Consider the following 57,091-nt stretch of genomic DNA (forward strand, 5'->3'; position numbering starts at 1 on the left):
CACAACACCTATGTCGTAAACCTGAACAACCTGGTGCCTGGTACCGAGTTCGAAGGCAAGACCCTGGAAGAAATCGTCAAGACTTCCTCGGGCGGTATCTTCAACAACGCCGCTCAGGTCTGGAACCACACTTTCTACTGGAACTGCCTGGCGCCAAACGCTGGCGGTCAACCTACCGGCGCACTGGCAGAAGCCATCAACAGTGCCTTCGGTTCGTTCGACAAGTTCAAGGAAGAGTTCACCAAGACTTCCGTCGGCACCTTCGGCTCCGGCTGGGGCTGGCTGGTGAAAAAGGCTGACGGCTCCCTGGCCCTGGCCAGCACCATCGGCGCCGGCAACCCGCTGACCAGTGGCGACACCCCGCTGCTGACCTGCGACGTATGGGAACACGCCTACTACATCGACTACCGTAACCTTCGTCCGAAATACGTCGAAGCGTTCTGGAACCTGGTCAACTGGAAGTTCGTGGCCGAGCAGTTCGAAGGCAAGACCTTCACCGCTTAAGCCGTGATGCCAGACAAAAGAACCCGGCGCCTTGCCGGGTTTTTTTTACCTGGCACAAAACCTCGCGTCTGAAACCCAACAAAAATAAAGCCGAGGCCTCAAGTTGCGGCCCCTTTCAACCGACACAATGGTGGTAGAGCAATAGCTCGGGAAACACCGTATAACGGCCAGGTTTCAGGCGAAAACCCTTGTGTTTGATTGTCCCTTTGACTGACATCACAGGATTGCCAATACTCATGGCAACTTGACGCTACCCGCACGGAACAAGGAACCCCTCTTTGAAGCTGGAACTCAAGAACAGCTTGTCTGTGAAGTTGCTCCGGGTCGTGCTCCTCTCGGCATTGATCGTCGGCGTGGTATTGAGCTGCGCCCAGATCGTGTTCGATGCCTACAAAACCGACCGTGCCGTCGCCATCGACGCCCAGCGAATTCTTGATATGTTCCGGGACCCTTCGACCCAGGCTGTCTACAGCCTTGACCGGGAGATGGGCATGCAAGTGATCGAAGGGCTGTTTCAGGACGAAGCCGTGCGCATGGCCTCCATCGGTCACCCTCATGAAACCATGCTCGCTGAAAAAAGCCGGCCCTTGCAGCAATCGAGGAGCCGCTGGCTGACCGACCTGATCCTCGGCAAGGAACGCACATTCACTATCCAGTTGGTGGGGCGTGGGCCCTACAGTGAATATTACGGCGACCTGAGCATTACCCTCGATACCGCCACCTACGGTCAGAGTTTCATCGTCAACTCGGTGATCATCTTTATATCGGGCATGCTGCGAGCCCTGGCGATGGGACTGGTGCTGTACCTGGTCTATCACTGGCTGCTGACCAAGCCGTTATCGCGGATCATCGAACACCTGACCGAAATCAACCCCGACCGCCCCAGCGAACACAAAATTCCCCAGCTACGGGGCCACGAGAAAAACGAGCTGGGTTTATGGATCAATACCGCCAACCAATTGCTCTCATCCATCGAGCGCAATACACACCTGCGCCATGAAGCGGAAAACAGCCTGCTGCGAATGGCCCAGTACGATTTCCTCACCGGCCTGCCCAATCGTCAACAGCTTCAACAGCAACTGGACAAGATCCTGGTGGATGCCGGGCGCCTGCAGCGTCGGGTGGCCGTGCTGTGCGTAGGGCTGGATGATTTCAAGGGCATCAACGAACAGTTCAGCTATCAAACCGGCGACCAGTTGCTGCTGGCCCTGGCTGATCGACTGCGGGCCCACAGCGGACGCCTTGGCGCGCTGGCGCGACTGGGGGGCGACCAGTTCGCCCTGGTCCAGGCCGATATCGAACAACCTTACGAAGCCGCCGAGCTGGCCCAAAGCATCCTCGATGACCTCGAAGCGCCGTTCCTTCTCGACGATCAGCAAATCCGCCTGCGAGCCACCATCGGCATCACCCTCTTTCCTGAAGACGGGGACAGTACCGAGAAGCTGTTGCAGAAAGCCGAGCAGACCATGACCCTGGCCAAGGCTCGCTCACGCAATCGCTATCAGTTCTACATCGCCAGCGTCGACAGCGAAATGCGCCGCCGGCGCGAACTGGAAAAAGACCTGCGCGAGGCCCTGCTTCTCGAGCAGTTCAGCCTGGTGTACCAGCCGCAGATCAGCTATCGCGACCTGCGGGTGGTCGGTACCGAGGCCCTGATCCGCTGGCATCACCCCGAACATGGCCTCGTGCCGCCGGACCTGTTCATTCCTCTGGCCGAGCAGAACGGCACCATCATCGCCATCGGCGAATGGGTCTTGGATCAGGCCTGCAAACAGTTGCGCGAATGGCATGACCAGGGCTTCGTCGACCTGCGCATGGCGGTCAACCTGTCGACGGTGCAATTGCACCACGCCGAACTGCCGCGAGTGGTGAACAACTTGCTGCAGATGTACCGACTGCCGCCGCGCAGCCTGGAGCTTGAAGTCACGGAAACCGGCCTGATGGAAGACATCACCACAGCCGCCCAGCACTTGCTCAGCCTGCGCCGCTCCGGCGCGCTGATTGCCATTGATGACTTCGGGACCGGCTATTCGTCCCTGAGTTATCTCAAGAGCCTGCCGCTGGACAAGATCAAGATCGACAAGAGCTTCGTCCAGGACCTGCTCGATGACGAGGATGACGCGACCATCGTCCGGGCCATCATCCAGTTGGGCAAGAGCCTGGGGATGCAGGTGATCGCCGAGGGGGTCGAGACGGTCGAGCAGGAAGCCTACATCATCTCCGAGGGCTGCCATGAAGGTCAGGGGTATTACTACAGCAAACCACTGCCGGCACGAGAATTGGGCATTTATCTGAAGCATGCCCAGCGCAGCAAAGTCTCCATCATCTGATTCTTTCTCTCTGGTTGTCATGCCTTTGTAGGGGCTGGCGAAGCCTGCGATCCGGTTGATTCGCTTGGGACTCAAGCGTCCGGGCAACGATCGCAGCCTCGCTTCGCTCGACAGCGCCTACAGAAGGCTGACCGCTTCGCATCACAAATAAGAAATATTTACAGCTACAACCCTTTACACATAATGCAAATCTTTCGCATTATGTCGCAGCTTTGCGCACCTCGCGCCTGTCCCATCCATCACCGAAGCAGGATGTTCGCCATGATTCGTATGCCTCTGGCTACCGCCAGTTTGCTGGCCATCGCTATTTCCCTCGCCGGTTGCGGCGAAGGCAAAGACAAGGCCGCCGCGCCGCAAGCGCCAACGCCCGCAGCCAGCACCGCCGCCCCAGCCGCAGCCGGCAAAATCGACGAAGCCGCTGCCAAGGCTGTTGTCGCGCACTATGCCGACATCGTCCATGCGGTCTACAGCGATGCCGAATCCACCGCGAAAACCCTGCAAACCGCGATCGATGCGTTCCTGGCCAAACCGAACGACGAGACTCTCAACGCCGCCAAGGCCGCTTGGGTCGCCGCACGCGTCCCTTACCTGCAAAGCGAAGTGTTCCGCTTCGGCAACACCATCATCGACGACTGGGAAGGCCAATTGAACGCCTGGCCGCTGGATGAAGGCCTGATCGACTACGTCGACAGCTCCTACGCGCACGCATTGGGTAACCCGGGCGCCACCGCCAATATCGTCGCCAATACCGAAGTCCAGGTGGGTGAAGACAAGGTCGACGTGAAAGACATCACCCCGGAGAAACTTGCCAGCCTGAACGAGCTGGGCGGTTCCGAGGCCAACGTCGCCACCGGCTACCACGCCATCGAATTCCTGCTCTGGGGCCAGGACCTCAACGGCACCGGCCCTGGTGCCGGCAAGCGTCCGGCTTCCGATTACCTGGAAGGCGCCGGTGCTACTGGCGGCCACAACGACCGTCGTCGCGCCTACCTCAAGTCCGTGACCCAACTGCTGGTCAGCGATCTGGAAGAAATGGTCGGCAAACTGGAAGCCAAACGTGGCTGACAACTACCGCGCTACCCTGGAAGCCGAACCTGCCGAAACCGGCCTACGCAAAATGCTGTTCGGCATGGGCAGCCTGTCCCTGGGGTGAACTGGCGGGCGAGCGCATGAAAGTGTCCCTTGAAGCCAACTCGCCAGAAGACGAGCAAGACTGCTTCAGCGACAACACCCACAACTCGCATTTCTACGACGCCAAAGGCGTGCGCAACGTTTACCTGGGCGAATACACCCGCGTCGACGGCACCAAGATGACCGGCGCCAGCCTGTCGTCCCTGGTGGCCAAGGCTGACCCGGCCGCTGACAGCGCCCTCAAGGCCGACCTGGCCGACACCGAAGCCAAGATCCAGGTCATGGTCGATCACGCCAACAAGGGTGAGCATTACGACCAACTGATCGCTGCGGGCAACACCGCTGGCAACCAGGTTGTGCGCGACGCCATTGCCGCACTGGTCAAGCAGACCGGCGCGATCGAACAGGCCGCGGGCAAACTGGGCATCAGCGACCTGAACCCGGACAGCGCTGATCACGAGTTCTGATCAATGCCGGCTGACGGGTTATACCCGTCAGCCGAGCCGTAAAACCCTGTGGGAGCGAGCCTGCTCGCGATAGCGATGTATCAGCCAACAGCAATGTGACTGACATGACGCTATCGCGAGCAGGCTCGCTCCCACAGTGGTTTCGGGTGTTCATAAATACGATGCACACCACAACTCTCCTTGTGGGAGCGGGCTTGCTCGCGAAGACGGCGGGTCAAGCAACAGCGATGTTGACTGAGCCGACGCTTTCGCGAGCAAGCCCGCTCCCACAGGAAATTTCATCGCGTGTGGTCATCACTACAACCCCGCAAGCCGCCCTTCGATAAACCGCCTCTCCGGCAGTTGCTGCGTCAATTCAAGCGCACGTCGATAGGCCGCCCGCGCCTCATCCACGCGTCCCAATTGCCGGCAGAGTTCTGCCCGCGCCGAATGGGCCAGGTGATAATCGAGCAACTCACCCCGGTCCAGGATGGCGTCGATCCGATGCAACCCCGCTAGCGGTCCATCGCGCTTGGCCAGGGCCGCGGCGCGGTTGAGCTCGATCACCGGCGAAGGCACCGCTCGCAGCAACACATCATAGAGGCCGACGATCTGCGGCCAGTCCGTCTCCTGCGCCGTGGGGGCTTCGGCATGCACGGCCGCAATCGCAGCTTGCAGGCAATAAGGCCCGAACCGTCGGGTATTGAGCGCGGCTTCCACCAGGGCGCAGCCTTCGGCGATCATGTCGGCGTCCCACAAGGATCGGTCCTGCTCATCCAGCAGAACCAGCTCACCGCTCGGTGAGGCTCGCGCCCGCCGCCGCGACTCGTGCAGCAGCATCAACGCTAACAAACCCATGACTTCGGCTTCAGGCAACAGCTCCATCAACAAGCGGGCAAGGCGGATGGCTTCGCGGGTCAGGTCTTCACGCGTGACCTCGGTCCCCATCGAAGCCGAATAACCTTCATTGAACACCAGGTAGATCACTCGTAACACGCTGTCCAGCCGTTCGGGCAGCTCTGAGCGGGACGGCACCTGGTAGGGGATCTTCGCATCACGAATTTTCGCCTTGGCCCGTACGATGCGCTGGGCGATGGCCGCCGGGGCGGCGAGAAAAGCCCGGGCGATCTCTTCGGTGGTCAGGTCGCACACCTCCCGCAATGTCAGCGGCACCTGGGCATCAGCCGCCAGGGCCGGGTGGCAACAGGTGAAGATCAGCCGCAGGCGATCGTCTTCCACGTCCTCATCACTCCAGTCGCTCTGCTCCAGCTCTTGGAGCTGGGCAATCAGCATCGGCCGGGACGCCGCGAAGCGAGCGCGCCTGCGCAAACTGTCGATGGCCTTGAAGCGCCCGGCCGACACCAGCCAGGCCCGAGGGTTGTCCGGCACACCGTCGCGCTGCCAGCGCTCAACCGCGATGAAGAAAGCCTCGTGCAAGGCCTCTTCAGCAAGGTCGAAATCCCCCAGCAGGCGAATCAGCGTCGCCAGAATGCACCGCGAGTCCTGCCGATAAACCTGCTCGACCCGTGCCCCAACCGCATCGGCCGACATCAATCGGGCATGCCTTGAGTCACCAGCGCTTCGAGCCGGTCCAGGCTCTGGCCCCAGCCGTCGTGAAAGCCCATGGCTTCGTGAGCCTGACGGTCTTCTTCGTTCCAGTGCAGCGCGCGGGCGGTGTAACGGGTTTTACCGTCCACTTCCTCAAGCAACACTTCGCCCGTCATGAAGGCTTTGCCGGAGGGAATCCAGCCAGGCACAAACGCATCGGTGAACACCAGCCGCTGCGGGGCGACGATCTCCAGAAACACGCCCATGGTCGGATACTCACTGCCGTCCGGCGCGCGCATCAGGGTGCGAAACTGACCACCGACCCACAGGTCCATTTCGCACTCCGGCGTGGTCATGCCGTGGGGGCCCCACCATTGGACAAGCAGGGCCGGCTCGGTCCAGGCACGGAAGATCTTCTGGCGCGGGGCATCGATCACCCGGCTGATGGATAACTCGAACGAGGCAGGTTTGAGGTTCATGAATGAAATCCTGTTTGTGATTGTTGTTCAGGGATTCAGTTGGCGTACCGGTCGGACCTCGACGCAGCCGACCCGGGCCGCCGGAATGTTGCCGGCGACCTGGAGGGCTTCGTTCAGGTCCTTGGCGTCGATCAGGTAGAAGCCCGCCAGTTGCTCCTTGGTTTCGGCAAACGGGCCGTCCGTGATCGACAGCTTGCCGCTGCGCATGCGCACCGTGGTAGCAGTCTGTACCGACTCCAGGGCCTCGGCTGCAACCATCCGCCCACTGCCCTGGATCGATTCGGCATAGGCCATGCATTCAGCGTCCTGCGGGCTGTCGGGTGAATTGTGCAGGGCGTGTTCGTTGCTATAGACCAGGCATAAGTACTTCATGGAAAGCTCCGTGATCGAACTGATCAACTATGGACCGCAGAAAGACGCTCGGCGAAAAAACCGACGATCAGGGCTGCAGGTCGAACATCACCGTACCGGCCATCGGATCAAACGGTGCGGACCAGTGCTCGTGGACAATTTTCCATTGCCCGGCCACCCGTTGATAGCAGGCCGTCGTGCGCATCCAGCAAGCCTGCTCTTCGCCTTTGTCATTGGTACCGCCGCAATAAGTCAGCCAGTGAGCGAAGGCGATGGTGTCGGCCGAGGTAATCTCGACTTGATGGAAGTCGAACTTGTGCGGGCCCGGGCACATTTCCATGCACGCCTGCCAATGTGCCTGGTAAGCGACCTTGCCCTTGAATTGCAGGGCCTGGATGGCGTCGAACGAAACAATGTTGTCGTCATAGAGCGCCATGACTTTTTCAACGTTCTTTTCCATGACGGCCTGGCGATAGGTCTCGATCAGGGCCTGGATTTCGGTTTCGGTGGTTTGGGTATTCATGGTGATTCTCCGCAGGTTTTTGTTGAAGACACCCTTTGTCGTTTTGAGAAACTGTGAATCGACAACCCAAACAAAAATAATTCAAAGAAAAAAATTCGCTAGAATCCCAGACCCATTCTGTTGGCAAACAAGGGACGTTTTTGTGACCGCTCAGCTCGTACCCTATGAAGACCTCACCGCGCTTCAACGCACGCAGGTCGAAGCCATCGAAATCCACCCCGAACAGATCAAGTTCGCCGGCGATATCCACGGCGCGTTGCACACGCTGCTGTCCAAGCCCGGCCCGGGAGTCAAGGGGTTTGCATTGCTGGCTGGCGGCGTGCCCGTGGCATTCCTGTTGCTCAAGCGCCCGCCAGTATTGCCAGCCTGGGCCAACGAACACAGCGCCACCCTGCACGCCTTGCAAGTCGATTATCGGGCCCAGGGCAAAGGTTACGGCAAGGCCTGCCTGCAAGCGCTTCCTGCCGTGGCTCGGGCGGCATGGCCGCAAATCAGAGGGCTGGAGCTTTCGGTCGACGCCGATAATGACTCGGCCATTGGCCTGTACACCCGGCTGGGCTGGGTCGACAGTGGCGAGGCGTACAAGGGCCGCATCGGTTATGAGCGGCGGATGGGGTTGGTGTTTTGATACAGATCGCTCATCCCCTGCGTTCAAATCAGTTCAGAGGAATAGAACTGGAATGCTTCTGTGGCGAGGGGTTTTATCGAGACGTCGCTCCGTCCCGGTGAGCTGTAGGAGCAAAGTTTGCTCGCGAAACAGGCGCCTCGATTTCTGAACGAGCGCATCGTCTCCATCGCGGGCAAGCCTTGCTCCCACAGGGACCCCGTGTCGATCAGTTCTGTTTGAGAGGAATCCAGATTTCCAGAGAGCCTTCGCCGGTCCTGGGATTGAAGTCTTCGCTGTAGCGTTCGAACTCCGGCGCCTCGGCAGCGGTGTGGCCCGATTGCGGCAGCCACTCTTTCCAGATGAAGTGGAACGTCTGCGGCAGGCTTTTCAACGGGCCTTTGTGTTCGAACACCGCGTAGTGCCCGGGCTGTATTTCGATCCAGCGGAATTGTTCGGGTAAATCGTCGAGCCGGCTGATTTCCACTCCGGCAATGTATTCGAACCCACCCTCCCCGTCCGGGTTGCAACACACGCCATAGGTGACCTCGTTTTTCTGCCCTGGCACCTTACCGAGCCAGGGCAAAAACTTTTCCCAAAGCAGCGGGATATCCTGAGCGGTGTCTTGGGTAAAACGGCCACCAAAACCGGCGATGAGCTGAAAGCGTCCCTGTTCGAAGCGTGGTTCGGCTGCGTTATCGGGTTCGTGCTTTTCCATGCGTCAACACTCCAGAAACGTGAGGTCGGGTCTGGCAGTATAGAAGCGAAACGGTGATTGCCAGGGCCGTTTCGCTTGTCAGAGTCCAGGCACAACGGCCCGGGCGGTTTTACCGATAAACTCGTTGTAGCCAGAAACAATCACGTACACCGCGAAATAGCAGAAGATCCCAGCCGATACCCAATAGCAATAGCGCAGCAGTTTATCTCCCAACAGTTTGCCGCCCTGGGTCGCTGCCAGGCACAACCCCGCGCACCACAGGAGCCCGGCGCAGAGAAAACCGCTGAGAAACAGCGCTGAGCTGAGAATGGTTGCACCACCTGAACGAGCGATCAATGTGCCGCCCACCGCTGCGAACCAGAGGATGGCGCTGGGCGACGACATGGCCAGGAAGATCCCGCGAAAAAACTCCTGGCCCGCTGAATTGCCCCGTACCTCACCGGCCTCCGCCAGCACCGCGTCGTGATAGATCGCCGAATGAATCATCTTCGCCGCAAAGTACAGCAGCAACACCGAGCCCCCGATCCACAGCACCCAACGCACCGTTTCGTATTGCAGCAGCACCGTCATGCCGGCCAAGGCCAGGACCGCGTAGACCAGGTCCCCCACGCACGTGCCCAGGCCCAGGGCAAAACCCTGGAAATAGCCACGCTGCATGGCCAGGGTAATCATCGCGATATTGGCCACGCCAATGTCCAGGCACAAAGAAAGGCTCAGCAGGAAACCGCTGGAAAATTCCATCATTCAGTCCGTTCGATTTTTGGGTATGCGAGTCGTACAGGGCGCAGGCGTGACTGGAAGTCGCACGAGCAGGTCGACAGTGTCGTCGAAAATAGTTCCGGGCCGCTACTGGACAATTGGTCATCAGCCCCTTTATCTTGCGCCGCAGGCCACCGCAGTGGCCAACGTCGCTCGGACGGTTCCGGGCGCTCACGTATCTCGAGGCAACAATGGCCAACCAAGGTTCGCCGCGCCGCTTTGCGCGCATCGATCGACTCCCCCCGTATGTATTCAATATCACTGCCGAGCTGAAGATGGCTGCGCGTCGGCGCGGCGAAGACATCATTGACTTGAGCATGGGTAACCCCGACGGCGCCACGCCTCCACACATCGTGGAAAAACTGGTCACCGTCGCCCAGCGTGAAGACACCCACGGTTATTCCACCTCCAAAGGCATACCACGCCTGCGCCGCGCCATTTCGCGCTGGTACAAGGACCGTTACGAGGTGGACATCGACCCGGAAACCGAAGCCATCGTCACCATCGGTTCCAAGGAAGGCCTGGCACATCTGATGCTGGCAACCCTGGACCAGGGCGACACCGTGCTGGTGCCCAATCCCAGTTATCCGATCCACATCTACGGCGCGGTGATCGCCGGCGCCCAAGTGCGTTCGGTGCCACTGGTGCCTGGGGTGGACTTCTTCGATGAGCTGGAGCGCGCCATTCGCGGCTCGATTCCCAAGCCGAAAATGATGATCCTGGGGTTTCCGTCCAACCCTACCGCGCAGTGCGTGGAACTGGATTTCTTCGAGCGGGTCATCGCCCTGGCCAAACAGTACGACGTGCTGGTGATCCACGACCTGGCCTACGCCGACATCGTCTACGACGGCTGGAAAGCCCCGTCGATCATGCAGGTGCCTGGTGCAAAAGACATTGCCGTGGAGTTCTTCACCCTGTCCAAAAGCTACAACATGGCCGGCTGGCGTATCGGCTTCATGGTGGGCAACGCGGAACTGGTCAACGCGCTGGCGCGGATCAAGAGCTACCACGACTACGGCACCTTCACACCGTTGCAAGTGGCGGCCATCGCCGCGCTTGAAGGCGACCAGCAGTGCGTGCGTGATATCGCCGAACAGTACCGCCAGCGCCGCAATGTGCTGGTCAAGGGCCTGCATGAACTGGGCTGGATGGTGGAAAATCCCAAGGCGTCGATGTACGTCTGGGCCAGGATTCCCGAGGCTTATGCACACCTGGGTTCGCTGGAATTTGCCAAGAAACTGTTGGCCGAAGCCAAGGTCTGCGTCTCGCCGGGCGTGGGATTCGGCGAGTATGGGGATGATCACGTGCGCTTTGCCCTGATCGAAAACCAGGACCGGATCCGCCAGGCTGTGCGCGGGATCCGCGGGATGTTCCGGGCGGATGGGTTGGTGAACAAACCGAACGCCTGATACGAAACCCAATGTGGGAGCGGGCTTGCTCGCGAAGGCGGACTGACAGTCAACAAATAGGTTGAATGTTATATCGCCTTCGCGAGCAAGCCCGCTCCCACAGTTGTTTTGTGGTGTTTGTTAGACCACCAGCGACAACAACAGGATGAAGATCAGCGCTACCACGGACAGGATGGTTTCCATCGCGGTCCAGGTCTTGAAGGTTTCGGCCACGGTCATGTTGAAGTACTGCTTGACCAGCCAGAAGCCGGCATCGTTAACGTGAGACAGGATCAGCGAACCGGCACCGGTCGCCAGGACCAGCAGTTCACGGTTCACGCCCGGAATCATCCCGACCACTGGCACCACAATCCCCGCGCCAGTAATGGTTGCCACGGTCGCCGAACCTGTGGCGATGCGAATCACCGCTGCCACCAGCCAGGCCAACAGGATCGGTGAGATCTGCGCACTCACCGCCATGTGACCGATCACATCACCCACACCGCTGGTGACCAGCATCTGCTTGAAGCCACCGCCAGCGCCGATGATCAAAATGATCGCGGCGGTCGGTGCCAGGCTCGCATCCAGCCATTTGAGCATCTGGCTGGAACCGATGCCCTGCTTGTAGCCGAAGGTATACAGCGACAGCAGTAATGCCAACAGAAGTGCAGAAATCGGATGCCCGACCAAGTCCATGAACGTGCGGAAGAAATTGCCCTCAGGCAGCGCTACGTCAGCAAAGGTTTTGAGCAGCATCAGGAACACCGGCGATAGCACGGTGATCAGCGTGATGTTGAAGCTTGGCAGATCGGCGGAATCGGTCTCACGCGCCAGTTGGTCCACCAGTTCCTGATTCGGATGGCCGGGGATGTGCTTTGCAATGAATGTACCGAAAATCGGCCCGGCAATAATGGCCGTTGGCAGCGCCACGATCAGGCCGTAGAGAATGGTCTTGCCGATGTCGGCACCGAACACGCCGATCGCCAACAGCGGCCCCGGGTGCGGTGGCACCAGGCCATGGACCGCGGAAAGACCGGCCAGCAGCGGGATACCGATCTTGATGATCGAGACACCGGTGCGACGCGCCACGATGAACACCAGCGGGATCAGCAGCACGAAGCCGATTTCGAAGAACAGCGGAATGCCCACCAGGAAGGCGGCGAACATCATCGCCCACTGCACTTTATCCTTGCCGAAGGCGCGGATCAGGGTTTGGGCGATCTGATCGGCCCCGCCCGATTCGGCCATCATTTTGCCGAGCATCGTGCCCAGCGCCAGGATGATGCCGACAAAGCCCAGCACGCCACCGAAGCCGTCCTGGAACGCCTTGATGATAGTGTCGATCGGCATGCCCGAGGTCAGGCCGAGAAAAGCAGCGGCGATGGTCAGCGCAATGAACGGGTGGAGTTTGAACTTGGTGATGAGGACGATAAGTCCGATCACCGTGACCACTGCATCAAGCAGCAGGAACGTCTCGTGGGACATGCCGAACATGGGAGGTGTCTCCTGATTTGTTGTTGTTATTGAAGCGGTTATTTGTAAGCCGTCGGGACAGCGCTATCTTTCTGACGCAAAATTTTTGCAACTCAACTGGCCAGCTTCAAACCGTGATCCACCCACCAGACATAAGCCTGGTGAGCCAGTTCATCGATGCTGTGGCTGGACGCGTCCAGAGCCAGGGTCAGGGGCTCGCCAACAGGGGATTGAAGGGTGGCAAACTGGCTGTCGATCAGGGTCGACGGCATGAAATGCCCCGGGCGATGGGACACGCGCTCGGCGGCCACCTCAGGGGTCAGTTCAAGAAATACAAAGCCCAGGCCCGGCAAGGCACTGCGCAGACGTTCGCGATAACTGTGCTTGAGGGCCGAACAGGTCAGCACAGGGCGCTCGCCCGTGGCATCGACACGGCGCAACTCATCGCACAGGCTGTCGAGCCAGCCGGCACGGTCGTCGTCGTTCAAGGGGATACCGGCGCTCATCTTCTGGATGTTGGCCGCAGGGTGGAAAGTGTCGCCTTCAATGGCGGTGGCGCCGCTCAACTGGCACAGGGCCTGGCTGACGCAAGTCTTGCCGCAACCGGCAACGCCCATGATGACCAGGGCGGTGATGGGATTATTCATGTAACACCTCAGCGCGCAGACAGCGCTACCTTTGCAAGTTGTGACACCAGAGCAAAAGCAGAAGTTGCCGACGCCTTCTTGTCATTTTTGTGGTTGCAGCATGTTCGTTCACAACGCCAACGGTCAGGGCTCAGGCAAACCCCGCTCACGCATTTGCAGCCGCGTCGAGACAGCGCTACCTTAGTGCCTTGATTTTTGTTTGGCAAGCCGCCCTGATGACCGTCACTAAAAACGATAAGAATCCCCGCACCACCGGCCGCCCTACGCTCAACGAAGTCGCACGCCTGGCCGGTGTCAGTCCCATCACCGCCTCCCGTGCCCTGCGCGGCGTCAGCACCGTTGCCGAGAGCCTGGTGGAAAAAGTCCGCCAGGCCGCCCGCGACCTGAACTACGTGGTCAACCCCGCCGCCCGAGCCCTGGCTTCGGCCCAGAGCCATTCGGTGGTGGTGTTGGTGCCGTCGTTGTCCAACCTGTTGTTCATCGACACCCTGGAAGCCATTCATCGGGTGCTCAGGCCCAAGGGCTTCGAAGTGGTGATCGGCAACTATCACTATTCCCGGGACGAAGAAGAAGACCTGCTGCGCAACTACATGGCGTATCAGCCACGCGGCCTGTTGCTGACCGGCTTCGACCGTACCGAAAGTGCCCGACGCATGATCGAGGCCAGCAACATTCCCTGCGTGTACATGATGGAACTGGACCCCGGCGCGGGCCTGAACTGTGTCGGCTTTTCTCAACTCAAGGCCGGCGAGACGGCGGCCGAGCACCTGATCTCCCGGGGTCGCAAGCGTCTGGCCTATGTCGGCGCGCAACTGGACCAGCGCACGTTGCTGCGTGGCGAAGGTTTTCGCCGCGCCCTGCAGAAAGCCGGCCTGTACGACCCGGATCTGGAATTGCTCACCCCACGGCCATCATCGGTGGGCCTGGGTGGCGAATTGTTTTTGCAGTTACTCGCCAGCCATCCGGACGTCGATGCAATCTTCTTCGGCAATGACGACCTGGCCCACGGCGCGCTGTTCGAAGCACTGCGCTGTGGCATCAAGATTCCCGAGCAGGTTGCGGTCCTGGGCTTCAACGATTTGCCCGCCTCGGCCTACATGGTGCCGCGCCTGAGCAGCATCAGCACGCCACGGGAAGCCATCGGCCGTCGCGCCGCCGAACAGATGCTCACGTTGATGGCCGGCAACCGTATCGCTCAGCCGGTGGTGGACATGGGGTTTGAACTCAAGGTTCGTGAAAGCACCTGAGCCCGAGGGTTACGTGCGGTCGATCCATGCCGTCCAACGGCAAGGATTAGCCGCCATGATCGCTGCCCCTGGCTGCGCAGCCCTTTGGATCCAGGGCTCGCGCTGGCGGCATGGGAATTGCTCCCGCTCATGACTCAACCATCACTACAGGTCTCCATCATGTTGGTCAGTGCAAAACAGCAATCGATGATTTTGCCGCCCAAACGTCCGGGCGAGGATCCCACCGCAGACGCCGCCGGCGGTCTGCAAAGCGCCGCGCTGCAGGCATTGCGCGATAACGTCCAGGCCCAGGCCAGCCAAGGCAGCGCGCAAGCGCAGGCTTCGATCGCCCGGCAAGCCACGCAGCAGGTCAATGCGACCACCGCCATCAGTGACAAAGTTGATGAAGCGTTTGCCAAGACCCGGGTTCAGTTGCAGACCGTTGCTTCTCCCACCTCCGATGCGGCCAAGGTGCCCGACAGCACTGCTATGGCGGACTTCAAGGAATACATGAGCAAGACGCCAGAGGAGCGCCTGCGCGACAGCATTCTTGAAGAGATGGGCATAACGCAGGAAGAGGTCGAGGCGATGCCGCCCGAGAAGCAGCTGGCGATCGGCCAGGAAATTGCCCAGCGCATGCAGGACAAGATGGCGATGGCACAAGTCGAGAAGGACCAGCAGAGCCGCGCCACTGACAAGGAGCCGGCTACGGACATGTTCCTCGCCTCGCTTTGATGGGCTGCGGGTTTTTCAGCGGGCGATGGCCAGGATGCATCCCTGGCTCGTCGCCCGCTGGTGTCGATTCAATGACCGAACAGATTCACCTTCTTGGCCTTTTTGTCGGCGCGCTTCTCATCGGCGGTTTTCGCCGGTTTTTTCTTTGCCGCTTTTTTTGAATCCATGCCTTTGGCCATGATACGTACTCCACTCATACGGGATGTGAAGTCAGGTATACACCTATCGCCGCAGACATGTTCTTTTATAATCGCCCTCCCTGTCACGACCCCTGACTTTGCCATGTCCCAGATCCACTACACGCTGCTCGATGAACCATTGTGGCCGCTGATGAACAAGTTCTATCGCGCCCACCAGTCTTCAATGAAAGCGGTGCGTGAAGCGCAGTTGTGGGTGGCGCGGCAGGATGAAATCATCGCAGCCCTGTGCTTGCGGCCGGTGTCGGGTGGACATTGGCTGACGGGGTTATTTGTCGACCCGGCGTATCGCGTGCAGGGAATTGCGGCGCGCTTGATCGACGAAGCGGTGAAAGGTGTGGGAGGGCCGGTCTGGTTGTTCTGCCATCCTGATTTGCGCGGCTTTTATGAGCGGCAGGGATTCAGCTTCGACCCCGTGCTGCCGTATGCGATGGCCGAGCGCCTGAATCGCTATGCGCGCAGCAAGCCGATGATTGCGATGGGATTGGAACCTAAAACACAATCCTGAAGTGCAATACAGTCCAATGTGGGAGCGGGCTTGCTCGCGAAAGCGGTGGGCCAGCTTGCATTGATGTTGAATGTGCCACCGTCTTCGCGAGCAAGCCCGCTCCCACAGGGTTCTGTAGTGGGGGATCAATCGTCCGCCATGGGATCCAGGTCCGGGAACATCACCTCGGTAAAGCCGAACTTGCTGAAATCACTGATGCGCGAGGGGTACAAGCGCCCGATCAGATGATCGCACTCATGCTGAACCACCCGTGCATGGAAACCCGAAGCGGTGCGCACGATAGCCTGGCCCTTCGGGTCAAAACCTTCGTAACGAATGTGCTGATAGCGATCGACCGCACCGCGCAGGCCCGGCACCGACAAGCAGCCCTCGACCCCCTCTTCCATCAGTGGGCCCAATGGCGTAATCAGCGGGTTGATCAGGATGGTCTGGGGCACCGCCTCGGCGTCCGGGTAGCGCTCGCTGTGCTCGAAACCAAAGATCACCAGTTGCAGGTCGACACCGATCTGCGGCGCGGCCAGGCCGACGCCGCCCACGCTCTCCATGGTCTGGAACATGTCGTCGATCAGTTGCCACAACTCTGGGCTGTCGAACATTTCCGGCGGCACCGGCGGGGCAATACGCAGCAGGCGCTCGTCGCCCATTTTCAGGATTTCACGAATCATGGTCAGGTTTCGTCAGTGTGGGGATGAGGAATGGAATGGTCACGGCCCAGGCCCGACACATGCTGTTTTTCGTGCTCGCCCGGAGCCTTCTCGCCACGGTCCTTGCCCTCGGCGGACATGTGCTCGATCACCGCATTCATCTCCGCTCCGAGTAACAGCACCGCCGAAGAAATATAGAAATACAGCAACAGCACAATGATCGCGCCGATACTGCCATACATGGCGTTGTAATTGGCGAAGGTCTTGACGTAAAACGCGAAGCCCAGGGAGGCGATGATCCATACCACCACCGCCAGCACCGACCCCGGCGTGATAAAGCGGAACTCCTGTTTGACGTCAGGCATCACGTAATAGATCAACGCCACGGCCACCATCAGCAAAAACACGATTATCGGCCAGCGCACGATGGTCCAGAGCGTGACGATGAACTCCTCCAGCCCGACCTGGGCCGCGATCCAGCCCATCACCTGCGGCCCGAGCACCATCAGCGCCGCAGCGGCCAACAACATGCCGGCGATGCCAATGGTGTAGAAAATCGACAGCGGAAAGCGCTTCCAGACCGGACGGCCCTCCACCACATCGTAGGCGGCGTTCATCGCGCTCATCATCAACCGGACACCGGCCGAGGCCGTCCACAACGCAATGACGATACCCACCGACAACAACCCACCCTTGGATTGCTGGAGCTGGTCGATCACCGGGTTGACCTGCTCCAGGGCCTGGGGCGGCAACACCAGTTCCGATTGCATACGCAGCCAGGAGAAGAAATCCGGCAGGTGCAGGAAACCGATCAGTGCGATCAGGAACAGAATGAAGGGGAACAGCGAAAACAGCATCTGGTAGGCCAATGCCGAGGCGTAGGTCGACATCTCGTCGTCGAGAAACTCAGTCACGGTGCGCATCATCACACGATGCAAGGGCAAGCCTTTCAAGGCCGGGAACATCATGTGCGTCTCCTTTCGCCGCAAAAAAGGAAGGTCGCCTGGCGACTCACGGGGTGCTATCCAAGACAAAAGTAACCTGTTGGCGACTTTGGAACAATTTCCCCGGTGCAAGTTCGAGCCGACATGAAAACGGCCACCCGCGGATGGCCGTTCCAATCGGTTATTCAACAGGCCGGTTATGCCTCGTCAACGCCTTTCTTGACTGCGTCCTTGGCCTTGCCCACGGTTTGCTGGACCTCACCTTTTTTCTCCTGGACCACGCCCTCGGCGCGCATTCGGTCATTGTCGGTGGCCTTGCCGACGCCTTGCTTGATGTTGCCGACGGCTTCGTTGGCAACGCCCTTCACTTTATCGCTCGTGCTACCCATGATGTCTCTCCTGTGAACAACAGTACGAAAAGTCATTACATAAGGGTTGACCGAGGCCGTTTGCGGGGAGTTTCATTTTTTCAGCAGCGCATTTCATCGTCAGATGCAGGTTGCGCTTTATGTTTGCCGATCCACCCCCGAGAATGCCCCACGTATTCAGGCTGCGGCCTGAAGCTCCAATCTCGTAGGAACGTTATGAAACTCGATAAAAAGCAGGCCATCGCCCGCAGAAACCAGGAACTGGGCGGCGCCGTACTGGGCGTCAATAACTGCCACTTCAGCGAATTGAACCGTAACCGCAACATCTTCTGGTTCGATATCCCGGTGGCACGCCTGGCCATCGGTCAGTACGAATGGATCCACCTGCTGCTGCACACCCCGGCCACCGATGAGCTGCTGCACCTGAAAGTGCCGACCGTGTTCCTGCGCGAAAAACTCGAGGGCCTGGAAGTGCGTAACCAGGGCAAGCGCAAGGCGGCCCTGAGCCTGGAGCTGAGCGCCGACAAGGATTCGTACCTGCAGGATATGCGCCCGGGTGGCACCAACCTGGATTTTGCGCAGTTCAGGTTGTAACCAATCCGTATAGCTGCCGGGCTTCCTGTGGCGAGGGGATTTATCCCCGCTGGGCTGTGAAGCAGCCCCACGCTTTCATGAGCCACACCAATCTGTCATACAAGACGCAGGGGGTTGCTGCGCAACCCAGCGGGGATAAATCCCCTCGCCACAGGTTTTTGGTGCCTGCCGGGACAATCCCAAACAAAAAGCCCCGCACTGGCGGGGCTTTTTATTGGCAGCGGTTTTACTTCTTCAGACCCAACTTCTTCAGTTCTTCATCACGCAACTCGCGCCGCAGGATCTTGCCGACGTTGGTGGTCGGCAACGCATCGCGGAACTCCACAGCCTTGGGCACTTTGTAGCCCGTGACGTTGGCGCGCATGTGCTCCATCACCTGCTCCTTGGTCAGCGTGACACCCGGGCGAGGCACAATGAAAATCTTGATCGCCTCGCCGGATTTCTCGTCCGGTACACCGATGGCCGCGCATTGCAGCACGCCCGGCAGGGTCGCCAGCACGTCTTCCAGCTCGTTGGGATACACGTTGAAACCGGAGATCAGGATCATGTCTTTCTTGCGATCGACGATGCGCATGTAGCCGTCCGGCTGGATCAGCGCGATATCGCCGGTCTTGAGCCAGCCTTCACTGTCGAGGATCTCGTCGGTGGCGTCCTGACGCTGCCAGTAGCCCTTCATGACCTGTGGACCTTTCACGCACAGTTCACCGATTTCGCCCAATGGCAGTTCTTCGCCCGCGTCATTGATAATCTTGCACAGCGTCGACGGCACCGGAATGCCGATGGTGCCAACGTGAATTTTCTGGATCGGGTTAACGGTGGCGACCGGGCTGGTTTCGGTCATGCCATAACCTTCGCAGATCGGGCAGCCGGTCACCGCTTTCCAGCGCTCGGCCGCCGCCAATTGCAGCGCCATGCCGCCGGACAACGTTACCTTCAATGCCGAGAAGTCCAGGTTGCGGAAGGCTTCGTTGTTGCACAGGGCCACGAACAACGTGTTGAGGCCGACAAAACCGCTGGATTTCCACTTCGACAGTTCCTTGACCATCGCCGGAAGGTCGCGCGGGTTGCTGATCAGGATGTTGTGATTGCCGATCAGCATCATCGCCATGCAATGGAAGGTGAAAGCGTAGATGTGATACAGAGGCAGCGGCGTGATCAGGACCTCGCAACCTTCATTGAGGTTGGAACCCATCAGTGCCTTGCACTGCAACATGTTCGCCACCAGGTTGCGGTGGGTGAGCATCGCACCCTTGGCCACGCCGGTGGTGCCACCGGTGTACTGCAGCACGGCCACGTCGTCGCTGGTCGGGTTGGCTTCGGTCACTGGCTGGCCGTGGCCCTTGCTCAGCACATCGTTGAACTTGACGGCCTTGGGCAAGTGATAAGCCGGGACCATCTTCTTGACGTACTTGATCACGCTGTTGATCAGCAGACGCTTGAGTGGCGGCAGCAGATCGGCGACTTCGGTGACGATTACATGCTTGACGCCCGTCTTGGGCACCACAACCTCGGCCAGGTGCGCCATGTTCGCCAGGCACACCAGCGCCTTGGCACCGGAGTCGTTGAACTGGTGTTCCATTTCCCGCGCGGTGTACAGCGGGTTGGTGTTGACCACGATCAGGCCAGCGCGAATCGCACCGAACACGGCAACCGGATACTGGAGAACGTTGGGCAGTTGCACGGCGATTCGATCGCCTGGCTGCAAATCGGTATGCTGTTGCAGGTACGCAGCAAAGGCACCGGACAATTCGTACAACTCACCGTAGGTGATTGTCTTGCCAAGGTTGCTGAATGCCGGCTTGTCGGCGAAGCGTTGGCAGGACTGCTTCAACACCGCCTGAATATTCGGATACTCGTCTGGATTGATGTCGGCAGCAATCCCAGCTGGGTACTTATCCTTCCAAAAGTCTTCGATCATGGAAGCCCACTCCTCAGCAACGCGAATTCTCACCGCATTTGATGCGATTATTATTGGTGTGTGTTTATTGGTGAATCTGGCCTAATTCAACGCCGAGAAGTCACAAAAGCGCGCCGAGAGTAGCAGCTTTGCCAAGGGTCGCCTAGAGCCAAAAGTGGCCCCTACAGTCATAAACATGACTCAAGAATATGCAATAGTCATTTTTAGAGTAAAAATTCTAAGCCCCATCAAATCGCTCTGAATACACAAACAACTGTGGGAGCGGGCTTGCTCGCGAAGGCTGAGTGTCAGTCACCGATAATTGTGACTGATAAACCGCATTCGCGAGCAAGCCCGCTCCCACATCAGGTTTTCGTTGAGACGTCAGGCGATATCCCGCAACTCGCGACGCAATATCTTGCCCACTGGCGTCATCGGCAACGACTCTCGCAGCACGATGTGCTTGGGTATCTTGTAACCGGTGAAGTTTTCCTTGCAGTACGCCTTGAGCTCTTCAAGGCTAACGCCCGTCTCGCGGGGCACCACGAACAGTTTCACCGCTTCCCCCGAACGTTCGTCCGGTACGCCGATCACCGCGCAGTTGGCGACTTTCGGATGAGCCATCACCACGTCTTCGATTTCGTTGGGGTACACGTTGAAACCCGAGACGATGATCATGTCTTTCTTGCGGTCGACGATGCGCACGAAGCCGTCCGGGTCAATCACCGCGATATCACCGGATTTGAACCAGCCTTCGCTGTCCAGCACCTCGGCGGTGGCTTCAGGCTTCTTCCAGTAGCCTTTCATGATCTGCGGGCCCTTGATGCACAACTCGCCACGCTCGCCCAACGGTTGCTCGGTGCCATCGTCGCTGACCACTTTCATGAGCGTGCCCGGCACCGGCAGCCCCACCGTGCCCAGCCGGGACTTCTTGCCATAGGGGTTGGTGCTGGCCACTGGCGAGGTTTCGGTCAAGCCATACCCTTCTGTGATGCGGCAGCCGGTGAGCTGTTCCCACCGTTCAGCGGTCGCCTTGACCAGCGCCGTGCCACCAGAGTTGGTGAGTTTGAGACTGGAGCAATCCAGAGTCTTGAAATCCGGATGATCCATCAACGCCACGAACAGCGTGTTGAGCCCCAACAGCGCTGAAAAACGCCAGTTCTTCAGCTCCTTGATAAAACCACCGATGTCCCGTGGGTTGGTGATCAGCACGTTGTGGTTGCCGGTGACCATCATGCACATGCAATTCGCCGTGAAGGCGTAGATGTGGTACAGCGGCAGCGGCGCGATCATCACTTCCTGGCCTTCGCGCAATAGCGGCTGGCCGTCGTCGTCGCCAAACTGGCCCAGGCATGCCCGGGCCTGTTGCATGTTCGCCACCAGGTTGCCATGGGTCAGCATCGCGCCCTTGGCCAGGCCGGTGGTGCCGCCGGTGTATTGCAGCACCGCGATGTCATCGAGGCTGACTTTCAGCGGTTTGATGCCATGGCCTCGCCCCAGGCGCAACGTGCTCTTGAATGAAACAGCCTGGGGCAGCGAATAGTCAGGGACCATCTTCTTGACCTTGCTCACCAGCGTATTGACCAGCCCCTTGGCGCTTGGCATCAGGTCGCCCATCTTCGCCTCGATGAGGTATTGCAGGTCGGTATCAGGCAGCACTTCCTGGACTTTCTGGCCGAACAGGTTCATGTACACCAGTGCCCGCGCGCCGGAGTCCTTGAACTGGTGACGCATTTCCCGCGGGGTATACAACGGGTTGGTGTTGACCACGATCAGCCCGGCGCGCAAGGCTCCGAATACGGCGATGGGGTATTGCAGGACGTTGGGCATCTGCACCGCAATGCGGTCGCCAGGCGTCAGGTCGGTATGGGCTTGCAGGTAACCGGCGAAGGCGGCGCTGTAGCGTTCGAGTTCGGCGTAGGTCAGGGTGACCCCCATGTTGCTGAACGCCGGACGGTCGGCGAATTTCTTGCAGGAACGCTCGAACACCTCGATCACCGATTTGTAGGCCCCCAAGTCAATGTCCAGGGGCACGCCGGCCGGGCGTTTGTCATTCCAGAAATCAGGCTGCATTGTTTTTATCCTCTTTACCTGAACGTGTCCGGGCCGCTTCTGTGGCTCTTGCACAGGCGGTGCTCTTGGGACACTAGCAGCTATGGCCAATCAGGCAAATATGGCGACCTGCGTCATAGATTGTGTGAATCTTCCTGCCTCGACGTAGCCTGATCAGGCGAGACGCAACGGATGCGCTATACAATGCAGCGACGCTGTGTTTGCCCTTGTGTATGCCCGTGAGTAAAGGAATGACCATGATCCACCAAACGTTCATGCTCAGCGCCACCGACCACAGCCGCCTGTTCGTCAATCAGTGGCTGCCTGAAACCGCCCCTGAAGCGGTGATCATGCTGGCCCACGGCATGGCCGAACACAGCGGCCGCTACGCGCGTCTGGCCCAGGCGCTGTGCGATGCGGGCTACGGTGTCTACGCGCCGGACCAGCGCGGCCATGGCAAAACCGGCGAAGCAGGGACGCTCGGCCATTTTGCAGACGAGGATGGCTGGGCCAAGGTGGTCGGCGACCTGGCCAGCCTCAATCAACACATCGGCCAGCAACATCCCGATGTCCCCATCGTGTTGCTGGGCCATAGCATGGGCAGCTACATCGCCCAGGGTTACCTGCTGCATCACAGCGCCAGTCTGCACGGAGCAATTCTCAGCGGCTCGAATTTCCAGCCCGTGGCGCTCTATCGTGCCGCGCGCCTGATCGCCCGTTGCGAGCGCAAGCGCCAGGGCTCCAAGGGCCGCAGCGCCCTGATCGAGTGGCTGTCCTTCGGCAGTTTCAACAAAAAATTCAAACCCACGCGTACGCCCTTCGACTGGCTCAGCCGCGACCCGGCCGAAGTCGACAAGTACCTTCACGACCCGCTGTGCGGCTTTCGCTGCACCAATCAATTGTGGGTCGACCTGCTCGGCGGGTTGCAGCAAATCAGCAAAGCGTCCAATCTCGCCCAGATCGATCCGGGCCTGCCCCTGCTGGTGATCGGCGGTGAATGTGATCCGGTGAGTGAAGGCAGGCGTCTGAAGGATCTGGCTGACGCCCTGCGCGGCGCCGGTAGCCAGCACTTACAATTGACGATTTACCCGCAAGCCCGGCACGAACTGTTCAACGAAACCAACCGCGATGAAGTGACGGCCGACGTGCTGGCCTGGATTGCCCAGGCCCTGAGTCACAAGCGACCGCCACGCAGCGAATAGGTTTGCAGCGTTTTCCTTTACTCGTCACAGGATTTGATAGATGACCCAGGTTACCAACATCCCCTACGAAGCCCTCGAAGTCGGCCAGACCGCCAGCTACAGCAAGACCGTCGAAGAGCGCGACATCCAGCTGTTCGCCGCGATGTCGGGCGATCACAACCCGGTGCACCTGGATGCCGAATTCGCCGCGGCGAGCATGTTCAAGGAGCGCATCGCCCATGGCATGTTCAGCGGTGCGCTGATCAGCGCGGCGGTGGCCTGCGAGCTGCCTGGGCCTGGCACCATTTATATCGGCCAGCAGATGAGCTTCCAGAAACCGGTGAAGATTGGCGACACCCTGACTGTACGCCTGGAAATCCTTGAGAAACTGCCGAAATTTCGCGTACGCATTGCCACTCGAGTGTTCAATCAGCGCGACGAACTGGTGGTGGACGGCGAAGCTGAAATCCTCGCGCCACGCAAGCAGCAAACCGTGACCTTGCCGACGCTGCCGGCGATTACTGTCGGTTGATTCACCCGCATTTACGGTGGATGACTTGTGGCGAGGGGATTTATCCCCGTTGGGCTGCGAAGCAGCCCCCTGCGCTCGGGCTGACACCGCAGTGATATTGAGGTGTTGGGGCCGCTTCGCGCCCCAGCGGGGATAAATCCCCTCGCCACAAAGTTATTGCGGGTCTTCGCGCACCTGCACACTCGCTGTCATCCCCGCGCTCAGGTTCACCCCTTCCGGTACCTTGTCCAGCTTGATCCGCACCGGAATCCGCTGGGCCAGGCGCACCCAATTGAAGGTCGGCTCGACCTCCGCAAGCAACTGCGCATCGGGATTGGTATTGCGGTCGGTGATGCCGCGGCTGATGCTTTCGACGTGACCTTGCAGGGCATGACCGGCGCTCATCAACCAGACGTTGACCGGATCGCCCACGCGGATCCTGGGCAGTTTGGTTTCTTCGAAATAGGCCTGCACATAAAACGTTGAATCGTCGATCAGCGCCATGACCGGTTGCCCGGCATTCACGTAGTTGCCCTCGGCCAGGCGCAGGTTGGTGATATGGCCGCCCCGTGGGGCCAGGACCTGGCTGCGGGCCAGGTTGAGTTCGGCGACCTTGGCCTCGGCCTGGGCCTCGCGCAGTTCGCCCCGGGCGATGCCGGCGTTGATCTGGGCGTTTTCCCGCAACTCGGCGCTGATAGCCTGGGGCCCCAGCGCGGCGCGTCGACTGGCTTCGTGTTCACGCAAACTCAGTTGCTGCTGCCGGGTCTGGACCACCGCCCGGGCTTTCTCCAGCGCGGCCTCGAAACGTTCGCGATCGATGCTCAGCAATAAATCACCGGCCTTGACCTGCTGGTTATCCACCGCCTTGAGCTCGCGCACCCAACCCGACACGTCGGGCGCGATCACCACCACGTCGGCGCGAATCCGCGCATCCCGGGTCCAGGGCGTGAGCATGTAGTACTGCCACAGATGAAACCCGGCGAAGATCGCCACAGCCACCACGCTCAGCGTGACGGCAACACGTACGGAAGTACGCATGTTCAACTCCTTATAGCGGTCCGAGGACCACGGTAATAACAGTCAGGACACAGACATACAGGGCGCAGTCGAACAAGGCTTCATGCCAGATCCAGCGCCCGGCCGGCACGAGGCTGAGCAACAGGCGTAGCCCACCGGTCACCAGCAAGGCCAGCACCACATAAATCAAAAACGGGCTGAGCAATACCCCGCCTATCGACCACTCACGCAAGCCCATGGCTGTGCTCCCGTTGTTCAGGTTCACGCTGACGACACCAGGCGCGCCAGCTGTTCTGCAATTGCACCACCGCGCCTTGGGCCAGTTTCAGCGCATCGCCGGGCGGTTGCGTCGACAACACATTCAGGAACTCGTCGCTCGCCGGGCCCAGTGCTTCGGCCCGATCAACAGCCGGACCGCGCTCAAGCACCTGCTCCAGCGTTTCAAAGTAACGGCGCTGGGCCCGGTTGTCGGGCATTTGGGCAACGGCCAGACTCAAGCGCAGATGCAGCAACTCGTCACCCATGTCCAGGCCAAGCAATCCGTCATCCCAACGGCTACGCGCCGGCACCGGCAGTTCGGGATAGTGCCGCGCCAGTTGCAACAGCCGATCGGCCATGCGCCCACCGAACCAGCTCTCGGCGCCCCGCAGGTTACGGCGCGTCAGACGCACCAGATCGTCAAGCGTGGCGGCCAACAGGCGACGGCTATGCCAGGCTGGATCGCGCAGAATCAGCAGATTGAATGCCAGCACCGCCGCGCCAACACCGATCATCATCGCCTGAGCATTGTTGAAGAACGCCGCCACGTCATATTTCATGGCATTGAGAGGCGATATCAGCACCACGAAATGCAGGCAAAACGAGGTGGCCGTGGCGAAAATCTGCGGCTTGGCCATGCACAGCGCCCCCAGGAACAGCGGCACGCCCATGGCCATGGCCAGCATCGCGAAACTGCTCCACTGCGGCAGCAAAATCTCGCCGATCACAAACGCCGTCGGCACCGCCAACACAATTCCCCGAAGAAAGCTCATGCCGATCTGCGCGCCGTTTTCACGACTGGCGAACAGACTGCACACCACACAGGTGAGCACCAGCGCGCCTGAGGCGGCGGGCCAGGCAGTCGCCAGCCAGAAACAGGCGACCGCCAGAAACGCCAGGGCGCTACGCGCACCGAACACCATGGCCAGAGGCAAGTCACGATGGGGCGCCAGGGTCCGCGGCGGATCCACCGCCTCCCTGCCCTCTTGCACCGCCGTCAAGGCGGCGCAGGCCGCCAGAGCGGTATCGAGCAACAAGGCGAAGCGGGCCAGGCAATAACTTTGCGCCGAGCTGATCTGTGGATCGTGGGATGCATCCAGTACCCGAGGCCGCAGGGCTTGCAGGGTCGCTCTGTCGGCTTCGAGGGCTTGTTGCACCTCGCTCATCCACGGCTTGAGGGCCTCGGCCTCCGCGGGGTCGAGTTGGTTCCACTGCCGACGCACCGAGCGGGAGATGCGCAGCAGCATCAACAATTTCTGGCTCAGAGCGCTGATGGCCCGGGCCCGCTGCCGACCCAGGCTGCCTTCGAACCAGGCGTGTTCACGCTGGGCATCCACGGCGACGATCTTGCCGAGGATTTCCAGCAACCCTTTACGGGCCTGGGCATCGCCCGTCAGTGTCGCACGGGCCGCCTGCATGCCGCTCTGCCAGGCGGCACGGGCCTGATCGGCCAATTGCCGCTCGACCCGCAACGGCCAGAGCAACGCGCTGGTCGCGGTCGCGCAGACGATGCCCAGGCTGATCTCCGTACAGCGCGCCACGGCCTGATCGAATACCCCCAGCGGATGGGAAATCGCCGGCAAGGCAATGATTGCCACCGTGTACCCGGCCAGCACGAAGGAATAGGACCAGGCGCTGCGCAGCAGTGTGGAGCAGGCCGTGCACAAGCCCAGCCACAGGGCCAGCGCCAGCAGGAACAACCAGGGCGCCTGGCCGAACAGTCCCATGAACACCACGGACATGGCGGTGCCGACCAACGTTCCTAGCAGCCGCGCCAAGCCTTTCTGCACCACCATCCCGGACAGTGGTTGCGCCACGATGATCGCGGTCATCAATGCCCATGAAGGCTGCTCCAGCCCCCAGCGCAAGGCCAGCCAAAGCGCCAACCCGCCACCGAGCACGGTCTTGATGGCGAATTGCACAGCGAGGCGGTCGGGAGCGAACAGGGCCTGGAAAGTAATGGGCACGCGAAAAACTCTTCTGGGGACGCAATAACGATAGATGCAATAAAAGGGTGATGGAGGGTGCAATTATTAGCTGGCTATCTATTTGAGTCCAGAGCCGCAGTTACATGATCGGCACAAAAAAACGCCAGACAGGCTGGCGTTTTTTGTTCAGTGCGTGTGTTTAGCTGGCGCGCGCCTGGTTCCGCAGGGCTTTTACCTGGTCATGGTTACGTTGCACGCCATGGTACTGACGCTCAACCAGGTCGCGAATGCCAACCAGGTTGTGCTTGCTGATCTTCTCCATGGCTTGCTTGTAAGCCTTGAGGGCATGGTCTTCACCGCGCTCGGCTTCGTTGAGCACCGCTTCTTCGTCCTTGCCAGTGAATACGGCTTTCACGTCGACCCAACGGCGGTGCAGGTCACCGGACACGCTGGTCGAGGTTTCCGGGTCGCCGCCCAGCGAGCGTACGGCAGCTTGCAGCTCAGCCGCGGCGGTGGCGCAGTCTGCGGCACGCTGGACGAACAAAGCCTTGAGTTGGGGATGCTTGATGTCTTCAGCGCAAGTCTTGAAACCTTCCTGACCATCTTTGCTGGTCTCGATCAGGTCGTTCAGGACGGAGATGGATTCTTTATTGATGTCGGTCATTTTTCAATTCCTTTGCTTGGTGAATAAAAAACCTACAAGGAATATTGCATCGGTCGTGCCAGCCGCCACACCAAATAAAATTATTAAAAATCAATTACTTACATAACAACCCAATAACTGTATCCGTGTTCTTTGCATGATCTGTCATTTGGCCTGCATGCAGAATGCCTGTATTTTCCAGGTTGACTGAATCAAGACCTCTACCATGAACCCGGAAAAGCTCGAACTGCTGGTGACACGCCAGATGCCCTTCGGCAAATACAAAGGCCGAATCCTGGCCGACCTGCCCGGGCAATACCTAAACTGGTTTGCTCGCGAGGGTTTTCCGCACGGGGAACTCGGCGGTTTGCTGGCGCTGATGCAGGAGATCGACCACAACGGTCTGTCGGACCTGCTTGACCCTCTGCGGGCCAAACACGGCAAACCCAAGCCCCAACATTGATTGAGCCCCGCCATGCCCGAGAACACCCTGCGCGCCCACGATGAAGCTTTCTGGGAGACTTTCGTGGGTCGCTACGATGTCGACCCCAATGGGCCGCTCAATCTGGAAAACGGCTACTTCGGCCGCATGTCCCGGACGGTGGTCGAGGAGTACCAACGCAATATCGAGTTCGTCAACCGCGGTAACTCGGTGTACGTGCGCCAGCATTTCGACCGGGACCATGGCGAAGCGATTCGCCAGCAAGTGGCGCAACTGATCCACGCATCTCCCACTGGCGTAGCGCTGGCCAACAGTGCCGGAGACGCCCTGCAAACGCTGATTCGCAACTACAACGGCCTCAAGCCTGGCGATCAGGTGCTGATCTGTGATCTGGAATACGCGTCGGTCAAAAGCGCGATGCGCTGGCTGGCCCGGCAGCGTGGCGTGCAAGTGATTGAACTCGTGCACCCGTACCCCGCCAGTTTCGAAAGTCTGGTGGGCACTTATCGCCAAGCGTTCATTCGCTACCCGCGCCTAAAGCTGATGGCGCTGACCTACGTCAACCACCTCACCGGGCTAGTGATGCCGGTCCAGGCCATTGCCGAGACCGCTCGCGAGTTTGGCGTCGATATCATTCTCGACGGTGCCCACGCGCTGGGCCAGGTCGATTTCGATCTGAAGAAGCTCGGTATCGAATTTGCCGGGTTCAACCTGCAGAAGTGGATCGGCGGGCCACTGGCCCTGGGCTTTTTGTACATCGCACCGCAACGGCTGGCCGACATCGACCCGGACATGGACGAAGATCATTATCCTGCCACTGACGTGCGCTCGCGAACGCCCCACAGCACACCCAATATCCCTGCCTTGCTCACCCTGCCCCTGGTCTTCGAAGAACACCGGGCCCTGGGCGGCGCTTCGGCCAAAGGCGCACGCCTCTGTCATCTGCGCGACCTGTGGGTGAGCGCCGTACGCGATGTACCGGGCATCGAAGTCATGACTCCGCAGGACCAGCGTCTCTATTGCGGGATCACCGCGATGCGCTTCACCGCCCAGGCCGATCAACAAGCGATGGCTGATCGATTGCTCAATGAGCATGGCATTTTCACCGTGGTGCGCCATACCAGCGTTGGGCCGTGCATTCGCATTACCCCAGGGTTGATCACCTTGGCGAGTGATATCGAGCGGTTGACTGCGGCGCTGATTAACCTGAGCCGAATGTAGTTGTGGCGAGGGGATTTATCCCCGCTGGGCAGCGCAGCAGCCCCAGCAAGGTGGACTTAACCTATCTGACGCACCGAGATGTCAGGTTTCGGGGCCGCTGCGCGCCCCAGCGGGGATAAATCCCCTCGCCACAAATCCAGCGTTCATCCAGCGCGGTACGATAAAACCCAGGCAAAAAAAAACGGCGCGCCGACCAAGCGCACCGCAAAACCGTAGAACACCCAACGAAGGTTCGGTAAGACAATCAGTCCAGCAGCGCCAGCGCCTCGGCGGTGCACTCCTGGATGCGGGTCCAGTCGCCATTCTTGATCCACTCAGGATCAAGCATCCAGCTACCGCCCACGCACATCACGTTTTTCAACGCCATGTAGCTCTTGATATTGGCCGGGCTTACGCCGCCGGTCGGGCAGAACTTCACTTCGCCGAACGGGCCGCCCAGGGCCTTGATGGCCGCGACACCGCCGCTGACTTCCGCCGGGAACAGTTTGAAGCGGCGATAGCCCAGGCCATAGCCCTCCATGATGCCGGAAGCGTTGCTGATGCCCGGCAGCAACGGGATCGGGCTGTCGACGCTGGCCTCCAGCAGATCACGGGTGATGCCTGGGGTGACGATGAACTGCGAACCGGCAGCCTCGGCAGCGGCCAGCATATGGCGGTCCAACACCGTACCGGCACCGGTCACCAGCTCCGGACGTTGCTCGCGCAGCACCTGGATGGCCTTGAGGCCGTACTGCGAACGCAAGGTCACTTCCAGCGCCGTCAGGCCGCCGGCGGCCAGGGCATCAGCCAGCGGCAGGATGTCCTGTTCACGGGCAATGGTGATCACCGGCAGGATCCGCGCCTTGGCGCAGAGGCTGTCGATCAGGGTAACTTTGTCCGCCATGGAAACGGTCGGGGATGGGTTTTTCATAGCGGCTGATCCTTGGTTCATGGGCACCAGTAAATCTCTAACGTTGGTTGCAAAAACGCGCGAATCGGCATTTCGGCGACGTTGTCACCGGCCACCGCAGCGTTCAGGGTGGTCAATTTCGACTGACCGGAAATCGACAGCACTTTGTGTTTCGCTGAGGCCAGCAAGGCGCGACTCATGGTCAGGCGCTGGTGCGGCACGGTGGGCGCCAGCATTGGCCAGCAACGGCGGACACCGTTGGCATCCAAGGCTTGGGCCAGGTTCGGGCTATCAGGGAACAGCGAGGCGGTGTGCCCGTCATCACCCATGCCCAGTACCAGTACGTCAATGGGCGGCAGCTCGGCCAGCAAACGATCAGCCTGCTCGGCTGCGGCTTCCAGATCGGCGCTGGCGCTGTAGAGGCTCAGGAACTGGGCCTTGGCCGCCGCACCTTGCAGCAGATAACGCTTGAGCAGACCGGCATTGCTGTCGGCGTGTTCAACCGGCACCCAGCGCTCGTCGGCCAGGCTCACCACCACGTTCGACCAGTCCAGCGTCTGTTTGGCCAGGCTCTGGAAAAACGCCACTGGGCTGCGACCGCCGGAGACCACCAGGGTCGCCGTGCCGCGCGCCTCAATCGCCGCGCGTAATTGCTCGGCCACCTTCAACGCCAAGCCCTCAGCCAGCAGCACCGGGTTTTTGAATGCGTGGGCGCTGACGCCCTGCGGCAGTTTCACTTCAGATATCGCCATACCATGACCTCCCATCCCGCGTGATCAGTGCAATGGAGCTCATCGGCCCCCAGGACCCGGCCGCATACGGCTTGGGCGCATCGCCGGACTTCTTCCATCCGGCAATCAACTGGTCACACCACGTCCACGCGGCTTCAATTTCATCTTTACGGACAAACAGGTTCTGATTGCCGTTCATGACTTCCAGCAACAACCGCTCGTAGGCATCGGGAATCCGTGCGCTGCGATAGGTGTCGGAAAAGTTGAGTTGCAACGGACCGCTGCGCAATTGCATGCCCTTGTCCAGGCCTTGCTCCTTGGTCATCACCCGCAAGGAAATGCCTTCGTCCGGTTGCAGGCGGATGATCAGCTTGTTGCTGATCTGCAAGCGCTGCTCGGGGGCGAAGATGTAGTGGGACGGTTCCTTGAAGTGAATGACGATCTGCGAGAGTTTCTGCGGCATCCGCTTGCCGGTGCGCAGGTAAAACGGAACCCCGGCCCAGCGCCAGTTGCGAATGTCGGCGCGCAGGGCCACGAAGGTTTCGGTATCGCTCTGGGTGTTGGAGTTAGGCTCTTCCAGGTACCCCGGCACCGACTTGCCTTCGCTGTGGCCGGCGATGTACTGACCGCGCACCACCTGAGTCGTCAGACCTTCCGGGCTGATGGGCGCCAGGGCCTTAAGCACTTTGACTTTCTCGTCACGGATGCTGTCGGCGGACAGGTCGGCCGGCGGGTCCATAGCAATCAGGCAGAGCAACTGCAGCAGGTGATTCTGGATCATGTCGCGCAGTTGGCCGGCCTTGTCAAAATAGCCCCAGCGGCCTTCGATGCCGACCTTCTCGGCGACGGTGATTTCCACATGGGAAATGTAATTCTGGTTCCACTGGGTTTCGAACAGGCTGTTGGCGAACCGCAGCGCGATCAGGTTCTGTACCGTCTCTTTGCCCAGGTAGTGGTCGATGCGATAGGTGCGGTTTTCCGGGAAAAACTGCGCCACGGCGTCGTTGACCTTGCGCGACGATTCCAGGTCCGAGCCGATGGGTTTCTCCAGCACGACACGGGTGTTTTCGCACAAACCGACCTTGGCCAGGTTCTCGCAGATTGCTCCGTACACCGCCGCCGGGGTGGCAAAATAGGCAATGACTTGCTGGGCCGAGCGGGCCTGCTCGGCCAGGGCAACATAGTCCTCGGCCTTGAGGAAATCCACGTGCAGGTAAGTCAGTCGCCCCAGGAAGCGTTCGACCACGGTTTCGTTCAGGTCCTTGTCGCCCACGTAGCGGCGCAACTCAGCAGCGATGAACGCCAGGTGCTGTTGCTCACTGCCCAGCTCCCGGGCCAGGGCTATGATCCGCGTGTCCTCGTGCAGCAGGTCCGCGCCATCGAGCTGATAAAGGGCAGGAAACAGCTTGCGCAAGGCCAGGTCGCCCAACGCGCCGAACAAGGCGAAGGTGCACGGTTCAACCGTAATCGAATGCATGATGTTTGTTCTTTTATCAAGTTAAGCTACAAATACCTTTTTTCAAGGCATCACTCAAGGAAAAATGTAGTAATAACCACAACATTTTCCGAAAATACCGATTCCGAGTGGTGGTACACCGGAGCCATCAGTAGGATAGGCCACCGCAAAGGGTCGTATCAAAGACCCGTCTTTCTAGGAATCTTGTATGGACCGCGTGCGAAATTTACTGGAACAGATCCAGAGTCGCCTTGAAGACCTGAACAAGGCAGAACGCAAAGTGGCCGAAGTGATCCTGCTCAACCCACAGCAGGCCACCCGCTTCAGCATCGCCGCCCTCGCCCAGGCCGCTTCGGTCAGCGAACCCACCGTGAACCGTTTCTGCCGTTCATTCGGCGTCAGCGGCTACCCGGAACTCAAGCTGCAACTGGCCCAAAGCCTGGCCAGCGGCGCCGCTTATGTCAGTCGGGCGGTGGAGGCCGATGACAACCCGGAAGCCTACACCCGGAAAATCTTTGGCAGTGCCATTGCCTCATTGGACAGCGCCTGCCAGGCCCTTGATCCCAATTTGATCAGTCGTGCCGTGGACCTGCTGATCCAGGCCCGGCAGATTCACTTCTTCGGCCTTGGTGCTTCGGCACCGGTGGCGCTGGATGCCCAGCACAAGTTTTTCCGCTTCAACCTGGCGGTGACCGCCCACGCCGATGTGCTGATGCAGCGGATGATCGCGTCGGTGGCTCACACGGGGGAGCTGTTCGTGATCATTTCCTACACCGGACGCACCCGCGAGTTGGTGGAAGTGGCGCGCATCGCCCGGGAGAACGGCGCGTCGGTACTGGGGCTGACTGCTGAAGGTTCGCCCCTGGCCAAGGCCAGCACCCTGAGTCTGAACATCCCGCTGCCCGAAGACACCGACATCTATATGCCGATGACCTCGCGGATCATCCAGCTCACCGTGCTGGACGTGCTCGCCACCGGCATGACCCTGCGCCGCGGCGTGGACTTCCAGCCGCATTTGCGCAAGATCAAGGAAAGCCTCAATGCCAGCCGGTATCCGGTGGGGGATGAGTTCAACTGATTCGATTCAGAATCTTCGGCGTCTGATAGTCCGTCTTCGCGAGCAAGCCCGCTCCCACAAGGTCCATGTTGATCACAAGTTATGTGAACAACTCGAACCCCATGTGGGAGCGGGCTTGCTCGCGAAGGCGCCAGTCGCCACACCAGAGATCCTGAGCTAAGCCCCCACCCGCGCCTGCAAACTCAAATGCGCCCGCTCCCCCGGTGCCAGGCACAAGCTGTCGGTGCCGCCACTGGCCGCCTCGACGCAAATGAATTCGCTGATTTCATCCCAACTTACCCCCAACAAAGGCCGGGCCCCGGGATGCCACACCACGGTATCGGCGCTGGCGCCGGTGTCGATGCACAGCTCACGCTGCCAGGCGTGGTCCTTGAGCTGCAATTCACCTTCATGCTGAAAAACCCGCTGACAGCCGCCCTCGACCCGCAAATCACCTTCCTGCTGACAAGCCGCACGGCTCAGTTGGTCGTAACCCTGCGCGCCCTCGAGCCCAGACAGCGCTATCTCACCGACGTCACCAATACGCCAATAGGCGTGCAGAGCCTGGCTCAATTGGCACGGCAGACTGTCTTGATGCTCGGTGCTCAAGCGTAATTCCATGCGTTCGCCCAAGTCGGCGTACAGATCGACCTGCCAGTCGCACAACTGGAGCTGCCAGTGCAGGTGCACACCGTCTTCATCGCTGCGGCTGTCGAGCAGTTTCCAGTCGATCAACCGTGCCCAGCCATGGGACGGCCAGGCGTTTTCGCTCGGATGACGGCCATACCACGGCCAGCACACCGGCACCCCACCGCGTATCGCACCGACTTGCGGCCACTTGGCGGCACACCACAACCAGGGTTTCTGACCCCGCGGTTGAAAGTGCAATAGTTGCGCGCCCTGGCGACTGAACACCGCCTGGCACAGCGGATGATCGATCACCAGCACATCGCGTTGCTGATAGCGCTCCCACGCAAATACCGGGCGCTCGCGCAAGGATCTGAAAAAGCGTTGTAGCGGATGCTCATGCATGAGCTGCGGTCCTGGAAATCATTGAACTGGATTGATGCGACAGCTTTTTGTGGCGAGAGGATTTATGCCAGTAGACCTGTGGGAGCAAAGCTTGCTCGCGATGCAGGCGACTGGGTGCTCTGGAAGACCGCGTCATCTTCATCGCGAGCAAGCTTTGCTCCCACACCCCAAAAAAAAGCGGACAGCCTTGGCCATCCGCAATATGCGCACATTGAGAGAAGCTTATCGCAACAGCGTTAGAACACCGACTGAATTTTCAGGCCGGCGACCAGCGCATCGTCGACTTCATTCACACCACCCGGATGAGTGATGTATTGCAGGTTAGGGCGTACGGTCAGCCAGTTGGTCACGTGGAAACCATAGTTGATCTCGTAGTTGTATTCGGTGCCACGCAACGGCGAAAACAACGGATCGTCGTAGTCGCTGACACCATTGGCTGCGTTGACCAGCTCGGCGTTTTTCTTCACATCTTCGTTGACATGGATACGGGAGAAACCGATCCCGACGTCATCTTTAGGACGCGCATTGAACGGTCCCTTGTACACGAACATCAGCGACTGGTAGTTGTCGACGACGTTGGTTTCCTTGTCATGGAAGGTGGCGTTGGCCGCAATGTTCAGACCGCGCGAGGCGTCACCGTTGTGGGTGGTGAGCTGTTGCTGCGCCACGAACCAGTAGCCATCCTTGCTGCTGTGACTGCGGTAGGCGTTACCGGTTGTCGCGGCATCCTGGCCATTGTCATCTTCGCGGACGTCATCAGCCTTGGCCGTACTTTTGTAGTAACCAATACGGTATTCGCCCGGCAGGCTGTTGAGCTTGGGCGACCAGACCAACTCGATCGGAATGAGCGTGCCCTTGGTGCCACTGCCGCTGAGCTTGTAGCGGTTTCCGTTTTCCAGTTGCGAAGGGTTCTGGTTGTAGGCACCGATCTGCGCATAGAGTTCGGGCGTGAGGTTGTACTTCACGCGAATCGCCGCCTGCATGATCGGCCAGTTGTACCAGATGCCGGTTGCCCAGTTACCCGCTTGCGAACCGCAGAACGCCAGGTTCTGGAACTCGCACGGGAACGTGTTGAAGTCTTCGCCGACCCCGTAATAACCGGCTTTGACATCCAGCTTGTTGTCGAAATACTGCTGCTTGATCCACAACTGCGTCAGACGGGTGGTTTGCCCACGGCCCCAGACTTCCTGGGAAGAACTGAGGGTGCCGGCACGTGGATCACCGATACGGTCGTTGGAGATGTTGCGACCGTCACGGCGAGTGAATTGAATCTTGGCCGTGGTGTCACCCCAACCTGCCAGTTTTTCCAGGTCGAGGGCTACGCCCAAGCCAAACTGCTGGGACCAACGCGCAGTCTTGTCATCGTTGTAGCCGCCGTCGAGGTTGGCCCCCATCTCACCGACGAAATCAGCCTTGATGTCGATACCTTGCTCGATCAGTCTGGTCCGCTCGCCACCCCAGTCGCCCGTCATCCACTGTGAGTCGGCGCTGAAAGCGTCAGCCGCGTGCACGCCGCCAGCCAAAGTCATCGCCGCCGCAAGCGCCGAAAGTTGGCAGATGCGCCGGGCGTTGGTGTTGTTCTTCTTCATCCCTACTTCCTCGTCTTTATTGTTATTAACTGTTTTTATCTAACGCGGTTTACAACGATTGCGCCGGGTGGTCCCCCACTCGCCGCATACTCCTTCCTGCGGGAGAGAGCTTTGCTCCTACAAGCCCCCTCCCCCATTTGTTCTTCATCGGCCTTTGAACTGCGCCACGTTCGCCGACCGGGCATCGGCTTGCGGCTGGCCGGCAACGCCCAGGCGTTCGCCGGACTTGGCGTCGAACAGCAGCACTTTTGATGGATCGAATTGCAGCGTGAGGGTCTCCCCCACCTGCGGCGCCACGTCCGGCGCCAGGCGACAGCAAACCTTGGTGTCGTTAAGGTTGACGAACACTAGGGTGTCCGGCCCGGTAGGTTCGGTGACCTGGACTTCAGCGCGAATGGTTGGCAAACCATTGGCCTCGTTGCCCGCCAGCATGATCTGTTCCGGGCGCAGGCCGAGGATCACTTCGCGGTCTTCCAGGCCTGCGTCCTGCATGCCCATCGGCAGTTCGCAACGGGCCTGACCACTGTCGAGCAGTGCCAGCAGACGGCCGTCCTTGCGTTGCAGGCGCAAAGGGATGAAGTTCATCGGTGGTGAACCGATGAAACTCGCCACGAACAGGTTGGCCGGGTTGGTGTAGATGTCTTTCGGCGTGCCGAACTGCTGGATGATGCCGTCCTTCATCACCGCCACTTTGTCGCCCAGGGTCATGGCTTCGATCTGATCGTGGGTGACGTACACCGTGGTGGTCTTCAGACGCTGGTGCATCAGTTTCATTTCGGTGCGCATCTCGACCCGCAGCTTGGCGTCGAGGTTGGACAGCGGTTCGTCGAACAGGTAGATCTTCGGCCGCCGCGCCAGCGCCCGGCCCATGGCCACGCGCTGTTGCTGGCCGCCAGAAAGTTGGCCGGGCTTGCGGTTAAGCAAGTGTTCGATCTGCAACAGCTTGGCCACCCGGGTGACTTCTTCGTCGATGGCGGCCTGGTTCATCTTGCGAATTTTCAGGCCGAACTCGATGTTCTCGCGCACGCTCATGGTTGGGTACAGCGCGTAGGACTGGAACACCATGGCGATGTCGCGATCCTTCGGGCTCATGCCGCTGACGTCCTGGTCACCGATCATGATCGCGCCGCCGGTAATGGTTTCAAGGCCGGCGATGCAGTTCATCAGCGTCGACTTGCCGCAGCCCGAAGGACCGACGAGGATCAGGAACTCACCCTCCTTGATCGACAACTCGATGTTCTTCAGGGTGTCCGGCAGGCCGGCACCATAGGTCTTGTTTACGTTGCGAAGTTCGAGCGTTGCCATGATTACCCCTTGACTGCGCCGGCCGTCAGACCGCGCACGAAATACTTGCCTGCCACCACATAGACCAGCAGGGTCGGCAGCCCGGCGATCATCGCCGCCGCCATATCAACGTTGTATTCCTTGGCCCCGGTGCTGGTATTGACCAAGTTGTTCAGCGCCACTGTGATGGGCTGCGAATCGCCGCTGGAGAACACCACGCCAAACAGGAAGTCGTTCCAGATCTGAGTGAACTGCCAGATCAGGCAGACCATGATGATCGGCGTGGACATCGGCAGGATGATCCGCCAGAAAATGGTGAAGAAACCCGCACCGTCCAGTCGCGCCGCTTTCACCAGCGCATCGGGAATGCTCACGTAGTAGTTACGGAAGAACAGCGTGGTGAACGCCAGGCCGTAGACCACATGTATGAACACCAGACCCGTGGTGGTACTGGCCAGGCCCATCTTGCCGAGCGTGAACGACGCCGGCAGCAGGACGGTCTGGAACGGCAGGAAGCAACCGAACAGCAACAGGCCGAAGAACAACTGCGAACCGCGAAAGCGCCACATCGACAATACGTAGCCGTTCAATGCACCGATCGCGGTGGAGATCAGCACCGCCGGGACGGTGATCTTGATCGAGTTCCAGAAGTACCCGTCAACGGTGGCCCAGGCCTTGACCCAACCGATGCCGGTGACCACGGTCGGCCAGCTCAGCAGGTTGCCGGTGCTGATGTCTTCCGGTGTCTTGAAGCTTGTCAACAGCATGACCACCAACGGCACCAGGTAAAGCAATACGGCAACGATCAGTACCGCGTAGATCGCGATACGACTCAGGCTGATGGAAGGTTTGGCAGCGAGACTAGTCATGACGCTTGGTCCTCAGCTCGGAGTACAGGTAAGGCACGATGATTGCGAGAATCGCACCGAGCATCAGAATCGCGCTGGCCGAGCCCATGCCCATCTGGCCGCGACTGAACGTGAAGGAGTACATGAACATGGCAGGCAGGTCAGAGGAGTAACCCGGGCCGCCGGCCGTCATCGCCGCCACCAGGTCAAAGCTCTTGATCGCGATGTGCGCCAGGATCATCACGGCGCTGAAGAACACCGGCCGCAGGCTCGGCAGCACCACTTTCCAGTAGATGCGCGGCATGCTCGCGCCATCGATCTGCGCGGCACGGATGATCGATTGATCCACCCCACGCAGACCGGCCAGGAACATCGCCATGATGAAGCCCGAGGCCTGCCATACCGCGGCGATCACCAGGCAATACACCACGCGGTCCGGATCGATCAGCCAGTCCAGGCGAAAGCCTTCCCAGCCCCAGTCACGCAACAATTTGTCCAGGCCCATGCCCGGGTTGAGCAACCACTTCCAGGCCGTACCGGTGACGATCATCGAGAGCGCCATCGGATACAGGTAAATGGTGCGGATGAAACCCTCGCGACGAATGCGCTGGTCAAGAAACACCGCCAGCAGTACGCCGATCACCAGGGTGATGCCGATGAACATGCCGCCAAAGAGCGCCAGGTTCTTGCTCGCCACCCACCAGCGGTCGTTCTCCCACAGCCGCGCGTATTGCGCCAGACCAGCCCACTTGTAGTTCGGCAGAAAGGTCGAGGTGGTGAACGACAGGACGAACGTCCACAAGATATAACCGTAGAAGCCCACCAGAACGATGAACATGCTCGGCGCCAGCACCAGTTTTGGTAGCCAGCGCTGCAATGCATCGAACGGCGAGGCCTTGCTGAACACAGCAACAGAACTCATGGGAAGATCCAGTACTTGAGAAAAAAGACTACTCGCATCCCTTGTGGGAGCTGAGCTTGTGTGGGAGCAAAGCTTGCTCGCGATAAAGGCGCCTCGGTCTTTCTAACGACCGCGTTATCGTTCATCGCGAGCAAGCTTTGCTCCCACAGGCTCGCTCCCATAGGGGGTCGCGGTGCTAACGGTTACTTGGCAGACTGAACCGCTGCACCAAGCTTCTTGGCGGCGTCGGCAGGGTCGGCTTTCGGGTCGTTGATGAAGTTGGTCACCACATCGAAGAACGCGCCCTGTACTGCCAGCGTGGTCGCCATGTTGTGCGCCATGCTCGGCTGCAAGCCACCGGACTTGGCGTCAGCCAGGAAGTCCTTGGCGGCGGTCTGGGCGCAGGAATCGAAACCGTACTTGGCCATGTCGGCCAGCATGTCGTTGCGCACCGGGATCGACCCCTTGTTGATGCTGAAGACTTTCTGGAAGTTCTCACCCAGCACGACCTTGGCGATATCCTTCTGACCGGCCGCGGTGCCTTCGTCTTTCTGCTTGAACACCGCCAGGGAGTCGATGTTGTAGGTGAAGGCCTTGTCGGTGCCCGGGAAAGCTACGCACTCGTAGTCCTTGCCGGCGACTTTCTTCGCGGCAGTCCATTCGCTCTTGGCCCAGTCACCCATGATCTGCATGCCGGCCTTGCCGTTGATGACCTTGGCCGCTTCCAGGTTCCAGTCCTGCCCCTTGCCATCAACGTCCATGTAGGTCGCGACTTTCTTGAGCTCGGTCAATGCCTTGACCATGTCCGGCCCGGTCAGGGCCTTGTTGTCCAGGTCGACCAGGGCTTTCTTGTAGCCATCAACGCCCATGACCGAGAGCACCACCGCTTCGAACACGGTGCTGTCCTGCCAAGGCTGGCCGCCGTGGGCCAGCGCAATGAAGCCTGCAGCCTTGAGCTTGTCGCCAGCGGCGTAGAATTCTTCGAGGGTGGTCGGGTTTTTGGTGATACCGGCTTTCTTGAAGACTTGCGGGTTGATCCACAGCCAGTTGACGCGGTGGATGTTCACCGGCACGGCGACGTAATCACCTTCGTACTTCACGGTATCGGAGACTTTCTTGTCGAGCAGGCTGTCCCACTTCTCTTCTTTGGCAACATCTTTCAGGACGTCGGTGTCGAGCAGTCCGGTAGACGCCCACTCCTGGATGTCCGGGCCTTTGATCTGGGCCACACCCGGTGGGTTACCGGCCACGGCACGGCTCTTGAGTACGGTCATGGCAGTGGAGCCACCACCACCGGCAACAGCGCCATCCTTCCAGGTAAAGCCGTCTTTCTCTACCTGGGCCTTGAGCACATCGACCGCGGCTTTTTCGCCTCCGGACGTCCACCAGTGAACGACTTCCACACTGCCTTTGGATTCGGCGGCAAGGGCGCTGACAGGGAATGCTGCGACGGGAAGCAGGGAAGCAAGAGAAATGACAGTAGCGAGGCGAGAAATCGCATTCATCTAGAAGTACCTTTCTTGTTGTTATGCATGCAAGTCTGATGCTTGCGCTGCATGGATTCTAAACAGGGGAAATCCCTTCGCAGGTAACGAAGGGACGCGTAAATGTCACAGCATGGTTACACAGGTGCGGGACTGGAGAGTTTCGCCAACGCCGTCGCCATGCTGGGCGCCAGGGGCAAGCGCGGAATCAGCACCGCCTGCCAGGCGTGATACAGGTCCGGTTTGCCCGGCCAGATGTCGGCGCTGGGGCGGTTTTGCGGATCGAGTTCGTGGTGCCAACTGCCGTCGCAACGGTCGATGAAATGTTTGTCACAGAACTCCCATAACTGCCGGTACCAGGCTTCGAATTGCGCCTCATCGGTGCGCTTGAGCAAGGCGCTGGCGGCGGCCGCTGCTTCGGCATGCACCCAGTGCAGGCGATGGCGAACCACGGCGCGGTTGTCCCAGTCCAGGGTGTAGACAATGCCTGGGGCACCATCGACTTCCCACCCGTGACGGCAGTTCTGCTCAAAAAGTTTTTGCGCATCCTGGGCCAGCCAGCCGGGCGTCAACATGCCGATCTGCACCCGTGCGGCTTCAAGGTGCAACAACAGCCGCGCCCATTCGAAACCGTGGCCGGGCGTGGTGCCGTAAGGGCGAAAACCGTCGGCAGGATTGTCGTGGTTGTACTCACGCAACGGCTGCCAGTCGCGGTCGAAATGCTCCACCACCAGATAGTCATTGGCGGCGGCGTGACCATGGATCACCCGTTCAACGATGCGCAGCGCACGGACCAGCCAGCGGGGGTCGTCCGTGACATCGGCCAGGGCCAGGAAGGCTTCGGTGGCGTGCATGTTGCTGTTGGCGCCACGATAGGCCTCCTCCTCGCTCCAGTCGCGGTTGAAGGATTCGCGCAGGGCGCCCTCTTCTTCGCTCCAGAAGTGCGCATCAATCACCCGCACGGCTTCATCCAGCAGCGCCTGGGCGCCGGGACGTTGGGCCACCACCGCGGAACTGGCCGCCAAGGCGACAAATGCGTGCAGGTAGGCGGCCTTGCCGGAGTCCTTCTCATGGGGTTGCGCCGTGGCGAACCAGCCGCCGTGCTCGGCGTCCCGCAGGGGGCCGCTGAGGGCCTCGATACCGTGATCCACCAGCTCGGAGAAACCCGGCAGCCCCTGGATGTGGGCCATGGCGAAGCTATGGGTCATGCGCGCGGTGTTCATGGTTTCGGCCCGGGCATCGTCCGGCAGACGACCCTGGTCGTCCAGGTTGCCAAAGCCGTCCGGCAGCCTTGAGGCCTTGGCGAACGCCAGCAGACGCAAGCCTTCAGCGGCAAGCCATTGCTGGTGGGCAGGCGCATTCAGCCAACTGCTGAAGGCCGGTTGGAAGGTGTCCATGGGAATACCTTTTTTTGTTGTTTTGACGCAGGGAGTCTAAACAAGGGTTGGCGAGGGGCAGGTAACGAAAGGGGTGAGTTATGTCACCAAGCTGTGACATTCCCCCGGGGATGTGTGTCGATGCTACTGACGCCTTCGCGAGCAAGCCCGCTCCCACATGAAACAACATGCGTAAACACCACAGATCCAATGTGGGAGCGGGCTTGCTCGCGAAGAACGATAACGCGGTCTAATCAATCCACACTGCGAGGCAACTGCAACGTCACCCGCAACCCACCTTCGCGCAGGTTTTGCAGGCTGACTTCGCCGCCATGGCTATGGGCGATGTTGCGGGCGATGCCCAGTCCCAATCCATACCCCTGCTGCTGCCCGGCCAGGCGAAAGTGCGGTTCGAAGACTTGTTCCAGCCGCTGCTCCGGCACGCCCGGCCCCTCGTCGTCGACGTGCAGGATGAATGCGGTTTCATCGTCATCGATGTGCAGGTGGGCGTTCTGTCCGTACTTCAGGGCGTTATCAATCAGGTTACCGATGCAGCGCTTGAGGGCCAGCGGCTTGCCAGGATAAGGCGCCAGCGCCCGGCCATCCTGGGTCACCCGACCGTTGCCATTGGGCGCCAGGTACGGTTCGACCAGGCAGTCGAGCACATGGTTGAGGTCCACCGGCTCAATGTTTTCGTGGATGTCGGTGTCCTTGACGCATTGCAGAGCGCCTTTGACCAACAGCTCCAGTTCGTCCAGGTCCCGGCCAAACTTAGCCTGCAGGTTTTCGTCTTCCAGCAACTCCACTCGCAGCCGCAGACGGGTAATGGGCGTGCGCAAGTCGTGGGAAATCGCGCTGAACAATTGGCTGCGTTCGGTCAGGTAACGGCTGATGCGCTCACGCATGGCATTGAATGCCCTGCCCACTTCCACCACTTCGCTGCCGCCGCCTTCGGCTACCGGCTCCACTTCGGCGCCCAGGGACATGTCGCGTGCTGCCCGGGCCAGACGTTTGAGGGGGCGGCTCTGCCAATGCACCAGCAAACCGATGAACAGCAACAACAGGCTGCTGGTCAGCACGATGAAACCGACCTGCTGCGCTGGCAGGCTCTGCTCTTCAAGGCTGGTGTAGGGTTCGGGCAGCAGCGAGGCGATGTACAGCCATTCGCCCGGGGCCATCTGGATTTGCGTGACCAGCACCGGCGGGTTCACCGGCTCAAGCGTCAAGGCGTAGTGAGCCCAGGAACGCGGCAATTCATCAAGCTTCAGGCCGCCGTTGAAAATCCGCAGGTCTTCGGGGCTGACAAACTTCACCGAGATGTCGGCGCTATTGCCCAGGGATTTTCGTAGTACGTCGTCCACCGCCTTGAGCACCGCCAGCTTGCGCGGCGTAACCGGCAGCACGTCCATGCCCAGGGGTTTGTCGTTGAGCGTAACGACAAACCGCGTGCCGCCCATGCTGCGCAACTGATCCAGCACCAATGGCCGGTAAGCCACCGGCAACGAGCGTAGATAGCTGACACTGGCAGTCATCGAATGGGCCAGGCTACGGGCGCTGGTGACCAGGCCTTCGAGCTGGGTGGCGCGCAGTTGCGAGACCCAGATCAGACTGGACAGGGTCTGAGCGAACAGCACCACCAGCAGGGTCAGCAGCAGCATTCTTCCGAGCAACGAACGCGGCACCGGCACCCGGCGGGCGATTTTCTTGACCCAGTCAATGACCATTGCTGGCAACCACACTGGCCGCCAGTTGATAACCACTGCCGCGCACCGTGCGGATCAGCCTTGGCGGCTTGTCGGTGTCACGCAGGCGCTGACGCAGGCGACTGACCGCCATGTCGACGATTCGGTCCAGGGGCATCAACTCACGACCGCGAGTGGCGTTGCCAATGGTGTCGCGGTCGAGGATTTCCTGAGGATGGTCGAGAAACAGCTTGAGCAAGGCGAAATCGGCGCCAGAGAGGATCACCTCTTCGCCGTCGGCATGGAACAGCCGATGACTGACCATGTCCAGCCGCCACTCGTCGAAGGCCAGCACTTCGCCGCCGGAGCGTTCCTGGCCAAACTGCGCCCGACGCAGCAAGGCCTTGATGCGCGCCTGTAATTCACGCGGACTGAAGGGCTTGCCCAGATAATCATCGGCCCCCAGCTCCAGGCCAATGACCCGGTCAGCCTCGTCGGAACTGGCGGTGAGCATGATGATCGGCACGTGGGCCTGGCGCGGGTGCTGGCGAACCCAGCGGCAGAGGCTGAAGCCGTCCTCGTCGGGCAACATCACGTCGAGGATCACCAGATCGCTGGGGCCTTCGTTCAGTGCCTGGCGAAACCCGGCGCCATCAGGGGTAGTACGCACCTGGAAACCCGCGCGACTGAGGTACGCGTCCAGCAGCTCGCGAATCTCCTGGTCGTCGTCGACCAACAAAATCGATTTGTTCACTGAACTCACGGGGCCTCGTCCTTGTTGTTTGGGTTGGAGCGGATTATGCCTGATGGACGGAATCTACAAACACCACAGAACCTTTGTGGGAGCGGGCTTGCTCGCGAAAGCGGCGCATCAGTCACCGACTGATGTTGAATGACACACCGCCTTCGCGAGCAAGCTTTGCTCCCACAGTGCTCACCCGCAAGATCACGCACATCTTGTGGGAGCAAGGCTTGCCCGCGATGCAAGCGACTCGGTCTTAACTTTGCTCCAACGCCACACCCGCGCCCATCAGCCCGGAATACGGTGCCGTCACCAGCCAGACCGGGATGCCCTTGAAGTAATCGCTCATGCAGCCCTTGTCGGCGAAGCAACGGGCGAAACCGCTTTCAAGGAAAAAATCGGCGAATCGCGGGACCACCCCGCCGACGATGTATACACCGCCACGCCCACCCACCGTCAGCACATTGTTACCGGCCACGCGCCCCAGCCAGCGGCAGAACTGCTCGAGTACTTCCAGGGCAATGGGGTCTCCGGCCAGACCGGCGGCGGTAATGGATTCGGGCGTGTCGAGCACCGGCGTATGGCCATCCACCGCGCAGATGGCACGGTACACCCGAGGTAACCCGCTGCCGCTCAGGGCGGTTTCGGCGCTGACATGACCGATCTCGTCGTAGATGTGCTGCCAGAGCTGGGTTTCCCGCGGGCTGCTCATGGGCAGGTCGACATGCCCGCCTTCGCCCGGCAACGCCGCAAACCGGCCCTCACCCAAGTCCAGCAACGTACCGACGCCCAACCCGGTGCCTGGACCAATCACCACCGCCGGCCGCAACGGCTCCGGCGTGCCCTCACAGACAACCCGGTATTCATCGGGACGCAAGCGCGTCATGCCCAGGGCCATGGCCGAAAAGTCATTGACCAGCAGCAGCTTCTCGACCTCCAGGGTCTTGCAGAATGCCAGGTTGCTCAAGCGCCAGTGATTGTTGGTGAAGCGAAACTCATCGCCGCTGACGGGCCCCGCCACCGACAGGCACACCGAACCGATAGAACCCGGTTTCATGCCCATACCGCTCAGGTAAACCTTGATGGCATCTTCGGGGCAGGCATAATCCGCGGTCGCCAGCACCTGGATATTTTCCAGGTTGTGGTTCTTCCACAAGGCGAACCGTGCGTTGGTCCCCCCGATGTCACCGACCAAAGCCAGTTTCAATTAAGCGTCTCCAGGGCAGAAGTGAAGGCGCTGGCACCCTGCTCTGCCGAGCTGAAGGCCATGCGCATGAAACCAAACAGCTCGCGACCGGTGCCAATGTTGTTGCCCAACAAGCCCTTGGCCGGTGTGCGCGCAGCGAATTCCTCGGCGTCCACTTTCAATTCCAGAGTGCCTTTGACGCCATCGACGCGGATGATATCGCCCTCCTGCACCCGGGCCAATGCACCGCCGACATAGGCTTCCGGGCTGACGTGGATAGCCGCCGGAATTTTCCCCGACGCGCCGGACATGCGCCCATCCGTCACCAACGCCACTTTGAAACCGCGATCCTGCAACACGCCGAGGAACGGTGTCATCTTGTGCAGCTCCGGCATGCCGTTAGAGCGCGGGCCCTGGAAGCGCATCACCGCGACAAAATCTTTTTCCAGCAGGCCAGCCTTGAACGCATCGGCCAGGTCCTGTTGATCCTGGAAGACCATGGCCGGAGCTTCGACGACCTGGTTTTCCAGAGCCACTGCCGAGATTTTCATCACGCCGCGCCCCAGGTTGCCTTCCATCACCCGCAACCCGCCCTCGGCTGAGAACGCACGGGCCACCGGGCGCAGGATGTTTTCATCGAGGCTTTCGATCGGGCCTTCGCGCCATACCAGTTCGCCGTCTTCGAGAAACGGTTCCTGGGTGTAGCGGCTCAAGCCGTGACCGAGCACGGTGTTGACGTTTTCGTGGAGCAAGCCGGCTTCCAGCAATTCGCGGATCAGGAACGACATGCCGCCCGCCGCCTGGAAGTGGTTGATGTCGGCCTTGCCGTTCGGGTAGACGTGACTCAGGGTCGGCACCACCTCGGAGAGGTCGGCCATGTCCTGCCAGGTAAGCTGAATGCCGGCGGCCATGGCAATGGCCGGCATGTGCAAGGTGTGATTGGTGGAACCGCCGGTGGCGTGCAGCGCGACAACAGAATTGACCAGCGACCGCTCGTCGACGATTTCGCCGATAGGCATGAAGTTGCCGCTCTGCTTGGTCAGGCGCGTGACCTGGAACGCCGCTTCGCGGGTCAGGGCGTCACGCAACGGCGTGTTCGGGTTGACGAACGAGGCACCCGGCAAATGCAGGCCCATCACCTCCATCAACAACTGGTTGGTGTTGGCGGTGCCGTAAAAGGTGCAGGTGCCGGGGCTGTGGTAGGACTTCATCTCCGACTCCAGCAGCTCCTCGCGGGTGGCCTTACCCTCGGCATAGCGCTGACGTACATCGGCTTTCTGCTTGTTGGAAATGCCCGAGACCATGGGCCCGCCCGGCACGAAAATCGTCGGCAAATGACCGAAACGCAGCGCGCCCATCATCAGGCCCGGCACAATCTTGTCGCAAATGCCGAGCATCAGCGCGCCGTCAAACATGTTGTGGGACAACGCCACCGCCGTCGACAGCGCGATCACTTCGCGGCTCGGCAGGCTCAGCTCCATCCCCGCCTCACCTTGGGTCACGCCATCGCACATGGCCGGCGTGCCACCGGCGAACTGGCCGACCGAGCCAATCTCGCGCAAGGCTTTCTTGATCTGTTCCGGGAAGGTTTCGTAGGGCTGGTGGGCCGAGAGCATGTCGTTGTAGGAAGACACGATGGCGATGTTGGCAGCGTTCATCATCCGCAGGTGATGCTTGTCTTCGGTACCGCAACCGGCCACGCCGTGGGCGAAGTTGGCGCATTGCAACTTGCCGCGCATCGGACCGTCGCTGGCTGCACCGCGGATCAATGCAAGGTAAGCCTGACGCGTGGCGCGGCTGCGGGCGATAAGCCGTTCGGTGACCTCAAGAACGCGGGGATGCATGTGTAGAACTCCAGGCTAACGGGTGTGGCGACCTGATTGTCTATGCTGGTCAAAACCCCGCCACGCATTGGGCGACAGCGGATTTCTTGACCATTCGGACCAGTTGATTCAGGTCACTCGTTGTAGATAAAACAAAATATTGCCACTAAAAAGGCTTGTTTTCTATTTTTATGCGAATAATCTTGTAATTCCAACAACAAATCGACGGCGGCGCAGTTAATGACTCTTCGAATCGCAATCAATGGTTTTGGCCGCATCGGCCGCAACGTCCTCCGTGCACTGTATACCCAAGGCTATCGTCGCGACTTGCAGATCGTCGCCATCAACGACCTGGGCGACAGTGCAATCAATGCTCATCTGCTCAAGTTCGACACGGTCCATGGCACCTTCGATGCCGAGGTGCAGCACGATCACGAAAGCCTGACGGTCAATGGCGACCGTATCTCGGTCAGCGCCATCCGCAACCCGGCCGAACTGCCTTGGGCCGCCGAAAAGATCGACGTCGTGTTCGAATGCACCGGTCTGTTCACCGACCGCGCCAAGGCCGCCGCCCATATCAGCGCCGGCGCCCGCAAGGTGATCATCTCGGCCCCGGCCAAGGGTGCCGACGCCACCGTGGTGTACGGTGTGAACCACGATATTTTGCGCCAGTCTCACCAGATCATTTCCAACGCGTCATGCACCACCAACTGCCTGGCCCCGGTGGCTCAAGTGCTGCACCGCGAACTGGGCATCGAAAGCGGCCTGATGACCACGATCCATGCCTACACCAATGACCAGAACCTGACCGACGTCTATCACAGCGACCCGTACCGCGCCCGTTCGGCCACCCAGAACATGATCCCGAGCAAGACCGGCGCGGCCGAGGCGGTGGGCCTGGTGTTGCCGGAACTGGCAGGCAAGCTGACCGGCATGGCCGTGCGCGTACCGGTGATCAATGTGTCGCTGGTGGATTTGACCGTGCAGCTCAAGCGTGAAGCGTCGGCCGAAGAAGTCAACGAACTGCTGCGCCAGGCCAGCCAGCATTCGAAGATCCTCGGCTACAACACCCTGCCGCTGGTCTCCAGCGATTTCAACCACAATCCGCTGTCGTCGATTTTCGACGCCAACCACACCAAGGCCAGCGGCAAGCTGCTCAAGGTACTGGCCTGGTATGACAACGAATGGGGCTTCTCCAACCGCATGCTGGATAACTGCCTGGCGTTGTGTAACGCCGAGTAACCCACTGCAGGCCAATGTGGGGCGAGCCTGTAAGAACAAAGCTGTGTGAGCAGGCCTGTGGGGGGCAAAGCTGTGAGAGCAAACCTGTGGGAACAGGCCTGTGGGAGCAAAGCTTGCTCGCGATAGCGATTTCAAAGCCAGCACAGGTGCTGCATGTGACGATGTCATCGCGAGCAAGCTTTGCTCCCACAGGTTTGCTCACACAGAATTGCCCCCACAAGCCTGCTCCCACAGCTTTGCTCACACAGGATTGCCCCCACAAGCCTGCTCCCACAGGTTTGCTCACACAGCTTTGCCCCCACAAGCCTGCTCCCAAGGTTTGCTCTCACATGGATTCGGCGTGGTGAAATGAAGACTTGACCTACCCGATAGATGATAAGCATTATCATCTAGTCAAACCAGATCGGGCCCTACCGTGAGTCAATCGCGCTTTCATCACGTCTTCCTTGCCCAGCGTACGCCACTGCTGCGCACCCTCCAGCGCATGGTCAACAACCCCAGCACCGCCGAAGACCTGCTTCAGGAAACCTACCTGCGGGTCACTCGTGCCTTGGGCGAGCGCACGGTCGAGCATCTCGAACCCTTCGTTTTCCAGACTGCCCGTAACCTGGCGCTGGACCACTTGCGTGCGCGGCGTATTCAGTCCCGGACCCTGCTGGACGACGTGCCGCAGGCAGTTGTCCACAACGTGGTCGCTCCCCAAAGCAGCGCCGAGGACGCGGCCCATGCCGAGCAGATGCTCGAACGCCTCAATCTCAGCCTGCAAGCGCTAAGCCCGCGACAGCAGCAGATTTTTATCCTCAGTCGCCTGCATGGTCACAGTTACCAGGACATCGCCAAACAACTGGACGTGTCGCTGAGCACCGTGCAGAAGGAACTGAAGCTGATCATGGCGATCTGTGTGGGCGTGGCAGAACGCCTTGGTTGCGACTGAGCCTGTAAGGATTTTCTCTAAGAGGCCGTCGCCGATTGCGCTGGCCTGCGGCCCTGCTAGGCTTGGTCGCTGACGCTAAATAGCCGTGCAAAAGACACTGCGAGGAACCACCGTGACAGACAAACAACGTGCCCCTGAGCACGCTGCGGCGCAGGACACCGCCCATGCCATGGAACAGGCGCTGGACTGGCTGATTCTGCTGGACCACCCCAGCGAGGAGCAGACCCGGCAGTTCGAGGCCTGGCTGGCGGCCGATCCGCGCCATGGTCAGGCATTCAAGCGGGCCCAGGCGATCTGGAACGGCCCGCAAGTGATGCAAAGCGCCCGGCAACTCAAAGCCCGTCCCCAAACCAGCGCACTGTCACGCTTGCGCGCCCATTGGAAACCCTTGGCCACCGCTGCAGTGCTGTTTCTGGGCCTGTTCAACTTCAGCGACCTGCCCCTGCGTCTGCAGGCCGATCACCTGACCGTGGTCGGTGAACGCCAGCGCCTGCAACTGGAGGACGGCTCCAAGGTCCTGCTCAACACCGATTCGGCCTTCTCCAGCAGTTTCAACGAACAACAGCACATGGCCCGATTGTACAAAGGTGAGGCGTTTTTCGAAGTCCCGGACACTCGCCACCTGCCTCTGCAAATCGACGCCGGGCCGGTCATCGCCAGCGTCAGCAACACCACCTTCGCGGTGCGCTACCTTGATGGCGTGACGCAGGTACAGGTGCAGCGCGGTGATGTGGATTTGCGGGCCACGCGCTATGACGCCCACGTCAGGTTGTCGGCCGGGGAAAGCATCCGCATCGGCCCCAACGGCTTCGACCGCCCTGCCCGGATGGATGCCAGTACCGATCTGGCGTGGGTCCAGGGGCGACTGGTGTTCGAGAATCAACCGCTGAACCAGGTACTGGCCGAGCTACGACGCTACTACCCCGGCTGGATCATCAACAACAACGCACAGTTGGCCCAGGTCGCAGTGACTGGCAATTACCGCCTCGACCAGCCGCTGGACGTGGTCCGCTCTTTGGCCCACATCACCTCTGCCCGTCTCCAGGAATTCCCGGCGCTGGTGATCCTGAACTAAATGAGAATTATTTTTACTCGATAGGCCTCGCTGGTTCGTCTCGTTATAGCCAATGCAATTGATTCGCATCTAGCGAGATCATCTGCACCTATAACAGATGCGACACGGAGCGCTATCGATGTCCTCTCGTCTTACCCGCCGGTCCCTTGCCCCTGCCTGCACGCTGTCGTTGCTGACCGCCGCCATCCTGATGGCCGGCACCGCGCCGGCCGCCCTGGCCGCCACCGCCGTGCAGCCACCTGCGCGCAATATCGGTGATTACACCTTTGCCATTGCCCAGCAACCGCTGGTCTCGGCGCTGAATGCGTTCACCGCCGTCACAGGCTGGCAGGTCGGCTTGCCCGCAGAACTGGCCGAAGGCGTTGCGTCGCCGGGCGTCAACGGCTCGCTGCCAGCGGAAACAGCCCTGGAGCGCCTGTTGGTGGGGACCAACCTGAGCTACCGCAAGCTGGGCAACACCAGCATTGTTCTGCAAAAACACAGCACCAGCAGCGTCCTGAACCTGCAACAGGTGACTATCAGCGCCACACGCCAGGAACAGGAGATCGCCAGCGTTCCCAGCACTGTCTCCGTCCACGACCGGCGGGAACTGGACCGCAACAACGTCAACACCCTCAAGGATCTGGTGCGCTATGAACCCGGTGTTTCGGTGGGAGGTGCGGGCCAGCGCGGCGGCATCAGCGGCTACAACATTCGCGGAATCGACGGCAACCGGGTCCTGACGCAGGTCGACGGGGTGGAAATTCCCGATGGCTTCTTCAACGGCCCGTACGCCAAGACCCAGCGCAATTACGTGGACCCGGAAATCGTCAAGCGCGTGGAGATCCTCCGCGGCCCGGCCTCGGTGCTGTACGGCAGCAATGCCATCGGCGGTGCCGTCAGCTACTTCACCCTCGACCCGGACGACATCATCAAGCCTGGCAAGGACGTCGGCGCCCGCCTGAAGACCGGCTACAGCTCCGCCGACGAAAGCTGGCTCAAGTCCGCCACCGTCGCCGGCCGCAGCGGGCCGTTCGACGGCCTGTTGCATTACAGCCAGCGCGACGGCCATGAAACCGAGTCCTACGGCAATAACAACGGCACCGGCCTGGACCGCACCGCGGCCAACCCGGAAGACGTGCGCACCCACAATGTGCTGGCCAAGCTCGGCTGGAACTACAACGATGACTCGCGCCTGGGCCTGGTCTACGAGAAGTACAAGGATGACCGAGACACCGATCTGAAAAGCGCCTATGGCGGCCCCTACTCCAACGGCCAGCCGGCGATTCCTGACTTTGTGCTGCCCGGCGGCATGTATCAGTGGCGCACCGGTAACGACACCATCAGCCGCGAGCGCTTCGGCCTGGAGCATAGTTTCGCCCTCGACAGCCTGCTGGCCGACAACGTGAAGTGGAGCCTGAACCACCAGATCGCCAAGACCGACCAGAGCACCGCCGAGTTTTACTTCCCCATCACCCGCCAGGTGCTACGTACCCGAGAGACCCTCTACGAAGAAAAACAGTGGGTTTTCGACGCCCAGTTGGACAAGGCCTTCAGCCTCGCCGACACCGATCACGCGCTGACCTACGGCACCACGATCAAGCAACAGAAAGTCACCGGTTCGCGCAGCGGCAACGGCGTCTGCCTGGCCGTCGGCGTGGGTTGCTCCGCCGTCGGTGCCACCAGCACCCGGGACGTACTGGAAAAAGCCAGTGACTTCCCGGACCCGACCATCAACACCTACAGCTTGTTCGCCCAGGACCAGATCAGTTGGAACCGGTGGACTTTCACGCCGGCCCTGCGTTACGACTACACGCGGCTCAAGCCGCACCTGACCGAGGCATTCCTCAACACCGTGGACCCCACCAGCGGCGGTGAAGTCAGCGACACGAACAAGACCTGGCATCGCGTCTCGCCCAAATTCGGCCTGACCTACGCCCTGACCGACCAGTACACCTGGTACGGCCAGTACGCCGAAGGCTTCCGCACGCCAACCGCCAAGGCCCTGTATGGTCGTTTTGACAATCCCGGCGCCGGCTACAGCGTAGAACCCAACCCCGATCTGGAACCGGAAAAAAGCAAAAGCTATGAGACTGGCCTGCGGGGCCGTTTCGATTCCGGTTCATTCGACGTGGCAGTGTTCTACAACAAGTACCGCGATTTCATCAACGAGGACGCCATCACCCCCGGCGCCGACCAGTTGACCTTCCAGAGCAACAACATCAAGCACGCCACCATCAAGGGGGCCGAGGTCAAGGGACGCCTGAACCTGGATCTGTTCGGCGCACCACAAGGCCTGTACACCCAAGGTTCGGTGGCCTATGCCTACGGTCGCAATAACGACACCGGCGAGCCGATCAACAGCGTCAACCCGCTGACCGGCGTGTTCGGCCTGGGTTACGAGCAGGACCGGTTCGGCACGTTGCTCAACTGGACCCTGGTCAGGAAAAAAGACCGTGTCGACGACAGCAACTTCAACTCGCCCGATGGCGTCAGCAGCCAGTTCAAGACCCCGGGCTTCGGCATCCTCGACCTGACCGGTTTCTACAAGGTGACCCACGACATCACCGTCAGCGGTGGTCTCTACAACCTCACCGACAAGAAGTACTGGCTGTGGGATGACGTGCGCGGCTACGACAGCGTTGGCGAAGCCGCGGTACTGAGCCCCGCCAACCTCGACCGGCTGACCCAGCCTGGGCGTAACTTCGCGGTCAATCTGATCTGGGATATCTGATCCAGCGTTCAGGCAAAACAAACTACCTGTGGTGAGGAGCGTCATGTGGGAGCAAGGCTTGCCCGCGATGAAGGTGATGCGGTCTTTGAAGAAATCGAGGCGCCTGCTTCGCGAGCAAGCTTTGCTCCCACAGCCCAGCGCAGATCCCCGTCGCCACAATGTTTTCATAACAAGGAATTTTTCATGACCACACAACGCCCCGTTTCACGCGCCCAACGCCTGAACCAGATCACCCACGAGCCCCACAGCAAGCTCGACGCGCTGGTCAAGGCTCATGCCCCGTTCGAAACCCCGGCCAGCTTCGCCCGTTTCGTCGTCGCCCAGTACCTGTTCCAGTCGGAGCTGGTGGCGCTGTACAACGACGCAGAACTCTCCGCACTGATTCCCGACCTGCCGGCCCGTTGCCGGGCAGAAGCAGCCAAGGCGGATCTGGCAGACCTGGACACCGCAGTGCCTGCACCGGTGGCCGGCGCGGTAAAAAATCCGACCCAGGCCGAAGCCCTGGGCTGGTTGTTTGTCTCCGAAGGCTCCAAGCTCGGTGCTGCATTTTTGATCAAGCGTGCCGTGGGCCTGGGGCTGAGCGAAACCTTCGGCGCCCGGCATTTGGCAGAACCTGCTGGCGGGCGCGCCGAAGGCTGGAAAACCTTCACCCGCACCCTCGACGGCCTGGCCTTCACCGAACAGCAGGAAGCCGAAGCGGACAAAGGCGCGCTGGATGCCTTCAATCGGTTTACGGTGTTGCTAGGGCACGCCTATGAAGCTGAACTGGCCTGACAATTCACCACTATTCCCTGTGGGATCGGGCTTGCTCGCGAAGGCGGAGTGTCAGTTAGCGAATATGTTGGCTGACACACTGCCTTCGCGAGCAGCTTTGCTCCCACACTCAATCTCCAGTGAACACAAAATTCAATGTCCGACACAGAACCACTGTGGGAGCGGGCTTGCTCGCGAAGAGGCCAGCACATTCAACATCCTCGTCGACAGCAATACCGCCATCGCGAGCAAGCCCGCTCCCACAGGGAAATGTGCATGACTGAAAAACGCTGATGAACCGCCCCTCGAAAATCACCCAACTGCTCTTCGCCCTGCTCGCCTACACAAGCCTGGCCATCGGCCTGATCGCCATCGTCGTGCCCGGCCTGCCGACCACCGAGTTCATCCTCCTGGCCGCCTGGGCCGCGACCCGCAGTTCGCCACGCCTGAGCACCTGGCTGGAGAACCATCGACTGTTCGGGCCGATGCTGCACAACTGGCGCAACGGCAAGGTCATCCCGCGCAGGGCCAAGGTCGGTGCCACCGCCAGCATGCTGTTCTGCGCCGGTTTGATGCTGCTGATGCTCGACCACGGCTGGCCAATTTACCTGGCGCTCGCGGGCATGGGCCTGGGCAACCTGTGGATCTGGTCGCGACCGGAACAGGTGTCGTGCGCTTGCTCCCGCTGGAACACGCAACGGCCCCCAACGGATTTTTGATCTATGATCGCCCTCTCGTACTGGAGGGCTTTCGATGTCAGATCTGCTCACGTCCATGCAAGCCGCGCTGGGTTTGCCCACGACCCCGATCACGTTTACCGGCGACGGTGGCCTGCCCTCGGCGTTCGCGGTCACGGAGCTGGCTTGCGCCAGCGTCGCCGCGGCCGGCCAAGCCGCCGCCGAGCTGATCCATCAGCAAACCGGCCGCCTGCCGCCTGTCGAGGTCGACCGACGGCTGGCCTCGTTCTGGTTCTCCACTTCCCTGCGCCCCCTCGGCTGGAGCGTACCGCCGATGTGGGATGCGGTGGCTGGCGACTACGCTACCGCCGACGGTTGGATTCGCCTGCACACCAACGCGCCGCATCATCGTCTGGCGGCGCAAACAGTCCTCGGCACCTGCAACGACCGCGCCGACATGGCGGCCAAAGTGGCCCTCTGGAACAAAGCCGAACTGGAACACGCGGTGGTCCAAGCCGGTGGTTGCGCCGCCGAAATGCGTTCGTGGCAGGCGTGGCAGATTCATCCCCAAGGCAGGGCGGTGAATGCCGAGCCGCTGGTTCATCTGGAGGCAACCGCCGGTCAACAGCCCAAGCCCTGGCTCGGCACCGTGGCCCAGCCATTGGCCGGCCTCAAGGTGCTGGACCTGACCCGCGTGCTGGCAGGCCCCATCGCCAGCCGTTTCCTCGCGGGCCTGGGAGCCGACGTCCTGCGCATCGACCCGCCGGGCTGGAGCGAACCCGGCGTGGTGCCGGAAGTCACTCTCGGCAAACGCTGCGCCCGCCTCGACCTGCATCAGCCGGACGACCGCGTCGCATTCGAGGCATTGCTCATGGACGCCGATATTCTCCTGCACGGCTACCGCGCTGATGCGCTGGAACGCTTGGGTTACGGAGCCGAACAACGCCAGCGAATAGCGCCTGGCCTGATCGATGTCAGCCTCAACGCCTACGGCTGGAGCGGTCCATGGCAGAACCGCCGCGGCTTCGACAGCCTGGTGCAGATGAGCAGCGGCATCGCCGAGGCCGGCATGGGCTGGAAACAGACAGATAAGCCGACCCCGCTGCCGGTGCAGGCCCTGGACCACGGCACCGGATACCTGATGGCCGCCAGCGCGATTGTGTTGTTGTCCCGTCGATTGGCGAGCGGCCAGGGCGGCTCGGCACGTTTGTCACTGGCGCGCACAGCGAAACTGCTGATCGAGCATGGCGCGGGGGACCCGACCCTATTGCGGGCCGAGGCCGAGGATGATCAGGGACTGGTGGTCGAACAGACGCCGTGGGGACCGGCCCATCGACTGCAGGTGCCCTTGAAAATCACCGGGACGCCGCTGCAATGGACCTTGCCGGCGGCGGAATTGGGCGCGCATCGGGCACGGTGGTGACGACCCATGCCTGTGTGTCGACGACAGTTCATTGTGGCGAGGGGATTTATCCCCGCTGGGGCGCGAAGCGGCCCTGAAACCTGGCGCCTCGGTGTGCCAGGCAAATCACCAAGCTTTTTTGCGGGGGGGCGCTTCGCACCCCAGCGGGGATAAATCCCCTCGCCACAGGAATCGCCTCAACATCGCGATAAGCCTCACAACGCCAAAAACCCACTGTACAACCCATACGCCGCCACCCCCGCCCCGGCCATCACACACGCAAAGACCCCCTTCTCGACGTGAGTGAACAAGGGCTGTCCCTGTTCTCGCTTGGCCTGGGCAAACAAAATCACCCCTGGCGCATACAGCAGCGCCGACAACAGCAGGTATTTCACCCCGCCGGCGTACAACAGCCACACCGCGTAGCACAGCGCGACGCCACCGATGCACAGGTCTTTCATGCGCCGGGCCGAGGCCTGCTCGTAGGTTTCCCCGCGGGCGCACAGCAGCACCGCATAGGCCGCCGACCACAGGTACGGCACCAGGATCATCGAGGATGAGAGGTAGATCAGGCTGGTATAGGTACCGGCGGAAAACAGCGTGATCAGTAAAAACAGCTGGATCATCCCATTGGTCAGCCACAGCGCGTTGACCGGCACATGGTTGGCGTTCTCCCTGGTCAGGAACGCCGGCATGGTCTTGTCCCGGGCGGTGGCGTAGAGGATTTCCGCGCACAGCAGTGCCCAGGACAGTAATGCACCCAGCAGCGACACAGCCAACCCCAGGCTGATCAGCAACGCGCCCCAAGGTCCGACTACGTGCTCCAGCACCCCGGCCAAGGACGGATTCTGCAACCGCGCCAGTTCCGGCTGGCTCATGATGCCCAACGACAACACGTTCACCAGCACCAGCAGCGCCAGCACCCCGAGAAAACCGATGACCGTCGCC

Annotated in this window: 52 protein-coding genes and 1 pseudogene (2 of these 53 running past the window's edge); 21 read left to right on the forward strand and 32 right to left on the reverse strand. The window is 60.4% G+C overall.

The window, feature by feature from the left end; all coding sequences use genetic code 11:
- The 3 genes and pseudogenes from PSH57_RS22160 to PSH57_RS22170 form a co-directional block, all read left to right on the forward strand.
- Positions 1-504, forward strand: the 3' portion of a protein-coding gene (locus tag PSH57_RS22160; RefSeq protein WP_256232111.1) for a superoxide dismutase. 93 nt of this gene lie to the left of the window's left edge; the window shows 504 of its 597 coding nt (coding positions 94-597); the start codon falls outside the window, past its left edge; the stop codon is at positions 502-504.
- A 278-nt stretch (positions 505-782) separates the two neighbouring features.
- The gene (locus PSH57_RS22165; protein ID WP_305385563.1) at positions 783-2,834 is read left to right on the forward strand and encodes a putative bifunctional diguanylate cyclase/phosphodiesterase; all 2,052 of its coding nucleotides are present in this window, start codon (positions 783-785) and stop codon (positions 2,832-2,834) included.
- Between the two features lie 261 nt (positions 2,835-3,095).
- Positions 3,096-4,432, forward strand: a pseudogene (locus PSH57_RS22170) (imelysin family protein).
- Between the two features lie 297 nt (positions 4,433-4,729).
- Here the strand turns inward: PSH57_RS22170 and PSH57_RS22180 are convergent.
- The 4 genes from PSH57_RS22180 to PSH57_RS22195 form a co-directional block, all read right to left on the reverse strand.
- On the reverse strand, positions 4,730-5,962 hold the full coding sequence (locus tag PSH57_RS22180; protein ID WP_305385566.1) for an RNA polymerase sigma factor: 1,233 nt from the start codon (positions 5,960-5,962) through the stop codon (positions 4,730-4,732).
- Positions 5,962-6,438, reverse strand: a complete 477-nt coding sequence (locus PSH57_RS22185; RefSeq protein WP_305385569.1) for an SRPBCC family protein — start codon at positions 6,436-6,438, stop codon at positions 5,962-5,964. Before PSH57_RS22185 ends, PSH57_RS22180 begins: the two co-directional genes overlap by 1 nt.
- Before the next feature lie 27 nt (positions 6,439-6,465).
- Positions 6,466-6,810, reverse strand: coding sequence for a YciI family protein (locus PSH57_RS22190; RefSeq protein ID WP_305385571.1), 345 nt, complete (start codon positions 6,808-6,810; stop codon positions 6,466-6,468).
- 67 nt (positions 6,811-6,877) lie between these two features.
- Entirely contained in the window at positions 6,878-7,312 is a 435-nt protein-coding gene (locus PSH57_RS22195; RefSeq protein WP_305385572.1) for a YybH family protein, read from the reverse strand.
- Between the two features lie 142 nt (positions 7,313-7,454).
- On the opposite strand from PSH57_RS22195, the gene PSH57_RS22200 reads away from it, so the two are divergent.
- Positions 7,455-7,940 (forward strand): GNAT family N-acetyltransferase, encoded by a 486-nt coding sequence (locus PSH57_RS22200; protein WP_305385573.1) that lies wholly within the window; start codon positions 7,455-7,457, stop codon positions 7,938-7,940.
- A gap of 205 nt (positions 7,941-8,145) precedes the next feature.
- Here PSH57_RS22200 and PSH57_RS22205 read toward each other — a convergent pair whose 3' ends face one another.
- Both PSH57_RS22205 and PSH57_RS22210 read right to left on the reverse strand, forming a co-directional pair.
- Positions 8,146-8,634, reverse strand: coding sequence for a GyrI-like domain-containing protein (locus tag PSH57_RS22205; protein ID WP_305385575.1), 489 nt, complete (start codon positions 8,632-8,634; stop codon positions 8,146-8,148).
- Positions 8,635-8,712: 78 nt separating this feature from the next.
- Positions 8,713-9,375 (reverse strand): LysE family translocator, encoded by a 663-nt coding sequence (locus PSH57_RS22210; protein WP_305390456.1) that lies wholly within the window; start codon positions 9,373-9,375, stop codon positions 8,713-8,715.
- Positions 9,376-9,584: 209 nt separating this feature from the next.
- Between PSH57_RS22210 and alaC the strand changes: the two genes are divergently transcribed.
- Positions 9,585-10,802: an alanine transaminase gene (gene alaC, locus PSH57_RS22215; protein ID WP_256232100.1), complete on the forward strand. Its 1,218-nt coding sequence runs from the start codon at positions 9,585-9,587 to the stop codon at positions 10,800-10,802.
- Between the two features lie 120 nt (positions 10,803-10,922).
- On the opposite strand, the gene PSH57_RS22220 is transcribed toward alaC, so the two are convergent.
- Positions 10,923-12,275 (reverse strand): GntP family permease, encoded by a 1,353-nt coding sequence (locus PSH57_RS22220; RefSeq protein ID WP_305385576.1) that lies wholly within the window; start codon positions 12,273-12,275, stop codon positions 10,923-10,925.
- A 92-nt stretch (positions 12,276-12,367) separates the two neighbouring features.
- Entirely contained in the window at positions 12,368-12,901 is a 534-nt protein-coding gene (locus PSH57_RS22225) for a gluconokinase (RefSeq protein WP_305385578.1), read from the reverse strand.
- A gap of 215 nt (positions 12,902-13,116) precedes the next feature.
- Between PSH57_RS22225 and gntR the strand changes: the two genes are divergently transcribed.
- The 3 genes from gntR (at position 13,117) to PSH57_RS22240 (ending at position 15,567) form a co-directional block, all read left to right on the forward strand.
- Positions 13,117-14,148: an HTH-type transcriptional regulator GntR gene (gene gntR, locus PSH57_RS22230; protein ID WP_305385579.1), complete on the forward strand. Its 1,032-nt coding sequence runs from the start codon at positions 13,117-13,119 to the stop codon at positions 14,146-14,148.
- A gap of 159 nt (positions 14,149-14,307) precedes the next feature.
- Positions 14,308-14,862, forward strand: coding sequence for a hypothetical protein (locus PSH57_RS22235; protein WP_305385580.1), 555 nt, complete (start codon positions 14,308-14,310; stop codon positions 14,860-14,862).
- 282 nt (positions 14,863-15,144) lie between these two features.
- Complete coding sequence (locus tag PSH57_RS22240; RefSeq protein WP_305385582.1) at positions 15,145-15,567, forward strand: GNAT family N-acetyltransferase; 423 nt, start codon at positions 15,145-15,147, stop codon at positions 15,565-15,567.
- 125 nt (positions 15,568-15,692) lie between these two features.
- Here PSH57_RS22240 and def read toward each other — a convergent pair whose 3' ends face one another.
- From def to PSH57_RS22255, 3 genes are all read right to left on the reverse strand, one after another.
- Entirely contained in the window at positions 15,693-16,232 is a 540-nt protein-coding gene (def, locus tag PSH57_RS22245) for a peptide deformylase (RefSeq protein ID WP_305385583.1), read from the reverse strand.
- Between the two features lie 2 nt (positions 16,233-16,234).
- Positions 16,235-17,179 (reverse strand): YihY/virulence factor BrkB family protein, encoded by a 945-nt coding sequence (locus PSH57_RS22250; RefSeq protein WP_305385584.1) that lies wholly within the window; start codon positions 17,177-17,179, stop codon positions 16,235-16,237.
- A 173-nt stretch (positions 17,180-17,352) separates the two neighbouring features.
- The gene (locus PSH57_RS22255) at positions 17,353-17,544 is read right to left on the reverse strand and encodes a CsbD family protein (RefSeq protein ID WP_305385586.1); all 192 of its coding nucleotides are present in this window, start codon (positions 17,542-17,544) and stop codon (positions 17,353-17,355) included.
- A 195-nt stretch (positions 17,545-17,739) separates the two neighbouring features.
- On the opposite strand from PSH57_RS22255, the gene PSH57_RS22260 reads away from it, so the two are divergent.
- Positions 17,740-18,117, forward strand: a complete 378-nt coding sequence (locus PSH57_RS22260; protein WP_025212261.1) for a hypothetical protein — start codon at positions 17,740-17,742, stop codon at positions 18,115-18,117.
- 226 nt (positions 18,118-18,343) lie between these two features.
- On the opposite strand, the gene fadD1 is transcribed toward PSH57_RS22260, so the two are convergent.
- Entirely contained in the window at positions 18,344-20,035 is a 1,692-nt protein-coding gene (gene fadD1 / locus PSH57_RS22265; RefSeq protein ID WP_305385589.1) for a long-chain-fatty-acid--CoA ligase FadD1, read from the reverse strand.
- A 363-nt stretch (positions 20,036-20,398) separates the two neighbouring features.
- Positions 20,399-22,087 carry a long-chain-fatty-acid--CoA ligase FadD2 gene (gene fadD2 / locus PSH57_RS22270; RefSeq protein WP_305444747.1) on the reverse strand — a complete coding sequence of 563 codons (1,689 nt, stop codon included), beginning with the start codon at positions 22,085-22,087 and terminating at the stop codon, positions 20,399-20,401.
- A 236-nt stretch (positions 22,088-22,323) separates the two neighbouring features.
- Between fadD2 and PSH57_RS22275 the strand changes: the two genes are divergently transcribed.
- Entirely contained in the window at positions 22,324-23,268 is a 945-nt protein-coding gene (locus PSH57_RS22275) for an alpha/beta hydrolase (protein ID WP_305385592.1), read from the forward strand.
- 40 nt (positions 23,269-23,308) lie between these two features.
- Complete coding sequence (locus tag PSH57_RS22280; protein WP_003184579.1) at positions 23,309-23,779, forward strand: MaoC family dehydratase; 471 nt, start codon at positions 23,309-23,311, stop codon at positions 23,777-23,779.
- Between the two features lie 153 nt (positions 23,780-23,932).
- On the opposite strand, the gene PSH57_RS22285 is transcribed toward PSH57_RS22280, so the two are convergent.
- The 4 genes from PSH57_RS22285 to PSH57_RS22300 form a co-directional block, all read right to left on the reverse strand.
- Entirely contained in the window at positions 23,933-24,796 is an 864-nt protein-coding gene (locus tag PSH57_RS22285; protein WP_305385594.1) for an efflux RND transporter periplasmic adaptor subunit, read from the reverse strand.
- Positions 24,797-24,806: 10 nt separating this feature from the next.
- The gene (locus PSH57_RS22290; RefSeq protein WP_047228349.1) at positions 24,807-25,013 is read right to left on the reverse strand and encodes a DUF1656 domain-containing protein; all 207 of its coding nucleotides are present in this window, start codon (positions 25,011-25,013) and stop codon (positions 24,807-24,809) included.
- A complete protein-coding gene (locus tag PSH57_RS22295) occupies positions 25,000-27,000 on the reverse strand; it encodes an FUSC family protein (RefSeq protein WP_305385596.1) in 2,001 nt (666 codons plus the stop codon). Before PSH57_RS22295 ends, PSH57_RS22290 begins: the two co-directional genes overlap by 14 nt.
- A gap of 160 nt (positions 27,001-27,160) precedes the next feature.
- Entirely contained in the window at positions 27,161-27,625 is a 465-nt protein-coding gene (locus PSH57_RS22300; protein ID WP_305385599.1) for a PA2169 family four-helix-bundle protein, read from the reverse strand.
- Between the two features lie 205 nt (positions 27,626-27,830).
- Between PSH57_RS22300 and PSH57_RS22305 the strand changes: the two genes are divergently transcribed.
- Both PSH57_RS22305 and PSH57_RS22310 read left to right on the forward strand, forming a co-directional pair.
- Positions 27,831-28,067, forward strand: coding sequence for a DUF3820 family protein (locus tag PSH57_RS22305; RefSeq protein ID WP_047228352.1), 237 nt, complete (start codon positions 27,831-27,833; stop codon positions 28,065-28,067).
- 12 nt (positions 28,068-28,079) lie between these two features.
- On the forward strand, positions 28,080-29,267 hold the full coding sequence (locus PSH57_RS22310; RefSeq protein WP_305385601.1) for an aminotransferase class V-fold PLP-dependent enzyme: 1,188 nt from the start codon (positions 28,080-28,082) through the stop codon (positions 29,265-29,267).
- 244 nt (positions 29,268-29,511) lie between these two features.
- Here the strand turns inward: PSH57_RS22310 and PSH57_RS22315 are convergent, their stop codons facing one another.
- From PSH57_RS22315 to zwf, 3 genes are read right to left on the reverse strand one after another with little or no spacing between them, the layout of a single operon-like run.
- Positions 29,512-30,177 (reverse strand): bifunctional 4-hydroxy-2-oxoglutarate aldolase/2-dehydro-3-deoxy-phosphogluconate aldolase, encoded by a 666-nt coding sequence (locus tag PSH57_RS22315; RefSeq protein WP_305385603.1) that lies wholly within the window; start codon positions 30,175-30,177, stop codon positions 29,512-29,514.
- Between the two features lie 17 nt (positions 30,178-30,194).
- Positions 30,195-30,908, reverse strand: coding sequence for a 6-phosphogluconolactonase (pgl, locus tag PSH57_RS22320; RefSeq protein ID WP_305385605.1), 714 nt, complete (start codon positions 30,906-30,908; stop codon positions 30,195-30,197).
- Positions 30,895-32,364 carry a glucose-6-phosphate dehydrogenase gene (gene zwf / locus PSH57_RS22325; protein WP_305385607.1) on the reverse strand — a complete coding sequence of 490 codons (1,470 nt, stop codon included), beginning with the start codon at positions 32,362-32,364 and terminating at the stop codon, positions 30,895-30,897. The genes pgl and zwf overlap by 14 nt, the downstream gene beginning before the upstream one ends.
- A 196-nt stretch (positions 32,365-32,560) precedes the next feature.
- Between zwf and PSH57_RS22330 the strand changes: the two genes are divergently transcribed.
- The gene (locus tag PSH57_RS22330) at positions 32,561-33,421 is read left to right on the forward strand and encodes a MurR/RpiR family transcriptional regulator (RefSeq protein ID WP_171061416.1); all 861 of its coding nucleotides are present in this window, start codon (positions 32,561-32,563) and stop codon (positions 33,419-33,421) included.
- A gap of 156 nt (positions 33,422-33,577) precedes the next feature.
- Here the strand turns inward: PSH57_RS22330 and PSH57_RS22335 are convergent, their stop codons facing one another.
- From PSH57_RS22335 to edd, 11 genes are all read right to left on the reverse strand, one after another.
- A complete protein-coding gene (locus PSH57_RS22335) occupies positions 33,578-34,432 on the reverse strand; it encodes a D-hexose-6-phosphate mutarotase (protein WP_305416107.1) in 855 nt (284 codons plus the stop codon).
- Between the two features lie 236 nt (positions 34,433-34,668).
- Entirely contained in the window at positions 34,669-36,021 is a 1,353-nt protein-coding gene (locus PSH57_RS22340) for a carbohydrate porin (protein ID WP_256232082.1), read from the reverse strand.
- A gap of 144 nt (positions 36,022-36,165) precedes the next feature.
- On the reverse strand, positions 36,166-37,326 hold the full coding sequence (locus PSH57_RS22345) for an ABC transporter ATP-binding protein (RefSeq protein WP_305385608.1): 1,161 nt from the start codon (positions 37,324-37,326) through the stop codon (positions 36,166-36,168).
- Between the two features lie 2 nt (positions 37,327-37,328).
- Positions 37,329-38,174, reverse strand: a complete 846-nt coding sequence (locus PSH57_RS22350; protein WP_305385610.1) for a carbohydrate ABC transporter permease — start codon at positions 38,172-38,174, stop codon at positions 37,329-37,331.
- A complete protein-coding gene (locus PSH57_RS22355) occupies positions 38,167-39,075 on the reverse strand; it encodes a carbohydrate ABC transporter permease (RefSeq protein WP_305385611.1) in 909 nt (302 codons plus the stop codon). Before PSH57_RS22355 ends, PSH57_RS22350 begins: the two co-directional genes overlap by 8 nt.
- A 182-nt stretch (positions 39,076-39,257) precedes the next feature.
- The gene (locus PSH57_RS22360) at positions 39,258-40,559 is read right to left on the reverse strand and encodes an ABC transporter substrate-binding protein (protein WP_256232079.1); all 1,302 of its coding nucleotides are present in this window, start codon (positions 40,557-40,559) and stop codon (positions 39,258-39,260) included.
- A gap of 116 nt (positions 40,560-40,675) precedes the next feature.
- Positions 40,676-41,935, reverse strand: a complete 1,260-nt coding sequence (locus PSH57_RS22365; protein ID WP_305385612.1) for a D-mannose isomerase — start codon at positions 41,933-41,935, stop codon at positions 40,676-40,678.
- A 233-nt stretch (positions 41,936-42,168) separates the two neighbouring features.
- Positions 42,169-43,638, reverse strand: a complete 1,470-nt coding sequence (locus tag PSH57_RS22370; protein ID WP_305385613.1) for an ATP-binding protein — start codon at positions 43,636-43,638, stop codon at positions 42,169-42,171.
- Positions 43,628-44,359 (reverse strand): response regulator, encoded by a 732-nt coding sequence (locus PSH57_RS22375; RefSeq protein ID WP_305385614.1) that lies wholly within the window; start codon positions 44,357-44,359, stop codon positions 43,628-43,630. The genes PSH57_RS22370 and PSH57_RS22375 overlap by 11 nt, the downstream gene beginning before the upstream one ends.
- A 235-nt stretch (positions 44,360-44,594) precedes the next feature.
- A complete protein-coding gene (locus PSH57_RS22380) occupies positions 44,595-45,545 on the reverse strand; it encodes a glucokinase (protein WP_305385615.1) in 951 nt (316 codons plus the stop codon).
- On the reverse strand, positions 45,542-47,368 hold the full coding sequence (gene edd / locus PSH57_RS22385) for a phosphogluconate dehydratase (protein ID WP_305385616.1): 1,827 nt from the start codon (positions 47,366-47,368) through the stop codon (positions 45,542-45,544). Before edd ends, PSH57_RS22380 begins: the two co-directional genes overlap by 4 nt.
- 219 nt (positions 47,369-47,587) lie before the next feature.
- Between edd and gap the strand changes: the two genes are divergently transcribed.
- The 7 genes from gap (at position 47,588) to PSH57_RS22420 (ending at position 56,164) form a co-directional block, all read left to right on the forward strand.
- On the forward strand, positions 47,588-48,589 hold the full coding sequence (gap, locus tag PSH57_RS22390) for a type I glyceraldehyde-3-phosphate dehydrogenase (RefSeq protein WP_188252317.1): 1,002 nt from the start codon (positions 47,588-47,590) through the stop codon (positions 48,587-48,589).
- A gap of 415 nt (positions 48,590-49,004) precedes the next feature.
- Complete coding sequence (locus PSH57_RS22395; RefSeq protein WP_305416109.1) at positions 49,005-49,523, forward strand: RNA polymerase sigma factor; 519 nt, start codon at positions 49,005-49,007, stop codon at positions 49,521-49,523.
- Positions 49,524-49,692: 169 nt separating this feature from the next.
- Positions 49,693-50,598 carry a FecR family protein gene (locus PSH57_RS22400; protein ID WP_422766109.1) on the forward strand — a complete coding sequence of 302 codons (906 nt, stop codon included), beginning with the start codon at positions 49,693-49,695 and terminating at the stop codon, positions 50,596-50,598.
- 118 nt (positions 50,599-50,716) lie between these two features.
- The gene (locus tag PSH57_RS22405) at positions 50,717-53,311 is read left to right on the forward strand and encodes a TonB-dependent receptor (RefSeq protein ID WP_305385621.1); all 2,595 of its coding nucleotides are present in this window, start codon (positions 50,717-50,719) and stop codon (positions 53,309-53,311) included.
- Positions 53,312-53,494: 183 nt separating this feature from the next.
- Positions 53,495-54,085 (forward strand): biliverdin-producing heme oxygenase, encoded by a 591-nt coding sequence (locus PSH57_RS22410; RefSeq protein ID WP_305385624.1) that lies wholly within the window; start codon positions 53,495-53,497, stop codon positions 54,083-54,085.
- Between the two features lie 272 nt (positions 54,086-54,357).
- Positions 54,358-54,783: a YbaN family protein gene (locus tag PSH57_RS22415; RefSeq protein ID WP_305385626.1), complete on the forward strand. Its 426-nt coding sequence runs from the start codon at positions 54,358-54,360 to the stop codon at positions 54,781-54,783.
- 34 nt (positions 54,784-54,817) lie between these two features.
- Positions 54,818-56,164 (forward strand): CoA transferase, encoded by a 1,347-nt coding sequence (locus PSH57_RS22420; protein ID WP_305385628.1) that lies wholly within the window; start codon positions 54,818-54,820, stop codon positions 56,162-56,164.
- A gap of 194 nt (positions 56,165-56,358) precedes the next feature.
- On the opposite strand, the gene arcD is transcribed toward PSH57_RS22420, so the two are convergent.
- Positions 56,359-57,091 carry the 3' portion of an arginine-ornithine antiporter gene (gene arcD / locus PSH57_RS22425; RefSeq protein WP_305385629.1) on the reverse strand. It continues 695 nt past the right edge of the window, so only the last 733 of its 1,428 coding nucleotides appear in the window; its start codon lies off the right edge, out of view — the gene reads right to left on this strand; the stop codon is at positions 56,359-56,361.

Origin of the sequence: Pseudomonas hefeiensis (assembly GCF_030687835.1) — a bacterium.
GTDB lineage: Bacteria > Pseudomonadota > Gammaproteobacteria > Pseudomonadales > Pseudomonadaceae > Aquipseudomonas > Aquipseudomonas hefeiensis.

Excerpts from the sequence above, each read along its gene's own strand:
- zwf (WP_305385607.1), bottom strand. The coding sequence starts at position 32,364 with ATGCATTCGATTACGGTTGAACCGTGCACCTTCGCCTTGTTCGGCGCG.
- PSH57_RS22210 (WP_305390456.1), bottom strand. The coding sequence starts at position 9,375 with ATGGAATTTTCCAGCGGTTTCCTGCTGAGCCTTTCTTTGTGCCTGGAC.
- PSH57_RS22235 (WP_305385580.1), top strand. The coding sequence starts at position 14,308 with ATGTTGGTCAGTGCAAAACAGCAATCGATGATTTTGCCGCCCAAACGT.
- PSH57_RS22240 (WP_305385582.1), top strand. The coding sequence starts at position 15,145 with ATGTCCCAGATCCACTACACGCTGCTCGATGAACCATTGTGGCCGCTG.
- edd (WP_305385616.1), bottom strand. The coding sequence starts at position 47,368 with ATGCATCCCCGCGTTCTTGAGGTCACCGAACGGCTTATCGCCCGCAGC.
- PSH57_RS22370 (WP_305385613.1), bottom strand. The coding sequence starts at position 43,638 with ATGGTCATTGACTGGGTCAAGAAAATCGCCCGCCGGGTGCCGGTGCCG.
- PSH57_RS22290 (WP_047228349.1), bottom strand. The coding sequence starts at position 25,013 with ATGGGCTTGCGTGAGTGGTCGATAGGCGGGGTATTGCTCAGCCCGTTT.
- PSH57_RS22345 (WP_305385608.1), bottom strand. The coding sequence starts at position 37,326 with ATGGCAACGCTCGAACTTCGCAACGTAAACAAGACCTATGGTGCCGGC.
- PSH57_RS22360 (WP_256232079.1), bottom strand. The coding sequence starts at position 40,559 with ATGAATGCGATTTCTCGCCTCGCTACTGTCATTTCTCTTGCTTCCCTG.
- PSH57_RS22355 (WP_305385611.1), bottom strand. The coding sequence starts at position 39,075 with ATGAGTTCTGTTGCTGTGTTCAGCAAGGCCTCGCCGTTCGATGCATTG.
- PSH57_RS22260 (WP_025212261.1), top strand. The coding sequence starts at position 17,740 with ATGAAACTCGATAAAAAGCAGGCCATCGCCCGCAGAAACCAGGAACTG.
- PSH57_RS22340 (WP_256232082.1), bottom strand. The coding sequence starts at position 36,021 with ATGAAGAAGAACAACACCAACGCCCGGCGCATCTGCCAACTTTCGGCG.
- PSH57_RS22305 (WP_047228352.1), top strand. The coding sequence starts at position 27,831 with ATGAACCCGGAAAAGCTCGAACTGCTGGTGACACGCCAGATGCCCTTC.
- PSH57_RS22255 (WP_305385586.1), bottom strand. The coding sequence starts at position 17,544 with ATGGGTAGCACGAGCGATAAAGTGAAGGGCGTTGCCAACGAAGCCGTC.
- fadD2 (WP_305444747.1), bottom strand. The coding sequence starts at position 22,087 with ATGCAGCCTGATTTCTGGAATGACAAACGCCCGGCCGGCGTGCCCCTG.
- def (WP_305385583.1), bottom strand. The coding sequence starts at position 16,232 with ATGATTCGTGAAATCCTGAAAATGGGCGACGAGCGCCTGCTGCGTATT.
- PSH57_RS22250 (WP_305385584.1), bottom strand. The coding sequence starts at position 17,179 with ATGATGTTCCCGGCCTTGAAAGGCTTGCCCTTGCATCGTGTGATGATG.
- alaC (WP_256232100.1), top strand. The coding sequence starts at position 9,585 with ATGGCCAACCAAGGTTCGCCGCGCCGCTTTGCGCGCATCGATCGACTC.
- gap (WP_188252317.1), top strand. The coding sequence starts at position 47,588 with ATGACTCTTCGAATCGCAATCAATGGTTTTGGCCGCATCGGCCGCAAC.
- PSH57_RS22415 (WP_305385626.1), top strand. The coding sequence starts at position 54,358 with ATGAACCGCCCCTCGAAAATCACCCAACTGCTCTTCGCCCTGCTCGCC.
- PSH57_RS22180 (WP_305385566.1), bottom strand. The coding sequence starts at position 5,962 with ATGTCGGCCGATGCGGTTGGGGCACGGGTCGAGCAGGTTTATCGGCAG.
- PSH57_RS22400 (WP_422766109.1), top strand. The coding sequence starts at position 49,693 with ATGGAACAGGCGCTGGACTGGCTGATTCTGCTGGACCACCCCAGCGAG.
- PSH57_RS22420 (WP_305385628.1), top strand. The coding sequence starts at position 54,818 with ATGTCAGATCTGCTCACGTCCATGCAAGCCGCGCTGGGTTTGCCCACG.
- gntR (WP_305385579.1), top strand. The coding sequence starts at position 13,117 with ATGACCGTCACTAAAAACGATAAGAATCCCCGCACCACCGGCCGCCCT.
- PSH57_RS22315 (WP_305385603.1), bottom strand. The coding sequence starts at position 30,177 with ATGAAAAACCCATCCCCGACCGTTTCCATGGCGGACAAAGTTACCCTG.
- PSH57_RS22280 (WP_003184579.1), top strand. The coding sequence starts at position 23,309 with ATGACCCAGGTTACCAACATCCCCTACGAAGCCCTCGAAGTCGGCCAG.
- PSH57_RS22405 (WP_305385621.1), top strand. The coding sequence starts at position 50,717 with ATGTCCTCTCGTCTTACCCGCCGGTCCCTTGCCCCTGCCTGCACGCTG.
- PSH57_RS22310 (WP_305385601.1), top strand. The coding sequence starts at position 28,080 with ATGCCCGAGAACACCCTGCGCGCCCACGATGAAGCTTTCTGGGAGACT.
- PSH57_RS22225 (WP_305385578.1), bottom strand. The coding sequence starts at position 12,901 with ATGAATAATCCCATCACCGCCCTGGTCATCATGGGCGTTGCCGGTTGC.
- PSH57_RS22205 (WP_305385575.1), bottom strand. The coding sequence starts at position 8,634 with ATGGAAAAGCACGAACCCGATAACGCAGCCGAACCACGCTTCGAACAG.
- PSH57_RS22275 (WP_305385592.1), top strand. The coding sequence starts at position 22,324 with ATGATCCACCAAACGTTCATGCTCAGCGCCACCGACCACAGCCGCCTG.
- PSH57_RS22410 (WP_305385624.1), top strand. The coding sequence starts at position 53,495 with ATGACCACACAACGCCCCGTTTCACGCGCCCAACGCCTGAACCAGATC.
- fadD1 (WP_305385589.1), bottom strand. The coding sequence starts at position 20,035 with ATGATCGAAGACTTTTGGAAGGATAAGTACCCAGCTGGGATTGCTGCC.
- pgl (WP_305385605.1), bottom strand. The coding sequence starts at position 30,908 with ATGGCGATATCTGAAGTGAAACTGCCGCAGGGCGTCAGCGCCCACGCA.
- PSH57_RS22300 (WP_305385599.1), bottom strand. The coding sequence starts at position 27,625 with ATGACCGACATCAATAAAGAATCCATCTCCGTCCTGAACGACCTGATC.
- PSH57_RS22195 (WP_305385572.1), bottom strand. The coding sequence starts at position 7,312 with ATGAATACCCAAACCACCGAAACCGAAATCCAGGCCCTGATCGAGACC.
- PSH57_RS22335 (WP_305416107.1), bottom strand. The coding sequence starts at position 34,432 with ATGCATGAGCATCCGCTACAACGCTTTTTCAGATCCTTGCGCGAGCGC.
- PSH57_RS22350 (WP_305385610.1), bottom strand. The coding sequence starts at position 38,174 with ATGACTAGTCTCGCTGCCAAACCTTCCATCAGCCTGAGTCGTATCGCG.
- PSH57_RS22285 (WP_305385594.1), bottom strand. The coding sequence starts at position 24,796 with ATGCGTACTTCCGTACGTGTTGCCGTCACGCTGAGCGTGGTGGCTGTG.
- PSH57_RS22365 (WP_305385612.1), bottom strand. The coding sequence starts at position 41,935 with ATGGACACCTTCCAACCGGCCTTCAGCAGTTGGCTGAATGCGCCTGCC.
- PSH57_RS22190 (WP_305385571.1), bottom strand. The coding sequence starts at position 6,810 with ATGAAGTACTTATGCCTGGTCTATAGCAACGAACACGCCCTGCACAAT.
- PSH57_RS22185 (WP_305385569.1), bottom strand. The coding sequence starts at position 6,438 with ATGAACCTCAAACCTGCCTCGTTCGAGTTATCCATCAGCCGGGTGATC.
- PSH57_RS22220 (WP_305385576.1), bottom strand. The coding sequence starts at position 12,275 with ATGTTCGGCATGTCCCACGAGACGTTCCTGCTGCTTGATGCAGTGGTC.